34 protein-coding genes and 1 pseudogene (1 of these 35 only partly in view) are annotated in these 42,493 nt (G+C 52.3%); 30 read left to right on the top strand and 5 right to left on the bottom strand.

Going from position 1 to position 42,493, the window contains the following annotated elements:
- From M891_RS0103785 to M891_RS0103720, 14 genes and pseudogenes are all read left to right on the top strand, one after another.
- Positions 1 to 198, top strand: a pseudogene (locus tag M891_RS0103785) (ISLre2 family transposase); the annotation flags it as partial.
- A 279-nt stretch (positions 199 to 477) separates the two neighbouring features.
- Positions 478 to 984 carry a GNAT family N-acetyltransferase gene (locus tag M891_RS0103780; protein ID WP_028537888.1) on the top strand — a complete coding sequence of 169 codons (507 nt, stop codon included), beginning with the start codon at positions 478 to 480 and terminating at the stop codon, positions 982 to 984.
- A 105-nt stretch (positions 985 to 1,089) separates the two neighbouring features.
- Complete coding sequence (gene aac(6'), locus M891_RS0103775; RefSeq protein ID WP_028537887.1) at positions 1,090 to 1,530, top strand: aminoglycoside 6'-N-acetyltransferase; 441 nt, start codon at positions 1,090 to 1,092, stop codon at positions 1,528 to 1,530.
- A gap of 383 nt (positions 1,531 to 1,913) precedes the next feature.
- Entirely contained in the window at positions 1,914 to 2,930 is a 1,017-nt protein-coding gene (locus M891_RS0103770) for an NAD-dependent epimerase/dehydratase family protein (protein WP_028537886.1), read from the top strand.
- On the top strand, positions 2,930 to 4,006 hold the full coding sequence (locus tag M891_RS0103765; protein WP_028537885.1) for a dihydrodipicolinate synthase family protein: 1,077 nt from the start codon (positions 2,930 to 2,932) through the stop codon (positions 4,004 to 4,006). The genes M891_RS0103770 and M891_RS0103765 overlap by 1 nt, the downstream gene beginning before the upstream one ends.
- Before the next feature lie 59 nt (positions 4,007 to 4,065).
- Positions 4,066 to 6,135 carry an alginate lyase family protein gene (locus M891_RS0103760; RefSeq protein ID WP_036699303.1) on the top strand — a complete coding sequence of 690 codons (2,070 nt, stop codon included), beginning with the start codon at positions 4,066 to 4,068 and terminating at the stop codon, positions 6,133 to 6,135.
- 137 nt (positions 6,136 to 6,272) lie between these two features.
- Positions 6,273 to 7,652, top strand: coding sequence for an ABC transporter substrate-binding protein (locus tag M891_RS0103755; protein ID WP_036699301.1), 1,380 nt, complete (start codon positions 6,273 to 6,275; stop codon positions 7,650 to 7,652).
- Between the two features lie 40 nt (positions 7,653 to 7,692).
- Positions 7,693 to 8,664: a carbohydrate ABC transporter permease gene (locus tag M891_RS0103750; RefSeq protein ID WP_028537882.1), complete on the top strand. Its 972-nt coding sequence runs from the start codon at positions 7,693 to 7,695 to the stop codon at positions 8,662 to 8,664.
- On the top strand, positions 8,661 to 9,476 hold the full coding sequence (locus tag M891_RS0103745) for a carbohydrate ABC transporter permease (RefSeq protein ID WP_016312586.1): 816 nt from the start codon (positions 8,661 to 8,663) through the stop codon (positions 9,474 to 9,476). Before M891_RS0103750 ends, M891_RS0103745 begins: the two co-directional genes overlap by 4 nt.
- A 111-nt stretch (positions 9,477 to 9,587) precedes the next feature.
- Entirely contained in the window at positions 9,588 to 10,577 is a 990-nt protein-coding gene (locus tag M891_RS0103740) for a Gfo/Idh/MocA family protein (protein ID WP_028537881.1), read from the top strand.
- Positions 10,570 to 11,406 (top strand): sugar phosphate isomerase/epimerase family protein, encoded by an 837-nt coding sequence (locus M891_RS23265; protein WP_051416823.1) that lies wholly within the window; start codon positions 10,570 to 10,572, stop codon positions 11,404 to 11,406. The genes M891_RS0103740 and M891_RS23265 overlap by 8 nt, the downstream gene beginning before the upstream one ends.
- Entirely contained in the window at positions 11,403 to 12,725 is a 1,323-nt protein-coding gene (locus M891_RS0103730) for a hypothetical protein (RefSeq protein WP_028537880.1), read from the top strand. The genes M891_RS23265 and M891_RS0103730 overlap by 4 nt, the downstream gene beginning before the upstream one ends.
- Before the next feature lie 89 nt (positions 12,726 to 12,814).
- The gene (locus tag M891_RS0103725; RefSeq protein ID WP_028537879.1) at positions 12,815 to 14,125 is read left to right on the top strand and encodes a hypothetical protein; all 1,311 of its coding nucleotides are present in this window, start codon (positions 12,815 to 12,817) and stop codon (positions 14,123 to 14,125) included.
- Positions 14,109 to 15,098 carry a dihydrodipicolinate synthase family protein gene (locus M891_RS0103720; protein WP_028537878.1) on the top strand — a complete coding sequence of 330 codons (990 nt, stop codon included), beginning with the start codon at positions 14,109 to 14,111 and terminating at the stop codon, positions 15,096 to 15,098. Before M891_RS0103725 ends, M891_RS0103720 begins: the two co-directional genes overlap by 17 nt.
- A 12-nt stretch (positions 15,099 to 15,110) precedes the next feature.
- On the opposite strand, the gene M891_RS23260 is transcribed toward M891_RS0103720, so the two are convergent.
- Positions 15,111 to 17,405 (bottom strand): Ig-like domain-containing protein, encoded by a 2,295-nt coding sequence (locus M891_RS23260; RefSeq protein WP_051416825.1) that lies wholly within the window; start codon positions 17,403 to 17,405, stop codon positions 15,111 to 15,113.
- Positions 17,406 to 17,610: 205 nt separating this feature from the next.
- Between M891_RS23260 and M891_RS0103710 the strand changes: the two genes are divergently transcribed.
- Together M891_RS0103710 and M891_RS25710 are read left to right on the top strand one after the other, a co-directional pair.
- A complete protein-coding gene (locus M891_RS0103710; protein ID WP_009222862.1) occupies positions 17,611 to 18,051 on the top strand; it encodes a VOC family protein in 441 nt (146 codons plus the stop codon).
- 83 nt (positions 18,052 to 18,134) lie between these two features.
- The gene (locus M891_RS25710; protein WP_232228280.1) at positions 18,135 to 18,230 is read left to right on the top strand and encodes a hypothetical protein; all 96 of its coding nucleotides are present in this window, start codon (positions 18,135 to 18,137) and stop codon (positions 18,228 to 18,230) included.
- Positions 18,231 to 18,344: 114 nt separating this feature from the next.
- Here the strand turns inward: M891_RS25710 and M891_RS0103700 are convergent, their stop codons facing one another.
- Positions 18,345 to 18,806, bottom strand: a complete 462-nt coding sequence (locus M891_RS0103700) for an AraC family transcriptional regulator (protein WP_009222864.1) — start codon at positions 18,804 to 18,806, stop codon at positions 18,345 to 18,347.
- A 455-nt stretch (positions 18,807 to 19,261) separates the two neighbouring features.
- Between M891_RS0103700 and M891_RS0103690 the strand changes: the two genes are divergently transcribed.
- From M891_RS0103690 to M891_RS0103655, 8 genes are all read left to right on the top strand, one after another.
- Positions 19,262 to 20,866, top strand: a complete 1,605-nt coding sequence (locus tag M891_RS0103690) for an extracellular solute-binding protein (protein ID WP_028537877.1) — start codon at positions 19,262 to 19,264, stop codon at positions 20,864 to 20,866.
- An 11-nt stretch (positions 20,867 to 20,877) separates the two neighbouring features.
- Entirely contained in the window at positions 20,878 to 22,683 is a 1,806-nt protein-coding gene (locus M891_RS0103685; RefSeq protein WP_036699320.1) for a sensor histidine kinase, read from the top strand.
- Positions 22,628 to 24,223, top strand: coding sequence for a response regulator (locus M891_RS0103680; RefSeq protein ID WP_028537875.1), 1,596 nt, complete (start codon positions 22,628 to 22,630; stop codon positions 24,221 to 24,223). Before M891_RS0103685 ends, M891_RS0103680 begins: the two co-directional genes overlap by 56 nt.
- A gap of 1,009 nt (positions 24,224 to 25,232) precedes the next feature.
- Positions 25,233 to 26,162 carry a DUF2268 domain-containing protein gene (locus tag M891_RS0103675; protein WP_028537874.1) on the top strand — a complete coding sequence of 310 codons (930 nt, stop codon included), beginning with the start codon at positions 25,233 to 25,235 and terminating at the stop codon, positions 26,160 to 26,162.
- 285 nt (positions 26,163 to 26,447) lie between these two features.
- Positions 26,448 to 27,425: an ABC transporter permease gene (locus M891_RS0103670; RefSeq protein ID WP_051416822.1), complete on the top strand. Its 978-nt coding sequence runs from the start codon at positions 26,448 to 26,450 to the stop codon at positions 27,423 to 27,425.
- A gap of 18 nt (positions 27,426 to 27,443) precedes the next feature.
- Entirely contained in the window at positions 27,444 to 28,358 is a 915-nt protein-coding gene (locus M891_RS0103665; protein ID WP_009222871.1) for a carbohydrate ABC transporter permease, read from the top strand.
- A 107-nt stretch (positions 28,359 to 28,465) separates the two neighbouring features.
- Complete coding sequence (locus tag M891_RS0103660; RefSeq protein WP_036699297.1) at positions 28,466 to 30,007, top strand: extracellular solute-binding protein; 1,542 nt, start codon at positions 28,466 to 28,468, stop codon at positions 30,005 to 30,007.
- 30 nt (positions 30,008 to 30,037) lie between these two features.
- The gene (locus tag M891_RS0103655; protein WP_028537871.1) at positions 30,038 to 34,768 is read left to right on the top strand and encodes an S-layer homology domain-containing protein; all 4,731 of its coding nucleotides are present in this window, start codon (positions 30,038 to 30,040) and stop codon (positions 34,766 to 34,768) included.
- Between the two features lie 71 nt (positions 34,769 to 34,839).
- Here the strand turns inward: M891_RS0103655 and M891_RS0103650 are convergent, their stop codons facing one another.
- Complete coding sequence (locus M891_RS0103650; RefSeq protein WP_028537870.1) at positions 34,840 to 36,417, bottom strand: FAD-dependent oxidoreductase; 1,578 nt, start codon at positions 36,415 to 36,417, stop codon at positions 34,840 to 34,842.
- Positions 36,418 to 36,650: 233 nt separating this feature from the next.
- Between M891_RS0103650 and M891_RS0103645 the strand changes: the two genes are divergently transcribed.
- The 4 genes from M891_RS0103645 to M891_RS0103630 all read left to right on the top strand — a co-directional run bounded on the left by M891_RS0103645 (position 36,651) and on the right by M891_RS0103630 (position 39,848).
- Positions 36,651 to 37,712, top strand: a complete 1,062-nt coding sequence (locus M891_RS0103645) for a Gfo/Idh/MocA family protein (RefSeq protein ID WP_028537869.1) — start codon at positions 36,651 to 36,653, stop codon at positions 37,710 to 37,712.
- Complete coding sequence (locus tag M891_RS0103640) at positions 37,709 to 38,551, top strand: hypothetical protein (protein ID WP_028537868.1); 843 nt, start codon at positions 37,709 to 37,711, stop codon at positions 38,549 to 38,551. Before M891_RS0103645 ends, M891_RS0103640 begins: the two co-directional genes overlap by 4 nt.
- Before the next feature lie 139 nt (positions 38,552 to 38,690).
- Positions 38,691 to 39,269 carry a hypothetical protein gene (locus tag M891_RS0103635; protein WP_028537867.1) on the top strand — a complete coding sequence of 193 codons (579 nt, stop codon included), beginning with the start codon at positions 38,691 to 38,693 and terminating at the stop codon, positions 39,267 to 39,269.
- 33 nt (positions 39,270 to 39,302) lie between these two features.
- Positions 39,303 to 39,848, top strand: coding sequence for a GNAT family N-acetyltransferase (locus M891_RS0103630; RefSeq protein ID WP_028537866.1), 546 nt, complete (start codon positions 39,303 to 39,305; stop codon positions 39,846 to 39,848).
- Between the two features lie 85 nt (positions 39,849 to 39,933).
- Here M891_RS0103630 and murI read toward each other — a convergent pair whose 3' ends face one another.
- Together murI and M891_RS23250 are read right to left on the bottom strand one after the other, a co-directional pair.
- Complete coding sequence (gene murI / locus M891_RS0103625; RefSeq protein ID WP_028537865.1) at positions 39,934 to 40,716, bottom strand: glutamate racemase; 783 nt, start codon at positions 40,714 to 40,716, stop codon at positions 39,934 to 39,936.
- Entirely contained in the window at positions 40,697 to 41,392 is a 696-nt protein-coding gene (locus tag M891_RS23250) for an HD domain-containing protein (RefSeq protein ID WP_036699295.1), read from the bottom strand. The genes murI and M891_RS23250 overlap by 20 nt, the downstream gene beginning before the upstream one ends.
- 221 nt (positions 41,393 to 41,613) lie before the next feature.
- Here M891_RS23250 and M891_RS0103615 point away from each other — a divergent pair, with 221 nt between their 5' ends.
- On the top strand, positions 41,614 to 42,432 hold the full coding sequence (locus M891_RS0103615) for a VOC family protein (RefSeq protein ID WP_028537864.1): 819 nt from the start codon (positions 41,614 to 41,616) through the stop codon (positions 42,430 to 42,432).
- Positions 42,433 to 42,440: 8 nt separating this feature from the next.
- Positions 42,441 to 42,493: the start of a hypothetical protein gene (locus tag M891_RS0103610; protein ID WP_127575528.1), read on the top strand. It continues 583 nt past the right edge of the window; the window shows 53 of its 636 coding nt (coding positions 1-53); it begins with the start codon at positions 42,441 to 42,443; the stop codon falls past the right edge of the window.

Below are 42,493 nucleotides of genomic sequence, written 5' to 3'. Positions count from 1 at the left end.
GAAGCGGGCACGGTGGTAAGAACGGTTGAAGGACAAGCGAGTAAGCAGGCAACGCCGCAGCAGTCGATAAACATGCGGCAATTGCTCAAGAACGTGACGCAACCGGTCAAGGGTTGTATCGCTGGAATGATTCGCATGCTGCAAGGACCGAAGCAAAGCAGCACAACGGGTATGGCACTCAAAGCACTTCGCGGATAACGGCAAAAAATTCTGACAAATCACTTGTGTTTGATGAAAGAACGAAGCAAAGCGCTTACAAGGAAGAGGTTCCTTCGGGGTTCGCGTTCCAGGCATCTTAAATGACTGCCCACGCTAGCTTGACACTGACTTGGAAGGGCAAACGGACGACAAGGTTCTTCTTTCTTGATATAATAAGCAATAAGATTCAAAGTTTCAGATCGCATGCTCCTCTTACCTGAGGTAGCATGCTTTTTTTCAGGGAGAACCTGACCGATACCCTAACTTAGGCGGGATTACATGAACTATCCAAGTATTGAAACCGAGCGATTGCATTTGAGAGAATTGACCTTGGAAGATGCTGATGCGGTTTTTAAGCATTTTTCGGTGCCGGAAGTCACGCGATTTATGGACATAGAGCCTTGTCAAGACCTCCAGGAGGCGGAGGAGATTATCGCCTTTCATATCCAGGATTCGGGATGCCGATATGGCTTGTTTTGCAAAGAATCTAAGGAGCTCATCGGGACTTGCGGATACCATTGCTGGTCTACCGATGATCACCAGGAAACCAAAGCGGAAATCGGATTTGACTTGGCTCCGAACTTTTGGGGCAAGGGCTTGATGCAGGAGGCGTTAAACCCATTGATTCGCATGGGGTTTGATGTGATGGGCCTGGATTATGTAGAGGCGACAACGGAGCCTGAGAATATTCAATCGCAGAGGTTGCTTAAGAAGTTGGGATTTGACCAAGAACGTGAGTTGAAGGACGGCCTGATCTATTTTACATTAAGGAAAAAGAAACTTTAGTACATCAACCGAGCAAACATGAATCAAGGAAGCTCAGACCACAAATGACCCAGCCTTAGAAATGAGCGATCTAGGCTGGGTTGTTTTTATAATGGGGGGATTTATGTGAGAATCGAGCAAGCCAATCCAACCAATCTGGATGACGTTACTCGTTTGGCGTTAAAATTGTGGCCGGAGCATGCATGGCGGGAGCTGCGGAACGAGTTGGAGGACTTGCTGGCGTCTGAGAAAGATCGTATCTTTCTTGCAGTCAAGGAAGGGGACACGATTGGCTTTTTGCACATGTCTCTCCGATTTGACTACGTCGAAGGCTCCAGCTCAAGTCCGGTTGGTTACGTGGAAGGGATTTATGTCGATGAGAACTATCGAAACCAGGGCGTTTCAAGAAAACTAGTGGAAGCGGGAGAAGCTTGGGCCAAATCGCTTGGGTGTAAGGAGATCGGCTCGGATACGGAGCTGGACAATTACGGAAGCCAAGCCTTCCATCAACGGATGGGGTTTAAGGAAGCGGGCAGAATCGTGGCGTTTATTAAAGAAATTGATTAAGTTGAAAGGATGGAAATCTAATTGAAATGCAAAAGTGCAGTTAGTTTAGGGCGATACAGGCGGAAAAGTGGGAAATAGGCGGAAATGAACTGCACTTTTGCAGTTAAAGCCCACGACAAGTACCTTTTCTCTAAAAATCAACTGTACTTTTACATTTGGCCTCTGGCCGCTAATCTCAGCCACTTGAATTTGATCTTAACCCCAAAAATCAATCATCCTATAAGCACAGGAGAACACCGTCACAGCCGGTTTTCTCCTGCTTTCGTTTTTTGGGGCGATATAAGGTCGTTGTCTGGAATTCCGCCCGCTTCTACGATAAAGGGGAAACCGTAAGGCTTCATAGACCGTCTTGCGAATCCCTTGCATAGAAGAGGTGACGAAAAATGAAAACGATATCGGAGTTGGAGCAGCGGTTAAGCGAGCCCTCAGACCGGTTGATTCGGGATCTGACCCAACTGGACGGCGATGTGCTGATTCTTGGCGTTGGTGGAAAAATGGGCCCCAGCTTAGCGAAGCTGCTGGCTCGGGGCTTGGCCGCCGCAGGGAAGACGATGAAGGTCACCGGCGTGTCGCGGTTTTCTTCGGGAACGCTGCGGGAAGAGCTGGAGGCCGCCGGCATTCGCACCATTTCGGCGGACCTGCTGGATGAAAACGCATTGTCGCGCTTGCCAGAGGCGCCCAATGTCATTTACATGGCTGGCAATAAGTTTGGAACGACTGGGCGCGAGTATTATACCTGGGCCATGAACGCCTATTTGCCGGGGCGTGTCGCGGAGAAGTTTAAGGCGTCGCGGATCGTTGCTTTCTCGTCCGGCAATATTTATCCGTTGACGGAAATCACCAAAGGCGGGGCTTCGGAAGAAACCGTGCCTGCGCCGATTGGTGAATATGCACAATCCTGTTTAGGGCGGGAGCGGGTGTTTGAGTATTTTTCCCGCAAAAACGGCACGCCGCTCGTTAACTTCCGGCTGAATTATGCGATTGATATGCGTTACGGCATCTTGTTGGAGGTCGCCAAGGCGGTGAAGGAGCGGGAACCCATCGACCTGAATATGGGCATGGTCAACGTCATTTGGCAAGGGGACGCCAATGAAATGGCAATCCGTTCGCTGCTCCATTGTGCCTCACCGCCGAAGACGATCAATGTCACTGGACCGGAGACTGTATCGATCCGTTGGCTGGCTGAACGGTTTGGCGAAGCCTTTGGTATCGAGCCGATCTTCACTGGGGAGGAACAGCCAACCGCATTATTAAGTAATGCGTCCACCTCCCATGCGATATGGGGATATCCGCGGGTTTCTTTGAGACAAATGATGCAGTGGACAGTGGAGTGGATCGAGGCGGGGGGAGCGACGTTAGGCAAACCTACGCATTTCCAGGAACGGGGAGGGGTGTTCTGATGGGCGAGCAACCGCAGTTGAAACCTGAGCTGCATCAGCTGCTACACCGCGGAACGGTCATCCCCGCCCACCCGTTGGCGCTGGACGCACAGCGCCGCTTGGATGAGCGGCGGCAACGTGCGTTAACGCGCTATTACATTGCCGCCGGCAGCGGCGGGATCGCAGTAGGTGTCCACTCAACGCAATTCGAGATTCGCGATCCGAAGATCGGTCTGTTTGAGCCGGTGCTCCGCCTGGCTGCCGAGGAGGTGGAAGCCGCCGGGCTTCAGCGCCCGTTCCTTAAGGTCGCGGGTATCTGCGGCCCAACCGAGCAGGCTGTGCGCGAAGCTGAGTTGGCTGCCGGGCTGGGCTATGACCTGGGGCTGGTCAGCAACGGCGGGCTGATGGATTGCAGCGAGGCGGAGCTGATCCGCCGCACGGAAGCGATCTCGGCGGTGCTTCCCGTCTGCGGATTTTATTTGCAGCCGTCCGTGGGGGGCAGGCGGCTTAGCTTTGCGTTTTGGCGCGAACTCGCCGAGCTGCCGGGAGTGAAGGCGATCAAAATCGCTCCCTTCAACCGTTACCAAACGCTGGATGTCGTACGGGCGGTATGCGAATCGAGCCGCCGGGATGACATTGCCTTGTACACGGGCAATGACGATAACATCGTGGCCGACTTGCTTACGGTCTATCAATGCCGCACTGCCGCGGGGGAAATGGTGGAGAAGCGGATCGTCGGCGGCCTGCTGGGCCACTGGGCTGTATGGACGTCCAAAGCAGTGGAGCTGCTGGAGGAGATCATCGCTCTCCGTGAAAGCGGAGCCCCGATTCCTTCGGAGCTGTTAACCCGTGGCATCCGAATTACGGATGCGAATGCGGCCTTTTTTGACGCGGCCAATGGGTTTAAGGGCTGTCTTCCCGGCATTCATGAAGTGCTGCGGCGCCAAGGCCTGCTGGCTGGAAGATGGTGTCTTGATCCGGAGGAAGAGCTGTCACCGGGACAAATCGAAGAAATTGATCGCGTCTATCGCGCATATCCTGATCTTAATGATGATCCGTTTGTCCAAGCTGGGCTGCAACAGTGGTTAGGTCAGTAACATGTATGGCTTGAGAGCGGCTAAGATCCCTTAGCCGAACGAGGAGGCAAACAGAATCCATGGCACTAAAAAAGCAAGGAAGTTTGGAAACACCGCGTTTCTATTGGAATGAAGAGGATCGAACGTTTATCGTGGACGCCTGCCGCAAGCATTGGCCCGAGGAAGTGGAGCAAGTGTTGCACCGGGCTGACTTGGCTGCGCGGAACACGTTTATTTTCACCCATCGCTGGGATATGGAACGCTGCGAAGAGGAGGTAACCTTCGAGAACGGGATCAATTGGGATTACCGACATAACGAAGATTTGGAATGGCTGGTGATGCTGAACCGGGCGCGGTACATGGGCGAGCTGGGGCAAGCGTATTGGTTAACCGGCGAAGAATCGTACGCTCAGGCGTATATTCGTCTGCTGAAGGATTGGATGACGCAAAACCCGCTGACGGAAGCCGAAGTGCGGGAAAGCGTCGGACGGAGCTATAACGTCAAGGACACTTGGCGCAAGCTGGACAGCGGCATCCGAATTACCCACTGGCTCAAAGGCTATTATTGTGTACGCAGATCTAAACATTGGGGGACGGAAGAAGAAGCGTTATTCCTCGAAGCGATCCGTCGGCATGGCATGTATCTGAGCATCGCTTATACGTCGCATGACCGGCAAAGCAACTGGGGATTCCTCGAAACGAACGGCCTGTTTCAACTGGCGCTCTTGTTTCCTGAAGTGGAGGAAGCCGCAACCTGGCTGCAAACCGCGATTGAACGACTGGTTGAGATGTGTCAGCTCCAGGTTTATGATGATGGCCTGCAAAATGAACAAAGCAGCATGTACCACCATGAGGTGTTGCATTGCTTGTTTGAATCCGTATGGCTTGCAGAGCTTAATCGTATTTCGTTACCTTCGGTGCTGCACGATACCTTAAACCGCATGTTCACCGCCTCACTGACGATCGTTCAGCCGGATGGCCGCCAGCCGAACTTTAGTGACAGCGACAGCACGGATATCCGCGATGTGCTGGCGCGAGGGGCAGTACTGTACCGGCGGGGGGATCTGAAATCGCAAGCTTATTCCGTGCTGGATTACGATGGGATCTGGTATTTCACGCAAAAAGGGTTCGAGTTGTACGAGAAACTTGAAGTAAAAGCGCCGGACTTCGTCTCCAAAGAACTGACGCAAAGCGGGTATGCCTTCATGCGCAGCGATTGGCAGCGGACCGCCCGCTACCTCTGGTTTGATCACGGTCATATGGATGTGATTCGGGCCCACGGTCATGACGATGCCCTGCACATCAGCTTGTTTGCTTACGGCCGTGAGTTTCTGGTTGATCCGGGACGTTGCACCTATATGGAGAACCGGGATCGCCAATATTTTAAGGAATCGCTCCAGCATAATACGGTATCTGTCGACGGGCAGACGATTTCGGAGTATGTGGATTCCTGGAAGTGGAACCATGTCGCCCGTTCACTGGGTCAGGTATGGCGGACCACGCCGGAATACGATTATGCCCAAGGAGGTCATGACGGCTATTGGCGCTTGCCCCATCCGGTTCAAGTGCTGCGGCAAATCTTATTCGTCAAGCCGGACTATTGGGTGGTCGTCGACACCTGCCGATCCCATGGGGATGCGGAGCATGCGTACGCGTTGCCCTTTCATTTGGCGGAAGGGCTTGAAGTGCGGTTTCAAGCGGACGGTCATCTCGTTATCGGAGACGCTGGCGGCGGCGAGGGACCCGTGCTGCGGATTTTACCGCTTCACCCGGTGAAGATCGACGTCGAACCCAGCTGGATTTCCCGCAACTATAACGAAAAAACACCGTCCTGCCGAGCGATCCTTCGCCAATCCGGCCAAGGATTTACGCAGTTTGTTACGGTGTTATACCCTGCCCAGCGGCAGAGTGAGTCACCACCGGTAATCCGCCTGCTGGATGTGCTGGATAGCTACGGCCATCCGGTTCCAGGAGAGCTGGCGACGGCCCTGTCGATCACCCATGACGGCGGTGAGGATGCGATGTTGTTTTCGCACCAGGGGCCCCGCAGTTATCAATTTGCCGGAGTTCACCTCTGCGGCGATGTGCTGCTGGTACGCCGTTCTCATAAGGCGGCATCCCCCCTCCGATCGTATATCGTTAACGTCTAGTGCGCATGAATTTGGGGCGATTTAAGGACGTTGATCTCTAATTCAGCGTCCTTTACTTTGAAGATAACCACAACACCACTCTCATCGACATTCTTGAAAAAGCTTACACGGGGTGGAAATAAGCAAGGGGGATGGAAATGGGACGTCTGGGTAGAAAGCGGAAAAACATAGGGGCTATCGTCATATTGGCGTTCATGTTGGTCGTATCGGCTTGCTCCGGAGGAGGGAACGGGGCTCAATCCAGCAATGGCGGCGACGAGGGGCAACCGCAGAATCAGCCGCAGGAGACGATGGGCAAGCCGGTGGAGCTGAGACTGGGCTATTATTCCTCGGCACAAACTGATGCCAAGATGCAGGAGCTGATCGCCAAGTTCCAGGAGAAGCATCCGAATATTAAGATCAAGACGGAGTCTTCACCGTATAATCAGTTCTTCCAGAAGCTAGATACACAAATCGCCGCTGAGAGCGCGCCAGACCTCTGGTTATCCGACGGTGTGCTTGTCCCGAAATACGCGGAGCGCGGTGTTTTAAAGGATTTGACCGAATGGATTGAACGGGATTTGCAGAAGGACGACTATTACGGTCTCGACTTTAACAAAGACGCAAACGGGAAATATTGGGGCGTCCCGCAGGGCATTCAAATTGCGGTTCTCTACTATAACAAGGATATGTTTGATGAGGCTAAAGTGGAGTATCCCACCGAAGACTGGACCTGGGACGATCTCAAGGCAGCGGCGGAGAAGCTGACCAAGGATTCGAATGGCGTGTATGCGACCGATTCCGCTTTTGACAAAAACAAAGTGGCCCAATACGGCCTGACCTTCTTCAGTATTACGGAAGGTTGGATGACGGTGCTGAAATCTTACGGCGGCGGCGTGCTGGACGAAACGCTGACGAAGTCAATCATTAATACCCCGGAGAACAAGCAGGCGATGGAATGGATCGTAGACGGTATGCAGCGTGAGCTGTTAACCACCCCTTCCGATTTAAAAAGCTTCCAGAGCAACATGGCCCCCTTCCCCAGCAAAGCGGCTGCAATGCGCATTGGGATCTACGCTCGCACGATTGACGCGAATGCGGCGGAGCTGAATTACGACGTGACCTTGCTGCCGAAGGGACCAGACGGCAAGCGGTTCTCCCCGGTGATCGCCAACTCCTGGGTAATTAATAAGAAGGCGGAAGGCGCCAAGGGCGAGGCCGCTTGGGAATGGGTGAAATATTGGGCCACCGAGGACGATGTGCAAAAAGAATGGGCCAGCTTAGGTGAAGCGGTACCGGTGAAAAAATCGGTGGCCAACTCCGAACAATTCTTAAGCGGCAAGCCCGACAACAAGCAGGCGTTCCTGGACAGCTTCGAATTCGCCGGAACGTTGGACGTGAACGCGGTCTGGAGCGAATGGGTCGGCAAATTTGGAGACAGCATCAACCGGGCTTTCGAAGGAGAGATCAGCGTCGATGAGGCGTTAACTCAGGCGGATAAGGATGTGCAGCAGGTGCTGGACGAATTTTATAAGTAATAAGCCGGGTTGTACATTTCCATAAGAAAGCGTGATGAACATGGTTGAAAAAACGGTGGAACTTCGGACGGGAGACTTGACGCAGGTAGAGTCTCCTCCGATTCGCAAAAGACGAAGTCGCTTGCATCATGACGGCAAATGGGGGCTCCTGATGGTGACCCCCTATATCATTCATTTTCTCGTGTTTGTATTAGGTTCGCTGCTAGCCTCCTTGTATTTCAGCTTCTCAGAGTATGACATCCTGAATCCTCCGAAATGGACCGGATGGGACAACTACACCAAGCTGCTGAACGAGCCGGTCTTCTGGAAGGCGCTGTGGAACACCGTCTATTTCACGATTTTGTTTGTGCCGTTGCAGACCTTTTTTGCGCTTGTTCTGGCGGTGGCGTTAAACCAGAAGCTGCGGGCGTTGAAGTTGTTTCGGCTGGCGCATTTTTTGCCGGTCATCTCCTCTTGGACGGTCATTATGTACGTATCGGATGCGGTGTTTAACCCGCGGTTTGGCTTTGCCAATTCATTGCTGCAAGCGATCGGCCTAAGTCCGCAAAAATGGCTCCAGGATGAGCATCTCGTCATCCCGCTGCTTGTGCTCATCGCGGTGTGGAAGGGGATTGGCTACATTATGGTGATCTATTTGGCTGGACTGCAAAACGTCCCCTCTGAGGTGTACGAGGCGGCTGAAATCGACGGAGCGGGGACGATCCAGAAGTTTCGTCGGATAACGGTTCCGCTCATTTCAAGCACGACGTTCCTGGTGCTGATCATGAGTACAATCTCGACGTTCCAGGCGTTTGAGCAAATCTACGTCATGACCGGCGGGGCGATGGATGCGTCGTCCGCAGGCGGGCCAAACAAAGCGAGTCTGGTGCTGATGATCTACTTGTATCAGGAGGGCTTCTCGTTCCTGCGCATGGGATATGCTTCCGCCATTGCCTGGGTGCTGTTCGTGATTCTGTTCTTGCTGACGGTCGTCCAAATGACGCTGCAGAAAAAGTGGGTGCATTACGAATGAAGAAGAAAAAAATCGCCGGTTACCTCGTTATCATTTGCAGCTCGTTGATTATGTTTCTGCCTTTTCTGACGACCGTGTTTAACTCCTTAAAAAGCTATGCCCAATACACCAAATTTCCACCGGAATGGCTGCCATCGCCGGTACAGTGGAGCAATTATGCCGAAGTGTGGAAGCTTGGTTCGTTTGGTCAGTATACGATGAATAGTGTGATCATCACGGTGCTGTCGGTGATTGGCGCGCTGATCTCCTGCTCGATGGTGGCGTTCGCGTTTGCCCGGCTCAAGTTTCCTTTCAAAAACACCTTGTTCCTTGTCGTTCTCGGCACCATGATGATTCCGCCGGTCGTTCTGATCATTCCGCAGTTCGTCATTTTCAAGTCGCTGCATTTACTTGATACACTGACGCCGCTCTGGATTATCGAATGGCTGGCCCAGCCGTTTGGTATTTTTCTGATGCGGCAAGCCTTTTTGGGCATTCCTCGGGATTATGAGGAATCTGCCCGGCTGGACGGCTGCAACCCGATGCAAATTTATTGGCGGATCTTTATGCCGATGTGTAAGCCTACCTTCGCGACGTTAGCCGTTTTCACGTTTATGACGAAGTGGAACGAAATATTGTCTCCGGCGATCTTCTTGACTTCGAAAGAAAACTTTACGTTGCCGATCGGCATTTTGTCGATGGCTGGCCAATGGTCGGGTAATGAACAATATATGGTCGCCGCCGCGTTGATGAGCCTGATCCCGATCCTGCTCGTTTTCTTGTTTGCGGAGAAATATTTTGTGCAAGGCAGTAATTCTGCTGGCATTAAGTAGGGCAGTGGAATTCTGCCAAGGCAGTAATTCTGCTGGTATTAAGTAGGGCAGCGGAATTCTGCCAAGGCAGTAATTCTGCTGGCATTAAGTAGGGTGAAAAGGAGTGAGCTTATGCGTTACCGGGTTGCATTGATCGGGGCCGGCGGCATTGCACGCCATCATTTGGACGCGATTCGGCAGCTGGGGCCGGAGCGGCTGACTGCGGTGGCGGTAGCGGAGCCGGATGAGAGCAGGGGGCGGGCCGTGGCAAAGGAATACGCCTTAAGATGGTACGACGACTATCGGAAGCTGATCATTCAGGAACAGCCGGACATCGCCATTATTGCACTGCCGCACCATCTGCACGAGGACTGTGCCGTCTTCTGCGCGGCGAACGGCAGTCATCTGCTGCTGGAGAAGCCGATGGCACTAACCTCCGCGTCCTGCGACGTTATTCTAAACGCAGTGAAGGAAGCGGGCGTCACGTTGATGGTCGGGCACACACAGCACTATTTGCCGGCGAATCGGCAAGCGAAGGCCCTGATCGAAAGCGGGCGGTTGGGCAAGCTGGTGGCCATTCACGACACCCGGCATAAGTCCTACTTCGAGGAAGACAGGCCGCGTTGGTTCCTGGAGAAGGAGAAGGCCGGAGGCGGCATCCTGATGAATTTAGGCGCCCACTCGGTCGACAAAATTCAATGGCTCACTGGCAGCCGGATAACCAAGGTGAAGGCGGTCCTAAGCTACGAAGCGCCCATCGGCAATGTGGAAGGCAGCGGTGTAGTCCTGGCGGCAACGGAAGACGGTCTCGGTGCAGTGATCGTACAATCCGGTTATCCCGGCGTGGCGAAAGATGAGACGGAGTTGATTTTTACTGGCGGAATGGCCAGGCTGATCTCCCATCAGGGACTATGGATCAGCCGTGACGGGCATTACGAGCTGACGGAGGATTTCAAGCCCGAAGACGCTAAAGAGCCGTTTGCCGCACAGTTGGATGATCTGCTGGTGGCGATTGAGCATCGAGCTGAGCCGGAGTGCTCCGGTGAATACGCCAAGTCGGTGATTTCTGTTCTGGAGGCGGTGTACCAATCGCAGGAGGAGGGGGCGGAGCAGGTTGTTTAATAACGAAGGAACCCCCGCGATGAAGTTCAGCATCTGCTCCACCGGACTCAAAGGGATGATCCTCGAAAAGGTGCTGGAGGCAGCAACCCAACTGCAGCTTCACGGCGTTGAGTTGTGGGACGGTCATCTTGAGGCGTATTTGGACAACGGCGGCTCGCTTCCTGAGCTAAGACAGCAGCTCACAGCGCACCGGCTTGTTGTGCCGGCGATCAGCACATATGCTGCTTTTTCCAAAGGCGAACAGGCTTCGGATCAAGAACTTCAGAATATCCAAAGGGCAGCGCGCTGGGCGGCCGAGCTGGAATGCCCCAGGGTCCGTGCGTTCGCCGGTCACCTGCCCTCTTGTAAGGCAGATGCTATGTTATGGCAGCAAGTCCAATCCGGGTTGTGTGCCGCCTCGGAGGTTTGCTCGCAGCTTGGCATTCGCCTGGCTGTCGAAACGCATAACAATACGCTGGCTGATACCGAAGAGAGTATCGCTGTATTGCTCGAACTTAGCGGACCGGTTGTGGAGCTGATTTACGACGGGTTTAATTTTTTCGTAGATCAGTTGGATCCGCTGCCGGCCCTAGAGAAGTTTTACCCCCGAATCACGCATGTCCATGTCAAAAACTACAAGTGGAACCACCACAACTGGGCTCAAAGCGTCCCCGTTCCCGTGCTGCAGGGGGACAGCAACCAGCGTGCGATTCTGCAAAGGCTGGCGGAGCTGGAGTACGACGGATTTGTCTCATTTGAATATTTTGGCGATCAGGTCTTGGAGTTAACGCGGTTGTCCTATCTCGAAGTGACACATCAATTCTTCGGCGGAGGTGCATATCGTCCGTGAATCTGAATGTCGCAGTGATTGGTCCAAGTGATCTGGTGGATAAGGTCGTCGAAGTGGGCAGCGTGTTTCAGGAGCTCACGATGATTCCAACTCCCTATTCGCATGAGCAGGAAACGTTAGAGGTCGTCGCCCGCGTTCGGGAGCAGGCGGACATTCTGTTATTTACGGGACCGATCCCCTACCATCTCGCGCTGGATCGTGAACCTGGCGTTCCGATGCTGCATGTGCAATATTCCGGGACGGCGTTATATAAGGTGTTGTTTGATTTTTATCGGAGCCGCTTGTTCGATCTGGAGGAGGAAATCCGCATCAGTGCAGACGTGCTCTTACAGCATGAATTGGAGGAACAACTCGATGAGCTGGGACTGCTGCATCGGCGAATTTATGTCAAACCGTACAGTACGGGAATCCATCATGAAGATTTGATCGCCTTTCACTACGATCTGTGGAGCCGGGGACTCGTTCATGCCACTGTGACTTGCCTCACCTCCGTCTATCAGCAACTGGTCGAGCTTGGCATCCCCGCCTTTCGCGTCGTGCCTACGCAATCCGCGATTCGCGACGCCTTGAACCGGGTGTTATTGGAGGGGAAGAGCCTGCGGTTATCCAGCAACCAAATGGCCATCGGCATTTTGAGCATCGATCACTATGAGCGAGTGGTGAAAGAGGCAGCTTCGGATTACGAAATTCAGCGCAAAAAAATCATTCTCCAGCAAATCCTGATCGACTTCGGTGAAGAGACGCAATCCTTAATTAATTGGACGGACTCGAACGAGGTCTCCTTCATTACCACACGCGGTATCATTGAGCAAGTGACCCGTAAATTTGAACAGGCCCCGCTGCTGCTGGAAGTGATGGAGCGGCTGCAGTGGAAGGCGAGCATTGGGATCGGGTTGGGGCGAACGGCCAATGAGGCGGAAGGGAAGGCTCGCGAGGCGCTCTTGAAAGCCAAAACGAGCGGAGGCGGCAACTGCTTTCTGATGATGCAGGACGGGCAGGTCTACGGGCCGATGGGTTCGGAGCTGACGCTCAAATATTCGGCGCGCAGCGAAGATCCCGAGCTGATCTCGATGGCCAAGAAAGCCGGATTGAGTGTCGGGACGCTCAATCGCTTGATTTCCCTGTGCCGCAGGCTGAACAGCTCGACCTTAACCGCTGCGCAACTGGCCGAAGGGTTTGGGATTACGCTGCGCAGCGCTCGGCGCATTATGGCCGTGCTGGAGAAATATGAACTGGCGACAATTGTTGGGGAGGAGCAGCCGGTGGGGCGCGGTCGCCCAAGGCAGATTTATGCGCTGCATATCGACGGTTTTTTTTGACGGGACAAAAATAGGTGTTTCGACGGATAAAACGGGCGCCGGGTCGGCATACAATTGGGGATATACACGATGCAAAGGGGATGAAGCCGATGGACCGCCTGATATTGCCCGCCGTGCCCAACCTCCGCCCCAGCGATGAGGCGCGAATCCGTCGAGACTACGAACGGTTCCGGCATACCGGCCTTCCGGACCGGGTTGAGGCATATCTGTTGGAGGAATATGGCATCGATGTTTCCTCGAATTATGGACCGGCGCCAATCAAGAACCCGTTTGGTAAAGCCGCCGGTCAGCTGTCACTGAATACTTCCCAAGTTCGTACTGATGCGCAGGCGGGCTTGGGGTTTGTCGTCCTGAAGACGGTGATCGCAGAAAACGGACAAGGCCAGCGCTCGATGGAGGCTTGGGCTATTAAGGATACGCGGATGAAGGTGGAACCCATTGTAGGGAAAGAAACGGGGGAAACCGGTTGGAACGTAACCTGGAATGGACGAGGCTGGCATGGGACTTTTGCGGAGTACATGCGCTTTGTCTCTGCCTCCTTGCACATTGGACGAGAATGGGGAACCGTGGTCGTGCCTTCCTGCAAATATCATTTGCCGGCAAGGGACGACGATTTCGCGTTGGAGGAATATCGTTACACCACCCAGAGCTTGGCCCAGATATGGCGGCAAACCGGAGAAGCGGGGTCACTTCAATTGGAGAAAGATTTTAGCCCAACCCTAGCCGGATCGGACCGAGCGATGCAGCAGGAGGCGATTCTGCGGTGGTACCGGGAGGTGCCCAAGCTGATTCGTTCGGCAGTGCCGTCGGGCGAAATACAGCTGGGCATCAAGCTGATGAACACGGTGTTTGACGACGACTTCCAGCTGCAGACGATCCGGACGCTCATCGAGGAAGGCGAGGCTCGGCCGGATTACCTGATTTATGCTAACCGGTTATATGACCGCGCTCGTCTGGATTCCGGGGGAGGCGGGGCTGCCTACGGCGGGCCGGATCTCAGCCGACGAAATCTGCGCATATTGTCCCGTTTACGCAGGCTGGAACTGCAAGGGGAACTCTCAGCACCGGTTCCCGTCATCTCGGGAACAGGGGATGTTCGCTCCGGCAAGATAGCCTTGGAATACGCGCTGCGCGGCGCGACAAGCTTGCAGATGCACACCTTATTCCAACTCCCCGCCAGCGCATATGGCATGACCCGCGGCCCAAAGACGCAGCGGGCGTTGCATGAGCTGTATTTTCATCCAGAGAACGGATTGGTGACTTGGATGCTTCATTTAAGAGAGACCGGGGAAATCGGACATCGGGATGGCATCGCTGCTTTTCGCGACGTGACGACCTGGTATCAAAGAAGGGGACGTGATTTTTTTCTAAGGGGGATGATCCATGAACGCCAGCGTTAATGAGGTTAGACAAGCCTTGGAATGGGGGCTGATCCCTGCCGTTCCGGTGCCGCGAACGCGCGAAGGGCGAATTCATCTGCAAGCGCAGGAGGCGTATGCCGGGTATCTTGCGGACCAACCCATTGCCGGGGCAGCGGTTTGGGCACATACCGGACGCGGCTTACATATGGAGCGCTTTGAGCGAATGGCCGTGGTGCAGCAGTGGAGGGCTGCGCTTGGAGCGTCCAAGCTGCTGGTGGCGGGCGTGGGCGCGCTTCCCGATCCTCGGCGGCTGGGCCTTGCCAAGATCAGCCAATGGCAGCAGGACAGCTTGGCCATGGCAACCGATGCGATCCAGGGGGGAGCCGATGCGCTGCTTGTTTTTCCGCCTTCGCCGTTCCGGGAGCTCCCGGTCGCAGAACAGGATGAAGCGATTATTGAATATCATCGCGAGTTATCGAGGTTAGGTGTCCCGCTTATTCTTTTTTATTTGTATGACGAGGCTGGGGGGATTGCCTACTCGGCTGAAGTATTGCGAGCTTTGCTGTCTTTAGAGATGACGGTAGGCATCAAAATGGCAACGCTCGACAGCGTTATGACGCTACAAGATGTATCGGCTCTAATGTCTGAGGAGTTTCCAGAGCAACTCCTGATCACGGGGGAGGATCGGATGTTTGGGTACTCACTGATGCGCGGGGCCCGCGGCGCTTTAGTTGGATTGGGCGCGGCATATCCGAACATCCAACATGATCTGATGCAGGCGTATGCATCGAGAAATTACGAGCGGTTCATGGATTTATCGGCTCGGGTGGACGGTTATGCGGAACGAACGTTTATCCGCCCGATGGATAAGTATATTTTACGCATGCTGTGGTGTCTAGTTTTGTCCGGTGTGATCCCGGAGGAGGCAGCAAACGACCTCGCCGGATATGAAATGACCCGGCAAGAGATTGATTCTCTTCACCGGGCCATTGAAAGGTTTCGGCTGTATTAGTCGTGCATGCAGTTAGTACTGCGGCCAAACGGCAGTGATGTGGCGGTCTAGGTCATAGGCGGAAGCCCAATAGTAACCGGGGGCCACGATCCGCTGCGGCAGAAACCCGACTTCCCCGGACGGGAAGGTCAGCGCCTCGGACGTTCCGCTGGCGATGCCGTCCGCATCGGTCACCATTTCGATGTAGCGGCCTCCGCTCTGCGTAAACCGTCCGTAAACGGCGGCAGGAACCCCTTCGCCGGTCTCCAGATCGACAACTTGGAGTTGGACGACGGCCCGTGTACCATCATAGGTTACGCTCATTCCGCCAACGATCATCGGCCTTTGATCGGTATAGGAGGCTGCTGTCGTAGCGGATGCCTCCGGTGACGTGGCTGGCCCGATATTGCCGCTGATGTCTACGGCCGCGATTTTGTAGTAATAAGTGGTGTTCGGCAGCAACCCCGTATCCATATACGTCAAATTGCGGGAGCTTCCGGCCACATGGGCCTCATCCGGTGTAAAATCCGGCTCCGTTCCGCGATAAATCAAATAATGCTCGATGTCGGAATTGTCCGTCGCCCGCCCGTAACTTAATTGAATCGTGTGATCGTCAACGGTGGTGGCCAGCGGCGGGCCCGGCAGAGCAGAGGGCGGCTCCGTATCTGCGGGGTTCACGCGCCACAGGTGGCCGTCCGGTCCCCAGATGGATGGCAGCCAGCGGATTGAGTCGTAGTGATGCATGGCGATGCCGGCGAAGGCGGGATCGTCTTGGAAGGCCGCGTACACCTTATCTAGTTCAGCCTCCATATACGTGCGTCCCTCTTCCCGGAACGTGATCGTTTCCGGATCCCCGCTGTTTGCGATATCCAGCGTTTCCACGCCAATGACCACCGAATTGGGCTTGCCGATGGCATTGGCGTAGCTGAGCTCACCTTGCGCTTGGGCAATGATGCCTACACTGCCATCCGCTACGTCGCGATAGTCCATGATCGAAATATAATCGCTGAGGTCTTGAACATGCTCGGAGAGCCATTTGGTTTGCCCGTTCCACGTAATCTCTTTGGCACCTTCACTGCTGTCAAACCAACGGGGGATCGCCGGGCCGAAGGGCAGGTTGATGCCGGCAGTGTTCCGACGGTCGATCATTTTTTGCAGCACATCCAGGTATTGCAGTTGCACCGAAGGCTTCTCGGCATTAAACTCCGGCAAAATGTACGGTTCGATATCTACGTTTACGCCATCAAAGCGTTCTTCTGGTGCGGCAGCGATATTGTAGTTGATCACTTTCTCCATTTCTCGTATGGCATGTTCATGAAAAGGTGCCAACGCTCCCATGTAGGGCGGTGTCGTGCCGCCTGCGATACAGGCGTGAACCTGATAGCCGTTATTATGGGCCCAGCGCACAAAGTCGCGCACCTTGTCGGGGGACTCTTCGAGGATATCGACCCCGCCGTAAGGGAACACGCCGATATAGAAGGTTGTGATTGGGTCCGAATCAAACGTTGCCGTGTCGTCGGCTAAGGCTTTGAGTGCGGATCGCGAGCCGGGGTTCAGAAAGAGGTTGTAGGCGGCTTTTTCCCAGATCCACATCGCGCGGTCTTGTCTTTCCAACGTGATTGGCTCGTGGGTTCCTTTGCCTGTGGAGGCATAGACGGTCATACTCCGACCGATATTGCCATATTCGTCAATAGCTCGGGCTTCCAGACTGGAGGTTTTGTCACCGAGCCCTTTTATTTTCCAAGTATACTTATAGACATTCCCAGTCTTTTTCGCGGTTTGCCAGGGCCCGCTATTAATCCTTACTTCAACGGATCGGATGCGATTTCTGGAATTGACGCTGACATGAATCGAAGTGGAGTTTCCTTTCACCTTCGCCCCGTCAACCGGGTTCGTGATCGTAACGTGAGGTTTGGCAATCTGGGGATTATCGACATGGACCGTAATCGGCTGACTGGATACCCCGTATCGGGTCGTGCTTTGGGTCCCTCTGGCCAGCAACGTAATCTCCCCATCATATCGGCTGGTATCGAGTTCAGCATACCATACGCCCGAGGTTTCTCCTTGTTCGCTGTCGATTCGAGTTGGCAATTGATCTGTGCCATTGACGATCAGGACGATGTTGTACGCCTCCGTGTACTGCCCTGATACCGTGATCGTTCCTACTTCCACTTCATCTCCATGGGTAGGGGTGTCAATTGTTACGAGGGAAGCAGCTGAGACCGTTGGTAGGGAGCCAAGCGGATAAAGCGGAAGTAGAGAAGCGATGCAAAGAACGGCGAACAGCTTAAACAACCGACTTTTTTGCTGTGCAAGTGATGCTAACATCGTTAACCCCTCACTTCCTGTTACAAATTTGTGAATCTTTACTACTAATGTAAGCACTTTCATATTAAATGATCACTTCCTTTAATCGACCGTAAAAAGAAAACTTGTCCCATCTGTGAAGATGAGGGAGTGGCAGATATAGAAGGGAAGGTTACATTTTTCGTAGAAATATAAGGAAGATCATTTTTTTAGGAGAGTGTTATGAATGAGTCATAACTTTAAATTTTCTCGTATTGGCAATGTGTACGTACCAACATCACATATCGATGAATCCATTCAGTGGTACAAAGATCATCTGGACTTTAGATTGATGAACAAATTCGAGGATCGCGGATCTCTCTTAGCCGTGTTGCATCATCCGCATAAACATTCGATTGCATTACTGTTGATCGAGACGGAGAATCCAAACCGCCTTGAAATTCTTCGGAACGGGAAACCATTTCCTATCATGTCGATCTATTGTCCCGATATCGAATATACCCATGAGAATCTGCGAAGCAAGGGAGTGGATGTAGGAGATTTGATGACGCTGGGAAATGGTGAAGCCAAGTATTTTTATTTTCGAGACAATGAGGGGAATCTTCTAGAAGGGGCTTGGTCCATATGGGATCCAGTAGATGAATACAAAGATGATTTTTTAATGTAAATTTGCCAGGAGCCAAGCGGATCAAGTGGAGGTAGGTTTCCCCATTTGCATATGAATGGAACGAGCAGCTGGAAGACCGCGTGATGATCGACATCACGGATGATGGGGAACGAGAGGCCCATACATACGGCGAAGTCATGCGGCATGTGATCGCCCATGAGATTCACCATATCGGTTAATTATCCGTTTGGGCACGCGAAAATGGGAAAGAAGCCGATCAGCCAATCTCATTGGCAGGGGATTATTTCCTCAACCCGACCAACATTCATGATCGGGTTGAGTTTGGATCTACCTTAATTCAAACTTGTAATCGGCACGCAAATTTCACAAAACTCCTTCAGCAGCATTTCCCCAGTGTATCTCTCCAAAATCGGCCGATCGTCGATTTGATAGCCCTTGGCTTGAAGCGTGGGCATCAGCTCGGCCCATGCTTGCTGCATGGCCTGAGCCGTGTGCTTAATCGTACACACCAAGTAGTCTCCTCCGGAAATCTCGCCGATGTGGACAGTATCATCATCTAGAGGTTCATCCTGCGAAATGACAAGACAAGCATCATAACGGCAGTTCTTCGGTGGCGTGGTCTCCGGGTTATCCCAAGGGATACCAAGCAGGATGGCAGAATGATTGAGCAAGTTCCTCTCCGCACCCCAACGTTTCATTCTCTCCATCGCTTGAATGTTACCGGGACCATACGGACCCACCTGACGTACATAAGCGAAGCGATACCGGGGTAGCTTTTCGACTTTGAATTCCAAGGTATTTCCCTCCTTAAAAATTTAGGAATTATCACTTCCTCCCGAATCTAACATGAACTAAAATGATTTACCTCCAAAAATTTTAATTTTCAACTTTCGACAATTTCTCCGCATCCCGGTGTGTATAATTTCGTTAAGAGAAAACAAGCCCAGGGATTACAGAACAGGGAGGACACCTATGAATCCAATGATATTTCAAGATACCGTCCGCTCTAAACAGGAAATCCATGTGCTATGCGGGTACCCCAGTGAAGTGGTAAACCACAAAGCGGTCCAGCGCATCGATGAACCTAAAAGGAAGCTTTGCCAAACCCGGCGGCAATTCTGGCGGAGCATACGAAGAAGCTGGGCAAAACAGAGCAGGAAATTCAGCAATCGTTGCAGGACAGCTATAAGAACCGATTGTATTGATCAAGTCATGCGTTCACGAACCAGATGAAGGGAGTGGTAGTGACATGTCGATGAATCAGGCCAATACACGCTGTAAACGGGAACCGAAAACAACAAGATTACGAATCCGTCCCTTCCATTGGGCCGCTTGCTTGCTTCCTTTATCCCTCATGCTGTCCATCAGTGTCACGGGGTGCAGCTTCAATCCTTCCAAAAGTCCCTCCCCGTCTGGCGATGGGCGGATTCGTCCTGAAATTCAAATCGTCATTTCCAACCTCGGTATGACCTTCCCCGAAGGCATGGACGAGAACGATAACCGCTATTTGAGCTATATCGAAGAGCAAACCGGCTTGGACATCCAGGTCAATACGCCCCCCACCGAAGTCTATGATGAGAAATTGGATGTCATCATGTCCTCGGGGAATCTCCCCGACATGCTGCATGCCTATGAACCCGTATGGTTCGACAATTATGTCAAGCAAGGGGCGCTCCTTCCGTTGGACGATCTGATCGATCAGTACGGCCCCCACCTGAAAGCAAAAATCCCTCCTGAAGTTTGGGACCGTGTGAAATACGGCGGCAAAATTTATGCTGTTCCCAGTTTAAACGAAGTGACGGGCATCGAGTTGATGTATGCGCGAAAAGATTGGTTGGACCGGCTGGGCCTGGATCCGCCGGAAACGCTTGATGAGTATTACGAGGTCATTCGTGCCTTTGCCCAAGACGACCCGGATGGCAACGGCCTGCAGGACACCGTAGGCTTGACGTTCACGGCCAACCTTGGACGGTCCTCGCCGTTTTTTGGCGCCTTCGGAACGCAGCTGGATACCTGGTTTGAGCGGGACGGGAAATTGGTGTATGGCAATATCCTGCCGGAAACAAAGGAAGCACTGGGCTTCCTGGCCCAATTGTATCAGGAAGGATTACTGGAACGGGAGTTTCCGTTAAACCTTCAGACGAACTTGTCCGAGAAGATCGAGTACGGAAAAGTGGGGCTTTTCTCCGCAACCTGGTACGATACGCGCGGCCCGATAGCGGCCAATATGAAGCAGGACCCGAACGCTCGATGGATTCCCCTGGAATATCCGACAGGACCAAAGGGGGACAAAGGGGTATATGGGATCGATGTTATTCGCGGATACAACGTAATCCCAGCTAGTTCCACGCATGCGGCTGAGGTTATTCAACTGCTGGACTTTATCGCCAGCGATTATAAAACGCTAAAGCTTGGCTTTGAGAATGAAATTTGGCGCCAGGACGGAGATCGGATCGTTACAGACTTCGCACTGCATGACGAGAGTCTGTACCGGGGGATCTATCAATCCTTGGTGGACGTTCCTGATGAGACGTTGTTTAAGCTGCGGCTGGATTCTCTGGGGGATTTCAACTTGTACAACAATATCCAGACCATTCACCGCAATATTATGCCAAATGCATTTTACGGAATACCGACCCCTGCCATGGGAAAATACAACGAAAATCTGGATCGCTTAGAGGACGTTTTTGTCAAAATTATTATGGGTATCGAGCCACTGGATGCGTTCGACCGGTATGTTGAGCAGTGGAAGGCGGCAGGAGGAAGTGAAATTACGAAAGAAGTGAATCGTTGGTACGAGAGCGAGAGCAGAAGAATGGGCAATTCTCTGGACTTGGAAGGGGGAGAACGGTGATTCGATGGATCATGAACCGGTTTTCACACCATATTCAATTCAGGCTGACCGGATATTTTATCCTCATTTTGCTCCCGCTGGTCTTGATCAGTTTGTTTGCGGTGGAGCGATCACGGGATATTCTCTACAAGCAGGCGGTCCAGCGGACCGAAACGGCTCTCTCCTCGGCGATGAATCATTTTGATCTGGTGTTTCAGAACGTCGAGGAGATTTCAACGCTGATCGCTGGCGATCCCGCGATGAATGCGTTGTTGAACGAAAGCGGCAGCGACTTCTCGCCGCAATCCATCTTGGCGTTCTCTTCGATTTTGGAGCAGTTGTCGAATTCGGTCTCGGTGAACCGGTATATCTCCCAAATTTCCGTCTACCATCCCGCCTCGGGCATGCTGATCTCCACCCATTACGGCGGCAAGCAACTGGCAGGAGACGCGCAAAAAGAGTGGTTTGTGGAAACCGCCCGCCGTAATGGAACAGGGATTTCTTATGTTAAGGCTGATTATGCTGTGACGGATGAAGTGACCTTTGGGCAATTAACGAACTCCGACAGCATTTCGCTGCTGCGGGCGATGGATTTGTATAACAGCAATCGGCAAGCCAATTTACTGGTCGTCTCGTTCAGCAAGAATAAATTACTTAATATCATTAAAACGCTGCTGCCTTCCGAGAACAGCCGAATCGTCCTGTCAAATGAAAAGGGGGAAGTACTGCTGGAGGCGGGCAAGCCTTCGGCCTTGCATCTGCCGGATCAGGATATGACCGTTACGATCGATTCTTCCTATTCACCTTGGCAATTGACGCTGGTCCAGCCCAAAAGCGAGCTGTACCGGGAGACGGATCAACTGCGACTGTTTACTTTTTCAATTATTGGGTTGAGTTTAATTTTGGCTCTTATCGTATCTTGGGTGGTTTACAGCGGAATTGCCTCCCCGGTATTGAAATTGGCTAAGGGGATGAGGCGCTTGAGTAACGGTGAGCTTAACGCACATGTCAGCACAAATCGGAAGGATGAATTTGGGTTTCTCATTCAATCCTTCAATCGCATGGCGCTGGTGCAGAAGCATTTGATCGAGGACCATTATGAGCAGCAACTGCGACTGAAGACAACCGAACTTCGGTTTCTGCAATCGCAAATCAACCCGCATTTTTTATATAACACGCTCGATTCGATTTACTGGATGGCGAAGAATTACGATGCAGAGGAAATCAGCGAAATGGTGATGAATCTCTCCAGCTTTTTCCGATTGAGCCTGAACAAAGGTCGGCAGGAGTTTACGGTCGAAGAGAGTATCGCTCATTTGAATTACTATCTGCGGATTCAGCAGCTTCGTTTTATGGACAATTTCCAAGTGGAATATCGGATCTCGGAGCAAAGCAAGCGGATTCCGTTGCTCAAGTTGCTGCTGCAGCCGATCGTGGAAAATGCCATCATCCATGGCATGGAGGGAAAAGAAGCGGACGGTTATTTGGTCATCTCCAGTTGGGTGGAGCAGGAGCATACACTCCACATCCGCGTGGAGGATAATGGGCCGGGGATTGAGGAAGAGCGGCTTCGTTACATTCAACAGGAGCTTGACCGGATGGATCTCCGCAAGATTGTGGCCTATTCGCAGGATGAGGAGCAGGTGAAGGATCTCTTTGGCCTGCGGAATGTGCTGAGCCGGATGAAGCTGTATTATGGACCGGAGGCACGGCTTATCGTACAAAGCGCTCCGGGGGAAGGAACGACCGTGACGTTATCGATTCCATTAAAGGAGGATCAGGATGAATCTGATGATCGTGGAGGACGAGCCCCGGCTGCGGCAAGCGCTAGCCTATAACATCATGTGGGAGTCGCACGGCATCGACATGATTGGTACTGCAGCAAACGGTCTGGACGCTCTCAGACTTATGGAACGCAAGAAGCCGGATCTTATGCTGATCGATGTGCAAATGCCGGGCATGGACGGATTGGAGCTATTGCGGGAGCTTAAAGGGCGGGGCTTGCTTAACCGGTTGATGAAAATCATTATTTTAAGCGGACACGACAACTTTGAATTTGCCCAGATTGCGCTTAAGCATGGGGTTTCGCGATATTTACTGAAGCCGGCGGGCGAGCCGGAGATCTTGGAAGCGGTCTTGGATGCCCGGCGCCAGCTGCAGCAGGATCTTGAGGAATGGCGACGGCAGACTGCTTTAGAGAAGCAGTGGTTGTCCAACCTGCCGCATTTGCAAAACCTGTTCTTCCTTCAGTGGGCGGCCGGCAAGATGGGACGGGAGGAAATTCTGGCGAAAAGCCATGAACTACACATTTCGTTTCACCGGGAGGATCGGATCGCGGTTGCGGCGGTGGAACTGGACCCTATCCCGGAGGTGGGGGAAACGACGGAGATGCAGAAGTTTACGCTCCAGCTACTCGCCAAAGAGCTGTTAACTCCACCCAATTGGTGGATTGCCGCCAACTCGGACATGAATCTGATGATGGTTTATGTGATTGGCCAGGAGGATGATGCGAGCGAGGCGTTGCTGCGGATGAATGCGGATTTGTCCCAGTTGCTCTCCCGAACCAAAGAAGTGCTGCAGCGGACCGCCAGTGCTGGACTTTGTGCGGGGGTGGGGCCGTTAGAGCAATTGTCTGCCTTGTACCGACAGGCTTGTCACGCGCTCCAGGAGCGAGTCGTGTACGGACATGACTTAGTCATTCCGTACCGAGAAACTGACGGGGAGATCATGCGGCCTTTTGCCATCGAACCGCATCTGGAGAAGGAGCTCGAGATCGGGATGGAGACCGCTGATGAGGCCAAGGCAATGGCGGCTTTGCAGGGAATATGGGATACGTTGGTTGCGAGAATGGAATCCTCGGACGATTTTCATGAAGCGGTGCTTTTTGTGCTTGGCTTATTTGTTCGAATGATTCAAAAGCGGGGATGGACGACCAAGCAAGTGCTCGGCGACGAAGCGCAGTATATCCAGAACGTAAGTCTGCTAAGCACTCAAACGCAAACTTGGGCGCTGCTGACGAGAAGCGTGCAACGTATCGTCGCCTATGTGAAGGAGCAGCGAAAAGCGAGCAGCCACCAGGTCGTGAAAGAGGTCCTTCGTCTGGTGAACGAGGAAATGGATCAAGAACTGACGCTGCACATGGTGGCAGATCGCATGTATATCAACTCCTCTTACCTCAGCCGACTGTTTAAGCAGGAGATGGGCGTGGCCTTTTCGGATTACGTCCTTGAACGCAAGATGGAGCGGGCCAAAGCGTTGCTACAGGAAGGGCACAAGGTCTACGATGCTGCGCGTTCGGTAGGTTACCGGGATGTCAGCTACTTCACCAAGGTGTTCCGCAAGTACTGGGGAGTGAATCCCGGGGAGTGTAAGGGGTAGTTAAGGTATAGGCAGTGGTGCAGGTATAAATGTAGGTATAGGTGCAGGTATAGGTGCAGGTATAGATGTAGGTGTAAGTGTAGGTACAGGTGTAGGTGTAGGTGTAGGTTTAGTTTAGGTCCAGGCTTAGCTTCGGTTTGGCCCGACTCAACTAGTGCTGCCGGAGATGACACAGATCGAGCCTACCGTGGCAGCTGCAAGTCTGGCCTGCACCCGTAGTTTCTCTAACGCTTGTGAGCAACGCTATTTGGGGAATTCCGGTGTCGTTTGAAATCTAACGCTGATTAGGAAGCTTATTTCTCGGTTTTGGGCGTGAAATGGGCTGTTTTACCGTAAATAAGCTATCTGGTAAGCGTTAGAATTGAAACCCCTCCGATTTTCGCGAAATAAGCGCCGTGGCAAGCGTTAGAGAGAAATGTGCACGGAGAAAGACCTGCCTAGCAGTTGACTGTGTCGCATCTGGGGCAGAAAAGAGGACGGAGCGAGTATACTGAACAGAGGGATGCTTCGGATCTACGGCCGGAAATTAGTACAGATCGAGCCTACCGTGGCAGCTGCAAGTCTGGCCTGCACCCGCAGTTTCTCTAACGCTTGTGAGCAACGTTATTTGGGGAATTCCGGCGTGGTTTGCAATCTAACGCTGATAAGGAAGCTTATTTCCCAATTCCCGGCGGGAAATGGGCCGATTTTCCGTAAATAAGCTCTCTGGTAAGCGTTAGAATCGAAAATCCCTCCATTTTCGCGAAATAAGCGCCGTGGTAAGCGTTAGCGAGTGATGAGTACGGAGCACGGGGCGAACTTACCTGGCGGTGCTGTGGCAAGCGTTAGCGAAATCACAATCAGCACGCATGGGGGTATGCCAACACGCCGGAACCAAACATTTGACAGAAACACCTGACACAAACCCCGAACATAAGCCCCTGATAGAACGGCGGAAAACCAGCCTTGACTATGACGTAACGTCATAGCTCATAATTCTCCCTAAGTAAATGAACTAGGAGTGAGAATGATGAACATTACAACGCTGCGTTCCGATCATATTTATCGCAAAGTCGCTGAAGCTGCGCCCGAGGACAAGCTTGAATTGTTCCGCAATGAAATGATGGGTCCCTTTATGGGACAATGGAAAATACAGCAAATTCCATTTCGAGCGGAAGAGCCGAATGGTTTTGATGTGGTGACGTTTAACAGTATGATGCACCGATCCCCCGATGAGATTACCCCGGAGATTTCTCCAGAGATCGAGTGGATCTCGTCGGATTCCTTCTGGTCTGAATGTGAGGAGGCTATCAGAGAAAGCTTATGTCTTTTTGTGGAGCATGGAATTCACCTCCCTGTATCCGACTACATCTTCACAATCCAGTTAGGAAAACCGGAAAATCGTTCCCTCGTCATCAACGAAGGATACAGCGGATTTGGAGGCATTCCCGGTTATATCTGGGGGACGCTTCTGCCCAATGCGTACACGGTTCCTCGGATGAAGGTGGCGCTGACGCATGAATGCAACCATAACGTAAGATATCAATTTATTCGTTGGAATCCCAATGTTCATTTAGGCGAGCTTATTGTAAGCGAGGGATTAGCTGAGAGTTTTGCGACGTATCGATTAGGAGAAGAATGGTTGGGACCTTGGGTAGCCAAAACAGACGCCGAAACCCTAAATCAACGCATCAAGCCGGTACTTAGAGAACGGCTGCAGGTTACCGGATTCGATCAAATTACGCCGTATCTATATGGAGATGAAATCGCTAAGGTGCAAAATTATCAACCTGCCAATATGCCGTACTGCGCTGGTTACGCTTGCGGATATCATTTAATCCAGTATTACTTAATACAAACAGGCAAAACGATCTTCGAGGCAACGATCACGCCTGCGGATCACATACTGGAGGAAGTCAAAGGTTTTTGGGACGAAGAAACCATAATTAACGGTTCATGATATCGTTCAAACTATTTTGCCCAATATGGTCATGTAGATTTCGCCAATTTTCTATACGAAGCCATTGTGCACAACCTAGGTCAAGCCGTGAAATAACCATAGCCACACCCATCATTGAAGCCGCAAGGCTTCTTTTTTTGTGCCCGTCAAAACCGAGAAGCCATCATTTTACCACAAATAGTAATTGGTCTCTCCTACTCAGCTAGGCGGTCCGATTTTACAATATGTTCACAAGATGGTCACAGATGAACGATGGGACTATGAAGTGCGAAAGGGGGCAAGCGGATGCAATTAAAGACCAGAACCGTGGCAGAATCAGCTCAATCCCAAAAAACACCTCAAGTGAAACGAAGCTATTGGAGGCGGCTGGGATTCGACATCCGGAAGGAATGGGATCTCTATCTCATGCTCGTGCCGGGCATTTTATTCATCTTGCTGTTCAAGTATACACCGATGTACGGAATTACGATTGCCTTCAAGGATTTTAATATTTTCACCGGATTTGCGGACAGCCCATGGGTGGGGTGGAAGCATTTCGAGCGGCTGTTTATGTCGCCGGACTTTGCCCAAGTGTTTAGAAATACGGTCATCATCAGTTTTCTGAAGATCGTTATTTTGTTTCCGTTACCGATCGTGGTTGCGCTGATGCTCAATGAGATGCGGAATATGATCTTCAAACGGACGGTGCAAACCGTGATCTATCTGCCTCATTTCCTGTCTTGGGTTATCGTTGGCGGATTGTTTATGGATTTACTATCAACAAACGGCGGGATCGTTAACAAAGCGCTCACCGCGATGGGGATGGAGCCGATCGCGTTCTTTCTGGACAACAGCGTGTTTCGCAGCGTCCTGATCACTTCGGCGGGCTGGAAGGAAACCGGCTGGAGTACGATCGTCTACCTGGCGGCGTTCACCACCATCGATCCCATGCTCTATGAAGCGGCAAGGATGGATGGAGCCGGGAGATGGAAGCAGCTGTGGCATATTACTTTGCCGGGGATCGCGCCGGTCATCATCCTGATGTTTATCCTGCGGCTCGGCAGCGTGCTGGAAGCCGGAACGGAACAGATCTTGGTGATGTACAATCCCGTCGTCTATCAGGTGTCAGACGTCATCGGCACGTATGTGTACCGCCGCGGGTTGGGCAGCCAGGATTACAGCTTTTCCACAGCGGTGGGACTGTTTGAGGCCGTAATCTCCTTCACCTTGGTCATTGCAGGGAACGCAGCCAGCCGCAAATATTTACAGCGCGGGATTTGGTAGGAAAGGGGGAGCTCATACATGGATCATAAACAAGCCTTGGAAGGATTGCAGCCGCGCGGAGTGATCAAAACCTCGTTTTCCGAAAAATGCTTTACCGTTTTCAATTACGTCTTCTTTATTCTGCTAGGGCTGACAACATTGCTTCCGTTCGTCAATTTGCTTGCCAAGTCCTTGAGCAGCGAAAGCGCCGTAATCTCAGGAAGGGTGGGGTTGCTTCCGGTAGGACTGCAATTTGAGACATATCACTATGTGCTTCAAGACTCCATGTTCCTCAATTCGCTGAAGGTATCCATCGCCCTGACGGTGATCGGAACGGCATGCAGTTTGTTTCTGACGACGCTCACGGCTTATCCCTTGTCTAAAGTACGGCTGCGTGGACGAAAAGGGATCTTGTTGATTTTCGTTTTTACCATGTTGTTCAGCGGCGGGTTAATTCCCACCTATCTGCTGATGCAGAACCTGAACCTGGTCAACTCCTTCCCGGTCTTGTTCCTCCCGGCGATGGTAAACGTCTACAACATGCTGATCATAAAAAACTACTTTGAAGGCCTCCCGGAAGAATTGGAAGAATCGGCTAAACTGGACGGGGCGGGGAATATCCGAATCCTCATGTCGGTCATGCTCCCCTTGTCGCTGCCGGTGCTGGCGACGATTGGTTTGTTTTTTGCCGTAGCGTTCTGGAACGACTATTTCACGGCCATGATTTACATCAGTGACCCGGCCATTAAGCCGATGCAGCTGTATTTGAAGGAGCTGCTCGTTTCCTCCAGCGGGGATTTCCTGAAGGATAACATCGATGCAGCGATTAACACCACCCCGCAGTCGATCCAAGCTTCCTCCATCTTGCTGGCGACCATTCCGATTCTGCTCGTATATCCTTTCTTGCAAAAATACTTCGTAAAAGGCGTGCTGGTGGGTTCAGTGAAAGGTTGAAGCAACATGGCTCGATTAAGGCTAACACCTGAAGGGAGGTGATGAGCTCCGCTTGCAGTAGAACCCCAGTAGAAACCCAAAAACAACCGATTTGAAGGAGGGTATATATGAATTTAAAGATGAAAAAAACGTCAGCGGTACTTACCGCCATCCTTGGCTTTGCCCTAGTGTTGTCCGGTTGCGGCGGCGGAGGAGGCGAAACGTCAGAGCCTGCTGCGACTGAACCATCGGGAGGAAACACCAACACATCAACAACAGAAGGCAGTAACAGCGGGGGAGGCACGGACAAACCAGATTTGCGGATGATCATGCAATACGGGCTGTTTGATCCGAAGACCGAATACGTCGCAAAATACATCGAAGAACGCACCGGGTTTCATGTGGAATATGAATTGCTGCCGGCGGAGAACGCTGATGAGAAGCTGAACTTGATGGTATCCAGCAAAGAAAATTACGACATCGCCAAGCTGAATGCCGCCCAATTCTACAATCTGGCTTCGGCGGGGGCACTCGAACCGATGGATGAACTGCTGGAGGCCCATGGCAACTATATTAAGCAGTCGATCAAGCCGGAGTCCTTCGCCAGTGCTACGATCGACGGCAAGATCTACGGGATTCCCGAAACGGGAGCGGGTGTGAGCATCGGTGAAGAGCTGGTCGTTCGCCAGGATTGGCTGGATGAGCTGGGCTTGTCCATCCCAACGAACCGCGATGAACTCTATACGGTACTTAAGACGATCAAGGAGAAGAAAAATGTCATCCCGCTGACGCTGAGCAAGGACTCCATCTACGGCGACATTGCGGCTACTTTTGGCGTGCTTACCGATTGGAAGGAAGTCGACGGCAAGCTGGTTCACCGGGCGGAGCAGCCGGAGATGAAAGAATACATTACCTTCATGAACAAGCTGTATAAAGAAGGATTACTGGACACCGAAACGCCGCTCAATACCGCTCAAGAATCGATTGAGAAGTTTTCTGGCGGCAAAGCAGCGATGTATAAGCTGGCCTGGTGGAATGCGGGATCTGCGATCGCGGCGTTGCAGAAGAACTTCCCTGAGGCCAAGACGTCGATCATTCCTTATCTGAAAGGACCGGACGGAAAAGCCGTCGTTGGCGCAAAAGCAAATGTGACCTGGTACATCGGCATTTTGAAATCCTCCAAAAATAAAGAAGCGGCCATGGAATTCCTGAATGCGAAGCTGGAGCCGGAGACATTCAAAGGCATCGCGCTGGGTCAAGAAGGGGTTCACTATGAAGTGAAGGACGACAAATATTATCCAATTCTCCCGATCTTTAATGAACAGTTAAACAATGCGAGCAACTTCCTGACTGGCGTGGACGAAGAGAAATATCCGATCTATTGGCAAGCCCGCGTGCGGAAGGATCCGGTGCTTCAGGCGCATTTTGAAGCGTTCCAGAAAAATGCAGAAGGTCTGGTTGTTGTTGATCCGATGTCTACGGCGCCGCCCATTGAAGCTGTGTCCAAAAATCTACTGAAGCTGACAACGATGCTGGATGACAATGTGCTACAGTTTATTTCCGGGGCGAAGCCGATTGAACAATACGATCAATTCTTGGCGCAATGGAGAGCAGAAGGCGGAGCTGACATGGTAGCTGCGGCGAACGAATGGTTTCAGTCTACGAAATAAGCCATCCTCACATCAAAAGGAGGCATCTGGATGAAACGTATGTTGCAGAGGCGAATGGCCGGAGTGATTTGTCTCACCATACTGGCGGCGTTGTTTTGGCCGGGGATGCCCATCGCCTCCTCGGCCGCAGATCCGGAGGAACTTCCGAAGGCGGAAGAGACTTCAAGCGAACCGGTTCAGTTTGTGAAAGACGAAGGGAGCATTGCGCTTGAATTCACGGACGTTAACGCTGCGGCTGTCTCATTCGAGGGAAAGGCGGATTATCTTGCCTTGTTCACCAGCGGGGCGACCGTAACCGATGCCACATATGGGCCTGTGACGGAGGTGTGGATTGCGGAAGGGCAAGTGGCGCTCATCGTTGATGCCGAAGGGGTCGTGCAGGAAGTGGTTGGTCCCGTGGACGATCCTCCCACAACTTGGGATGCGGAGCGCATGCTCCCGATTCCAGAAGGAGGATACCTTGTGTTGGCGGGAGGGCAGAGCGCTTGGGACGAGTCGGCTTATCGACCGGCGCTTTTTCAGCAGGTTCATGTTGGGGACTCGGTGAAGCTGATGCGTGCAGGGGAAGAAGTGACAGCGGCAGATTTTATACCGGCAACGCCTGATCCGGACCCGGAGCCTGCTCCAGAGCCTCCCCCAGCCGCCGATCCAGAGCCAGAACCTGATCCTGATCCCGATCCGGAGCCTGTGCTTCCTGAGCTCATGCTGTTAACGGAAGACCAGACGACTGTGGACATTCCGGTCATCGAAGTTGCCGGGTTTGTGGCCAATTATGATGAGCAGCTGGAGCTTGCAGTTACGATAAATGGCGATCCGGCTGATTTATCGGCGGATGGGGTTTTTCGTGAACATGTGTATTTAATTACAGGAGCGAACGCAGTAACGGTCATCTTATTTCAGGCCGGGGAGGAATTGGAAAGGGAGACGTTAACGATCATGTATGAACCGTCGGACAATCAGGACTATATCGAAGTTGAAGCTGCACCAAAGGACATCACGATCGACGTTGATGGACCGCGGATCAAGATCGATTACGTGGATCGAGATGTGACTGGCGTGTCCAATATCGTTGCGTTGTTTACGAGAGACTATGGTGAATCGATCGAAATTCCACAGTACAACGTTGCCGTGCAGGTTGATGCCAACAACCAGGTCTTGCAGGTGATTAACCCTTCTATTAATGGCCAACCTCCCGTCTGGACCGGGCCCACTCTCCTTGATATTCCGGAGGAAGGTTATGTGCTGATGGCGCAGGACGACAGTTACGCGGGCAATTATATCAAGCGATTCCTCGCAGAGAATTTCAAAGTGGGAGACATCATAAAGCTTCGCAAGAATGGGGAAGTCGTATCTGTCCGGGATCTGATGAGCGGGAATGGTCCGATCGCCCGACTTAAGGTGGAGAATCAGCGGATGTACACGGTAACGGCCGACCATACGGTCCTGTCGGGAATGATCGAGAATATCGATGATCCGGCGTCCATCCAACTGCTGGTGAATGGGACTTCCGTTCCTTTTGAGGCGGATGGATCTTTTAGCTATGCTTACCCTTTAACGAAAGGCACTAACTACATTGAAATCACGGTGTTGAAAAATGAGATCGAGCAGGATCGCCGGGACTTGGCGGTATTTGCCCGGGACGATTTATCTGCTGATAAAGAAGTGATTCTATGGGTGGATCAAGCCTCCAACGCGAAAAAGTTTCAAACCAGCGAGCAGGTGCGCGCTTTTCTTCAAAAGGCTAAGGACACCGGAGTCACCTCCATTGCCTTGGATGTAAAGGGCGTGGAAGGCTATGTCTCGTATAAGAAAAATGATTTGACCGGACGGCCTTACGTCAGCGAACTTCAATCACCCGGGAGAGCTGGAGCCAACCCCGATCTGGACCTGCTGCAGGAGTTCATCGATCAGGGTCATGACCTGGGGTTGGAGATCCATGCGGTAGTTAACGTATTCGCCGAAGGGTCCATCGCTTATAACGAATACGCCGTGCTGAATGATCACCTGGATTGGGAAGAGCGCGTGCATTATGCGGAGAACAACGGTGAAATCAAACGGCTGCGGGAAAGCGCGAAGCAGGGCTTAGTCGCCTTCGTGAATCCGGCAAACGATGAGGTGCGTGAGTTCGAGCTGAAGACGTTTGAGGAGATTCTCAAAAATTATGACGTAGACGGAGTCGTGCACGACCGTGGACGTTACGATAATGAAGGTGCAGATTTCAGCGAGGAAACGAGAGTCAAGTTCGAGCAATTCTTGCTCCAGCGCGGCAAGCAGCTGAACGATTGGCCGAATGACATTTTTTACTATGAAAATAACGTCCGAGTGGATGGCCCGCTCATTCAGGATTGGTGGGAGTTCCGGTCAGGGGTGATCCAGAGCTTTTTTGGCGAAGTGAAGTCGCTGGTGGATTCCTACGAGGCTGAGTCGGGAAGAACGATCAAAGTGTCTTCTTACGTCGGTTCCTGGTATGAGACGTATTATCTCAACGGGGTGAACTGGGCGAGCAAAAATTTCCGCATCCATCCTTCCCTGGGCTTGCCGGTGGAGTCGATTTATACACCGGAGTATTACGATACCGGGTATATCGAACATCTGGATTTTCTGATGATTGGCGCTTATCAGACGACCAGTCAGGAGATTCAGAAGTACATTACGCTGGGGAACATTGTGACGAATGGCGAGATTCCGCTGTATGCGGGGATTGCCCTCAATAATGTACAGCTTCCAGCGGTTCAGCGGGAGGTATTCCAGGCGGGCTTGAGAACGACCAACGGACTCATGCTGTTCGACGCTTCCCAAATTAACTGGGCGATCGCCAAGGCCTCGCTGGAAGACCGCGAATGGGTGAAGGATTACCAGCTGGGCATGAGCTTGCCTGACAGTCCGGATACGTTCCTGGAAGGCCATTATTACAACGTGAACCGAGTGGAAGGCAACATTAATGTGCTGACGGACGCATTTGGAACAACGACGGGAACAAATCATTTTGGCGTTGAAGTGGTGGTGGATGACACGGGCGTTGTCACCCGCGTAGCCAACCGCAATCAGGCGATCAACTGGAGCTGGGGAGCGCCGGAGGAGAATAACAGCGTCATTCCGCCGGGCGGCTTCGTTATCTCGACCATTGATCCGTCGGGAGTTCGAACCAATCGGCAGCTTGTGGCCAACGCTTATGAGGTGGGGGATCAGGTTCGTTCCGCAGTATTAAGCGGCTTGATAGACGATGAGTTGCGCGAGACAAGAAACAGCCATTATTCGCTGGAAGGGACGGTTGAAGTGCTTGGTCCGGGGACGCCCTCCGTAAAAGTAAACGGGGAGTCCGCGTCCGTTTCCTCGACCGGAGTGTTTACGGCAAACGTTCCGTTATCGACAGGTATCAATTTTGTCCAAGTCGATGTCTTTGTGGATGATCTCAAAACGAACAGCCAGACCGTGCAAATCATTCGCACATCTACCGGGGATAGCGGCTCAAATCCTGAGCAGCCGGGATCGTCGGGCGGCAGCAGCGGGACGACGCCAACCCCGCCGATGAAGCCGGAGCGGCTGAACGTGGTGAAGTCTACGGCGGAGAATGGCCAGCAACTCGTTGACGCGAAAGCCGATTTGTCGAGGATGCTGGAGGAGATTAAGAGCCTTCATGCGAAACCAGTCCAATCGCAGCAGCTGCAATACCGCTTCACGGATACCGCCGACGTCCTCACCTTGCACTTGCCAACCGAGGGATTGGAGGCTGCGGTGAAGGAGTTGCCTAATGGCGTTATCTGGCTGGAGTCACCATTAGGCAAGTTAGAGCTGCCGGTTCAGGCTTTAGGTGAAGCTCTGCAACAGCGGGGGTCTGCAGACAGCTTGCAGATTCGCCTTGGAATCCCTGCCGAAGCGCAGGAGGAAGAGCTGCACCGCTTGTTGCCGGATCAGGCTGAACCGTTTGGTTCGTTATTGGAGGTGTCCTTCTTCTGGGAGCAGGGCGACACCTTAACTACACTGTCAGTCTTTAAGGGAGCCGAAGTTAAGTTTACGACTGTACCGCTGGCAGGGGCCGTTTCTGCCGATACGGTCACCGTTCTGCTTCTGCAGCCTTCTGCGGGCAACTATACGTTTGTGCCTGCGCTGATCAGGGAGGAAGGCGGGAAGGCCCAGATCACATTCCGATTGAAGGCCAGCGGCATTTACGCGGCGGTGGTACACCGGAAGACCTTCACGGATCTGAACGGACACTGGGCGGCTAATGAGGTTACGATGTTGGCCTCCAAAACGATCATTCAAGGCACCTCGGATAAGGAGTTCAGCCCCAATGCACCCGTTACGAGAGCAGAGTTTACGGCCATGCTCGTCCGTGCTCTCGGTTTGACTGGACCGCAGGCGAATCCGAACAGATCCTTCACCGATGTGAACTCGGGTGCGTGGTATGCGAGTGCGGTTGCTACGGCGGTGGAGAACGGACTAATTGAAGGCTTTGCCGACGGGGAGTTCCGTCCGAATGAGCAAATTACACGTCAACAGATGAGTGTGCTGCTGGTTCGTGGGTTGAAGCTAGCAGGAGCCGAGACTCCTGCTGGAAATCCGAGCGCCATACTGGCTGGATTTGAGGATCGCAGCCAAATTGGGGCTTGGGCTGAAGAAGCGGCAGCGATCGCCGTAGAATCCGGCTTAATGAAAGGGCGCGGGAATGGCAGCTTTGCTCCTGAAGCCTCGTCTACCCGTGCGGAAGCAGCAACGGTGCTTGCTCGAATGTTGCGGATGGCGGGACTGATCAATTCATAATGAAAATGAAAAAATGCCAGTCTGCGGAAGGCTTCATCCGCAGGCTGGCATTCTTTTTTTCTAGAAAAATATTAGACAGGGCGCAGCTTGGGCCACTGCAATTCAACCCCTTGGCTAAGAAGGCGCTGTTGAAAGTCGGATAAGGTTTCATCATGATTGCGTACGTCTGTTGGGAAGAGGTTGCGGTCCAAGCAGAAGCTGGCGCACATTCCCGCGGCTTCGCCGATGTTCCATTCCACGGGATGGAGCCGGTAACAGCCGTTGGTGATATGGGTAACCCCGATATTTTTGCCGGCGGCCAGTACGTTTTTGACCCGTTTCGGGATTAAGCTGCCCAGCGGAATTTGAAAGGGCAAGGAAGAGATATCAATGTACGGTCGGTTGCCTGTGCTCGGATGCAGATCGATGCGGTAACATCCGATTCCTACGGAATCCGGGAACTGCTCGGCTGCACCATCTGGTCGGGATGCCGTGGCGACATGCTGCTCCAGCACCGTAAACTCCGCTTGAATTCGTCTCGACTCTCGGATATAGGGGGCCATCGCCAGCCCGTCTTCCGTTCCAACCACGTCGCGGCGCAGGCGCAATCCGGGGTAACCTTGACCGCCATCCGGTCTGGGAGCTTCGGTCTGCAGCCAATACAACAGCGACAGGCTGAGCTGCTTAGCCTGATGGAGATGACGTGCGGCTTCTTCCTCTGGTACGTCGATAATGGAGCCAAGCCAATAATCGTTCTGCGGCCAGTTGATCAGGGAGATCGGACGGAAGCCGAAGCTGCTGTCGAAATGGGACGGCTCCAGGATTTGCCGGTATTGAAACAGCGGGAACTTGCCTCCGTAACCCGGAAATATCTCATACTCCACCGGCTCGTTCGTAGCTGGCCTCACGCCGGTTAAGCTCAATAGCCGATCCGGCCAGAAGTCGGCTTGATATTGTCTCCAGAACTCGTACATCTCAGGCTTGTCGATGAGATGTTCTTCCCCGTCGGCATAGTCTACGGCAAAGCAATACGTGAAGCTCTGGATGTCCTGCGGCGCCGGATCTCCATCGATTGCATGAGGCTCGCCGGTCTGTGCTTTCGATTCGGCCCCGGTTACATACTCAATTCCTGCAAGTGGAAGCAAGTCTCCAAGTTCGGTGGCATCGAGAAAAAACGGCGCCTCAAGCACCAGTTCATCCCCGGTGTCGAGATGACGTACCGTCACACTGCGGACGGCATCTCCTTCAGTTTCGGCTTGCTGGAGGCGATAACGGTGAAGAATCGTCAGCCTTCCGCTGTGCAGGTAAGGGGCTAGCATCTGCTCAAGCACAGCCAGTCCAACGCGGGGATCATGACTAATCCGGCTGACGATGCCGCCGCCGGGATTGAGTTCGGGTAGGTTACGCGCCGCCGGTGTTAACGGATAATGATCTCGATAGTACTGGCGTATGCCATTGCGGAATCTTCGGTAAGTTCTTGTACAGCCAAAATGCTCAATCCAGGGGTGCTCATCCGGCGGAACGGCCTGACTGGTCAGTTGCCCGCCAATCCAAAGCGTCTCCTCCGTCATGATGACGGTTTTGCCTGAAGCTGCCGCGGCTAGAGCTGCGGCGGTTCCTCCGGTACCACCCCCAAGGATGACGATATCCGCCTTCATTTCGCGTTTCATCGCTTCCATTCTCCTTTTGTCCTGAGATTCATCGTCTGACGTCAGGTTGCCCATGATTGCATTCATTGTAGATGGTTAGGCCAGAGAACGGTACGGGAAGCGGGTGACCTTTTATGGTAATTTGATGTAGTTTTGCCTTCTGACTTATTCCAATTTGCGACTGATCTGGTATGCTAGGAATCATCATAGACTTATCTTGATCCGACGATTTCTAGTTAGCAGGAGGGAAGCTGATGAACAAGATCACCATTGCCGTGATTGGCTGCGGCACGATTGCAAACCACGCCCACATCCCGTCTTACCTGAACCACAAGCATGTAGAAATCAAGTATTTCTGTGACATCCTGAAGGAACGCGCCGAGGCGGCTGTCACCAAATACGAATGCGGACAGGCGATCACAGATTACCGGCAGATCGTTGAAGATCCGGAGGTGGATGCTGTATCCATCTGTACGCCTAATGCTTCGCACGCGACGATTGCCATTGATTGCCTTCGTGCGGGGAAGCATGTGCTTTGCGAGAAGCCGGCAGCCCGGACTTACGAAGAAGCCTTAGAAATGCAGAAGGTCCAGCATGAGACGGGCAAAGTGTTGAATATCGGGGTCGTGAATCGGTACAACGAAAGTGTCAATCGCATCAAAAACATGATCCAAAACGGCGAGCTTGGCGAGTTGTATCATGTGTACGCCAGCTTCCGCGCCCACCGATCGATTCCGGGTTTAGGCGGCGCTTTTACGACGAAAGCGATCGCCGGTGGCGGGGCGCTGATCGACTGGGGTGTTCATTTTATCGACATCGTCATGTACTGTGCGGGCGATCCGAAGCCTAGAACCGTTACCGGTCAAGCCTATTCCAAACTGGGGAAAGACATGGAGAACTATACGTATCTCAAAATGTGGGCAGGACCGCCGGATTATCACGGTACGTATGATGTCGATGACTTCGTGACCGCATTGATCCGTACCGAAGGCCCGACGATTTCCTTGAACGGAGCTTGGGCGCAGAACATCGGAGTTGAGGAGATGTTTATCGACTTCCTGGGCGACAAGGGCGGCATACGGTTGAACTACGGCAGGGATTTTACCTTCTATACAGCCAAAGACGGCGCTCTGATCGAAACAACGCCAAAGTTCACCTCCGGGAATATGTATCAGCAGGAAATCGATGGATTCCTGGAGTGCATCCAAACGGGGGAGAAGCAGCCCTCCCATATTGACACCGTCATCCTGTCCTCTCGCATTATTCAGGCGATTTATGATTCGTCCGACAAAGGGGAGGAAATCGCGCTCTCATGAAAAAAATCGGGTTTATCGACCTGCATCTCGACCAGTTCCATGCCAACAAATATCCCGGGTGGATTGAGCAGGCTTCTGATGGTGCCATGAAGGTTACGTATGCTTATGGCAAAAAAGACAAGGAGAACGGAATTACAAACGAAGCATGGTGTCAAGCGCACGGTATCGAGTTGTTGCCGTCCATTCAAGACGTTGTGGAGCGGAGCGATACCTTGATCGTGTTATCGCCTGACAACCCAGAGTATCATGAGGAGTTGTCGCAGCTTCCACTCAAGTCGGGCAAGCCGACCTACATCGATAAGACGTTTGCTCCAGACCGGGAGACAGCGGTGCGCCTCTTCAACCTGGCCGCGCAGCACGGAACGCCGATGTATTCGACGTCGGCGCTCCGTTTTGCCAGCGAATATGCGGAGATTGACCCGGAAGGGATTCAAACGATTTGCAGCTGGGGGCCTGGCGCTTTCGATAACTATTCAATTCATCAAATCGAGCCGATCATCCGTCTGATGGGGCCCGCTCCCAAGCGCATCATGTTCACCGGGACGACGGATTCCCCTGCACTGCTCATCGACTTTGGGGAAGGGCGGCAAGCATCAATCCACCATCTGGGGGACAATTGCCCGTTTACCCTTGGCATCAAATACGGGAACGGAACCTTTAAGCAACCCACGGCGGCCTCCAATTTCTTTGAGCCGTTTATCCGGAACCTGGTGACATTCTTTGAAACCGGTCAGCCCGCAGTTGACCCGGCCGAAACTGTAGCCGTGATTACCATCATCGAGTACGGATTGAAGGCAGCTGAAACACCCGGGGTTTGGTTGGATTTGCCATCATCCTAATCATATTTAGCATAAGACAACCCACCTTCGCATGAAGGTGGGTTTTATAGTAATAGATTCAAAAGGCTAGTGGTCTGCCGGGATAAGAATGTATAATGATGGAAGCATTCATTTCCAACGATCTCACCCGGGAGGATCTATGAGAAAACTTGCTATTTTTGCGTTGGTCCTAACTGCACTTGGGCTTGGCTACTTCTACATAAGCAACTCCTATTCGTCTACACCCATTGAGGCAGTCGAGAAAGTTCGATTTATGAACGATGGACAACTCTTACACGAGGTTGAGACAGATCGAGGGAGGGTGTTGTTTCTGCTTCGTCATCTACAAAACGTGCAGACAATCAGTGCCGAATACGTTCAAAAAACGCCGTTGCTGGGCTGGAAATGGGGATGGGGCGGAGGGCATACCGTGCCTCGCATCTCTGAAAATGAGCCGGACAGATTCTGGACGGAGCAATATTTTTCATCCACAAAGGGCACAGATGCAGATTCCCCATTTCCGTTTCTCTTTGGCGTGATCCAAAACCCGCAAATCGATACGATTCAAGTCTATAGCTACACGACTAACGAAGATTTGACTGCTACGATTCAGGATACGGCGGATTCAGGCATTCGAATCTGGTACCTTTTTCTTCCCGAAGAGCAGGGAACCCGGTTTAAACTGACAGCGCAAATCGGAGATCACCAAATCATCAGTACCAAGATATCGGAATTATAAATCAAGGCATTATGGAAAAAGAGAGGGCTATCTATGAAAAATGAAATCACGACCAAACGATTGACGCTTAAAATCATCGATGACACTTATACGGATCAGGTCTTGGCCTTTGTTATGCGGAATAAAGACTTCCTCAAGGAATGGGAACCTATAAGAACGGAAGACTTCTACACGTACTCCGCTCAACAGGACATCCTGCGGGATGAGGCCGAAACGATGGAGCGAGGCCTGCTCCGAAAATTTTGGCTGTTCAGAGATGGCCGGATCATCGGCTCGGTGGCACTAAGCAATATTGTCAGAGGGGCGTTCCAGTCTTGTTATATGGGGTATCGAATCGATGAGCAGGAGCAAGGAAAGGGACTGATGACAGAAGCAGTGGAGGCAGTGGTCAACCACGCGTTTCATGAACTGCGCTTGCATCGGATTGAGGCCAACATCATGCCGAGGAATCAAGCTTCACTTCGCGTGGTTCAGAAGTTAGGCTTTCAAAATGAGGGCATCTCAAGAAAATACCTGCAAATTAACGGGAGGTGGGAAGATCATATCCATATGGTTCTGCTCAATGAGGAGATGGAATGATGGAACCTGTGTCCGCGCAGCTCAAAAAAGCCCTGTCCTAAGCGATTTCATCGCCGGGACAAGGCTTTTTATACGTTGCCCTGCATTATTGAACAGAATATTGCGTTTGCAGGTAATCCAGCGCTCGGGCCATTTTGTCCAGATAAGCCGGGTTTTCGTCGGAGCATTTGAACTCGATATGCCCCTTGAATTCTTGATCGGGTTGGGCCGAACAGCCAATCAGCGAACACAGCCGTTCAACGGTACCATGGCTGCCGTCAATCAACTCAATATGGGGAGGCAGGATTTGCTGCAGGATGCTTTTGTAATAAGGAAAATGCGTACATCCCAGCACAATTGTACTGTATTGCGACAAATCGATGCCCGCAAGCTTGCGGCTGAAGTAACGCTCGATTTCGTCCCGATCAAACTGCAGTTGTTCGCAGTATTGCACCAACTCAGGCAGCGGCATCGAATCCACCACTTTGTGGTCGTCCACCCGGGCCACCAGGTCAGTGTATTTCGAGAGGCTTAACGTCAACGAGGTTGCAAAAACCAAAACCCGCTTGCCAGCGGCTTGGCTGCGTTTTACAGCCGGCTTGACGGCTGGCTCCATGCCAACAATCGGAATGTCGTAGGTGCGGCGAAGTTCCTCAATCGCTGCGCTTGTTGCCGTATTGCAAGCCACGACCAAGGCTTTAATGTCGCCCTGCATGATACGACTTACCGATTCCTCGACGTACCGTCTCACTTCGGGCAGCGTCTTCGTCCCGTAAGGCACGTGAAGCGTATCGGCAAAATATAGAAAGTCTTCGTTCGGCAGCTTCCTCATCGCCTCCGTTAACACGGTCAAGCCGCCAATCCCTGAATCAAAAAATGCGATTCTCACTCATATCACCTGAATTTGTTGTGGTTTGTTCATCCTGATGTTCGTCAGCGGCATCCCATTCGCGGTAAAACTGCTCTAAGAAATGCAGCATAAATTCATGCCGTGATTCAGCCAGCTTCCGGGCATACCGGGTATTCATCAAATCTTTTAACTTTAATAGCTTTTCGTAGAAATGATAAATCGTCGTTTTTTCGCGGCTGCGATAATCCAAATCGGAGAAATCCCGCCCCGGTTCATGCATCGATCTGCCTCTGGAACCTCCATAGGCAAATGTTCTGGCAATGCCGATCGCGCCGATGGCATCCAGTCGGTCAGCATCTTGAACGATTTGTCCATTGAGCGTTGCCATAGGGGGATTATTGCCGCCATTATATGACATGGTCGATATAATCTCCATGACTTCGTTGATGACGGATGAATCCTCGATATGTGCTTCCAACCAGCTGCGAACCCGATGCAAGCCGGCTTCCTTGGACGGATTCAGCTTCTCGTCGGCGACGTCGTGCATCAGGGCTGCCAGCTCACATACGAACAAATCTGCCTGCTCCTTACGGGCGATAGCCAAGGCCAACTTCCGCACCCGATGGATATGCCACCAGTCGTGGCCGCTCCCGTCACCGCTGTGCACGTTTTGCACAAAGTGCTCGGCTTGTTCGATGATATGCTGCGGATCCATCTGCACCGTTCCTTTCCAATCCCTAGTTCATAGAAACATCGAATACCATCTTACCGCAAAATCGCCATTCTTTAAACTTGTTTGTGAGTCCCAGTCGCATTATATGAACGAAAGATTCAGAAGGAAGCGGCGCAAAAGCTAAATTTTACCTTTATCCTGCGGACAGGTTCGGCGATAATAGGATTGAAAAGTTCTGTATGAATGGATGAAGGAGGCACCCTATGGCAGCGGGCAAGGAAATCCCCGAGCTTTATTTTGACGGTCAATATATTGATGTGCTGTGGGATAATCATGATCAAGTGGTGAAGTGGTTCGAGAAGTACTTGGGTTGGAAGATGCTTCGGCAAGAAAACTGGAAGGTAGATCCACGTTGTTCCCAGGGTAAAATGACGCAGCTTCCTCTTGGAACCTGGTTGGTAACTTATCTTACGGATACCCGGCTCCCCCATCACTATGCAGAACGAGGGACGGTGGATGCCGACCTTCGGGTGTGCTTTCGAACCCGGGAGTTGGATCGTCTGCGGCGAGCATTTGTCACCGATGGCGTACGAGTATCTTCGGTATATGCCGGACCTGAGTCCCGGTATTTCGATGTATGGGCTACCGCCGAAGGCATCCGGTTAACGTTGCAGGAAGATTTGACGTTGCCTTCTGCCGACTTAGCGCCCTCTTGGATTCGGGTAGGCGTTAGCCGGTTAAACGAGTCTATTCAATGGTACGGCCAGTATCTGGGCATGAAATGCACCCAGCATGATCCGAAGGGCGGCTACGCGGTGATGGAGATGAAGCTGAATCATTCCGAAGCCAAGTCGCTTTGGGTACTTGAGCAAAAAAGCGGTAAGGCTTTCGTCGGCAAAGTGGACGGGCAGGTTCAGCCGGTATGTTGGATTCAGGAGCGCCAGGACTTGTTCAAATATTACCAATATTTAAAACAACGCGGGATCGAAACCTCTGGAATCGGGGGCTATCTGACCCAGGGACTTATCGGCTTTCATTTCTACGATCCAGACGGCAATCGATTTAATATCAGTAGTTTGTGAGGTGTAGGATGAGAAAATACATATATCTTATCCTGGCTTGTGTTCTAGTTGCTTCTTTGGT

Origin of the sequence: Paenibacillus sp. J14 (genome assembly GCF_000518465.1) — a bacterium.
GTDB lineage: Bacteria > Bacillota > Bacilli > Paenibacillales > Paenibacillaceae > Fontibacillus > Fontibacillus barengoltzii.
The sequence above is the reverse complement of the archived record's forward strand: the minus strand, read 5'-3'. Positions and strand labels throughout refer to the sequence as shown.

Coding starts and splice junctions, on each gene's coding strand:
- M891_RS23260 (WP_051416825.1), bottom strand. CDS start 17,405: ATGTTAGCATCACTTGCACAGCAAAAAAGTCGGTTGTTTAAGCTGTTC.
- M891_RS0103645 (WP_028537869.1), top strand. CDS start 36,651: ATGAACAAGATCACCATTGCCGTGATTGGCTGCGGCACGATTGCAAAC.
- M891_RS0103640 (WP_028537868.1), top strand. CDS start 37,709: ATGAAAAAAATCGGGTTTATCGACCTGCATCTCGACCAGTTCCATGCC.
- M891_RS0103635 (WP_028537867.1), top strand. CDS start 38,691: ATGAGAAAACTTGCTATTTTTGCGTTGGTCCTAACTGCACTTGGGCTT.
- M891_RS0103670 (WP_051416822.1), top strand. CDS start 26,448: ATGCAATTAAAGACCAGAACCGTGGCAGAATCAGCTCAATCCCAAAAA.
- M891_RS0103685 (WP_036699320.1), top strand. CDS start 20,878: ATGAACCGGTTTTCACACCATATTCAATTCAGGCTGACCGGATATTTT.
- M891_RS0103650 (WP_028537870.1), bottom strand. CDS start 36,417: ATGAAACGCGAAATGAAGGCGGATATCGTCATCCTTGGGGGTGGTACC.
- M891_RS0103745 (WP_016312586.1), top strand. CDS start 8,661: ATGAAGAAGAAAAAAATCGCCGGTTACCTCGTTATCATTTGCAGCTCG.
- M891_RS0103770 (WP_028537886.1), top strand. CDS start 1,914: ATGAAAACGATATCGGAGTTGGAGCAGCGGTTAAGCGAGCCCTCAGAC.
- M891_RS23250 (WP_036699295.1), bottom strand. CDS start 41,392: ATGGATCCGCAGCATATCATCGAACAAGCCGAGCACTTTGTGCAAAAC.
- M891_RS0103665 (WP_009222871.1), top strand. CDS start 27,444: ATGGATCATAAACAAGCCTTGGAAGGATTGCAGCCGCGCGGAGTGATC.
- M891_RS0103680 (WP_028537875.1), top strand. CDS start 22,628: ATGAATCTGATGATCGTGGAGGACGAGCCCCGGCTGCGGCAAGCGCTA.
- M891_RS0103740 (WP_028537881.1), top strand. CDS start 9,588: ATGCGTTACCGGGTTGCATTGATCGGGGCCGGCGGCATTGCACGCCAT.
- M891_RS0103655 (WP_028537871.1), top strand. CDS start 30,038: ATGAAACGTATGTTGCAGAGGCGAATGGCCGGAGTGATTTGTCTCACC.
- M891_RS0103615 (WP_028537864.1), top strand. CDS start 41,614: ATGGCAGCGGGCAAGGAAATCCCCGAGCTTTATTTTGACGGTCAATAT.
- M891_RS0103755 (WP_036699301.1), top strand. CDS start 6,273: ATGGGACGTCTGGGTAGAAAGCGGAAAAACATAGGGGCTATCGTCATA.
- M891_RS0103675 (WP_028537874.1), top strand. CDS start 25,233: ATGAACATTACAACGCTGCGTTCCGATCATATTTATCGCAAAGTCGCT.
- M891_RS0103765 (WP_028537885.1), top strand. CDS start 2,930: ATGGGCGAGCAACCGCAGTTGAAACCTGAGCTGCATCAGCTGCTACAC.
- M891_RS0103630 (WP_028537866.1), top strand. CDS start 39,303: ATGAAAAATGAAATCACGACCAAACGATTGACGCTTAAAATCATCGAT.
- M891_RS0103750 (WP_028537882.1), top strand. CDS start 7,693: ATGGTTGAAAAAACGGTGGAACTTCGGACGGGAGACTTGACGCAGGTA.
- M891_RS0103690 (WP_028537877.1), top strand. CDS start 19,262: ATGTCGATGAATCAGGCCAATACACGCTGTAAACGGGAACCGAAAACA.
- M891_RS0103780 (WP_028537888.1), top strand. CDS start 478: ATGAACTATCCAAGTATTGAAACCGAGCGATTGCATTTGAGAGAATTG.
- M891_RS0103660 (WP_036699297.1), top strand. CDS start 28,466: ATGAATTTAAAGATGAAAAAAACGTCAGCGGTACTTACCGCCATCCTT.
- M891_RS0103720 (WP_028537878.1), top strand. CDS start 14,109: ATGAACGCCAGCGTTAATGAGGTTAGACAAGCCTTGGAATGGGGGCTG.
- M891_RS25710 (WP_232228280.1), top strand. CDS start 18,135: ATGATCGACATCACGGATGATGGGGAACGAGAGGCCCATACATACGGC.
- M891_RS0103725 (WP_028537879.1), top strand. CDS start 12,815: ATGGACCGCCTGATATTGCCCGCCGTGCCCAACCTCCGCCCCAGCGAT.
- M891_RS0103760 (WP_036699303.1), top strand. CDS start 4,066: ATGGCACTAAAAAAGCAAGGAAGTTTGGAAACACCGCGTTTCTATTGG.
- M891_RS0103710 (WP_009222862.1), top strand. CDS start 17,611: ATGAGTCATAACTTTAAATTTTCTCGTATTGGCAATGTGTACGTACCA.